Source organism: Duganella sp. P38 (genome assembly GCF_050859475.1).
Classification (GTDB): Bacteria; Pseudomonadota; Gammaproteobacteria; order Burkholderiales; family Burkholderiaceae_D; genus Rugamonas.
Genome location: NZ_CP193936.1, coordinates 1477428 through 1534760 on the forward strand (window position 1 = coordinate 1477428; position 57333 = coordinate 1534760).

The 57333-nt window shown below is 64.5% G+C and carries 48 protein-coding genes and 6 pseudogenes (2 of these 54 running past the window's edge); 37 read left to right on the forward strand and 17 right to left on the reverse strand.

The window, feature by feature from the left end; genetic code table 11:
- Positions 1–852, reverse strand: the 5' portion of a protein-coding gene (locus ACRQ5J_RS06785) for a pyridoxal-phosphate dependent enzyme (protein WP_432382032.1). It extends 516 nt beyond the left edge of the window; 852 of the gene's 1368 nt are visible here — the first part of the coding sequence; the start codon lies at positions 850–852; its stop codon lies beyond the left edge, outside the window.
- Positions 853–1015: 163 nt separating this feature from the next.
- On the opposite strand from ACRQ5J_RS06785, the gene ACRQ5J_RS06790 reads away from it, so the two are divergent.
- The 3 genes from ACRQ5J_RS06790 to pcp are packed head-to-tail and all read left to right on the forward strand — an operon-like array spanning position 1016 to position 3346.
- Complete coding sequence (locus tag ACRQ5J_RS06790) at positions 1016–1705, forward strand: DUF969 domain-containing protein (protein WP_432382033.1); 690 nt, start codon at positions 1016–1018, stop codon at positions 1703–1705.
- Positions 1702–2658: a DUF979 domain-containing protein gene (locus ACRQ5J_RS06795; RefSeq protein ID WP_432382035.1), complete on the forward strand. Its 957-nt coding sequence runs from the start codon at positions 1702–1704 to the stop codon at positions 2656–2658. The genes ACRQ5J_RS06790 and ACRQ5J_RS06795 overlap by 4 nt, the downstream gene beginning before the upstream one ends.
- A gap of 37 nt (positions 2659–2695) precedes the next feature.
- On the forward strand, positions 2696–3346 hold the full coding sequence (gene pcp / locus ACRQ5J_RS06800) for a pyroglutamyl-peptidase I (protein ID WP_432382037.1): 651 nt from the start codon (positions 2696–2698) through the stop codon (positions 3344–3346).
- An 83-nt stretch (positions 3347–3429) separates the two neighbouring features.
- On the opposite strand, the pseudogene ACRQ5J_RS06805 reads toward pcp, so the two are convergent.
- The 3 genes and pseudogenes from ACRQ5J_RS06805 to ACRQ5J_RS06815 form a co-directional block, all read right to left on the reverse strand.
- Positions 3430–4337, reverse strand: a pseudogene (locus ACRQ5J_RS06805) (LysR family transcriptional regulator).
- Positions 4338–4434: 97 nt separating this feature from the next.
- Complete coding sequence (locus tag ACRQ5J_RS06810; RefSeq protein ID WP_432382039.1) at positions 4435–5346, reverse strand: pseudouridine-5'-phosphate glycosidase; 912 nt, start codon at positions 5344–5346, stop codon at positions 4435–4437.
- Between the two features lie 4 nt (positions 5347–5350).
- A complete protein-coding gene (locus tag ACRQ5J_RS06815; protein WP_432382041.1) occupies positions 5351–6481 on the reverse strand; it encodes a PfkB family carbohydrate kinase in 1131 nt (376 codons plus the stop codon).
- Positions 6482–6689: 208 nt separating this feature from the next.
- On the opposite strand from ACRQ5J_RS06815, the gene xapA reads away from it, so the two are divergent.
- From xapA to ACRQ5J_RS06855, 8 genes are all read left to right on the forward strand, one after another.
- The gene (xapA, locus tag ACRQ5J_RS06820; RefSeq protein WP_432382043.1) at positions 6690–7529 is read left to right on the forward strand and encodes a xanthosine phosphorylase; all 840 of its coding nucleotides are present in this window, start codon (positions 6690–6692) and stop codon (positions 7527–7529) included.
- Between the two features lie 133 nt (positions 7530–7662).
- Complete coding sequence (locus ACRQ5J_RS06825) at positions 7663–8856, forward strand: phosphopentomutase (protein WP_432382045.1); 1194 nt, start codon at positions 7663–7665, stop codon at positions 8854–8856.
- Entirely contained in the window at positions 8853–9806 is a 954-nt protein-coding gene (gene deoC, locus ACRQ5J_RS06830; protein WP_432382046.1) for a deoxyribose-phosphate aldolase, read from the forward strand. The genes ACRQ5J_RS06825 and deoC overlap by 4 nt, the downstream gene beginning before the upstream one ends.
- 14 nt (positions 9807–9820) lie before the next feature.
- Positions 9821–12205, forward strand: coding sequence for an aldehyde dehydrogenase family protein (locus tag ACRQ5J_RS06835; protein ID WP_432382048.1), 2385 nt, complete (start codon positions 9821–9823; stop codon positions 12203–12205).
- Between the two features lie 126 nt (positions 12206–12331).
- The gene (gene deoA / locus ACRQ5J_RS06840) at positions 12332–13657 is read left to right on the forward strand and encodes a thymidine phosphorylase (RefSeq protein ID WP_432382049.1); all 1326 of its coding nucleotides are present in this window, start codon (positions 12332–12334) and stop codon (positions 13655–13657) included.
- A gap of 97 nt (positions 13658–13754) precedes the next feature.
- Positions 13755–14162, forward strand: coding sequence for a cytidine deaminase (locus tag ACRQ5J_RS06845; protein ID WP_432382051.1), 408 nt, complete (start codon positions 13755–13757; stop codon positions 14160–14162).
- Positions 14162–15070: a nucleoside deaminase gene (locus tag ACRQ5J_RS06850; RefSeq protein WP_432382052.1), complete on the forward strand. Its 909-nt coding sequence runs from the start codon at positions 14162–14164 to the stop codon at positions 15068–15070. The genes ACRQ5J_RS06845 and ACRQ5J_RS06850 overlap by 1 nt, the downstream gene beginning before the upstream one ends.
- The gene (locus ACRQ5J_RS06855; protein WP_432382054.1) at positions 15028–15393 is read left to right on the forward strand and encodes a hypothetical protein; all 366 of its coding nucleotides are present in this window, start codon (positions 15028–15030) and stop codon (positions 15391–15393) included. The genes ACRQ5J_RS06850 and ACRQ5J_RS06855 overlap by 43 nt, the downstream gene beginning before the upstream one ends.
- On the opposite strand, the gene ACRQ5J_RS06860 is transcribed toward ACRQ5J_RS06855, so the two are convergent.
- From ACRQ5J_RS06860 to ACRQ5J_RS06880, 5 genes are all read right to left on the reverse strand, one after another.
- Complete coding sequence (locus tag ACRQ5J_RS06860; RefSeq protein WP_432382056.1) at positions 15342–15800, reverse strand: VOC family protein; 459 nt, start codon at positions 15798–15800, stop codon at positions 15342–15344. The two genes, ACRQ5J_RS06855 and ACRQ5J_RS06860, sit on opposite strands and share 52 nt — an antisense overlap.
- A 55-nt stretch (positions 15801–15855) precedes the next feature.
- Complete coding sequence (locus tag ACRQ5J_RS06865; protein ID WP_432382058.1) at positions 15856–16620, reverse strand: LytR/AlgR family response regulator transcription factor; 765 nt, start codon at positions 16618–16620, stop codon at positions 15856–15858.
- Positions 16617–17528: a sensor histidine kinase gene (locus ACRQ5J_RS06870; RefSeq protein ID WP_432382060.1), complete on the reverse strand. Its 912-nt coding sequence runs from the start codon at positions 17526–17528 to the stop codon at positions 16617–16619. Before ACRQ5J_RS06870 ends, ACRQ5J_RS06865 begins: the two co-directional genes overlap by 4 nt.
- Positions 17525–17776, reverse strand: a complete 252-nt coding sequence (locus ACRQ5J_RS06875) for a hypothetical protein (protein WP_432382062.1) — start codon at positions 17774–17776, stop codon at positions 17525–17527. Before ACRQ5J_RS06875 ends, ACRQ5J_RS06870 begins: the two co-directional genes overlap by 4 nt.
- A 101-nt stretch (positions 17777–17877) precedes the next feature.
- A complete protein-coding gene (locus ACRQ5J_RS06880; RefSeq protein WP_432382064.1) occupies positions 17878–18441 on the reverse strand; it encodes a GNAT family N-acetyltransferase in 564 nt (187 codons plus the stop codon).
- Positions 18442–18553: 112 nt separating this feature from the next.
- Here ACRQ5J_RS06880 and ACRQ5J_RS06885 point away from each other — a divergent pair, with 112 nt between their 5' ends.
- Positions 18554–19522, forward strand: a complete 969-nt coding sequence (locus tag ACRQ5J_RS06885; RefSeq protein ID WP_432382066.1) for a collagen-binding domain-containing protein — start codon at positions 18554–18556, stop codon at positions 19520–19522.
- On the opposite strand, the gene ACRQ5J_RS06890 is transcribed toward ACRQ5J_RS06885, so the two are convergent.
- Entirely contained in the window at positions 19479–20141 is a 663-nt protein-coding gene (locus ACRQ5J_RS06890) for a TetR/AcrR family transcriptional regulator (RefSeq protein ID WP_432382068.1), read from the reverse strand. The two genes, ACRQ5J_RS06885 and ACRQ5J_RS06890, sit on opposite strands and share 44 nt — an antisense overlap.
- On the reverse strand, positions 20129–21577 hold the full coding sequence (locus tag ACRQ5J_RS06895) for a PLP-dependent aminotransferase family protein (protein ID WP_432382071.1): 1449 nt from the start codon (positions 21575–21577) through the stop codon (positions 20129–20131). The genes ACRQ5J_RS06890 and ACRQ5J_RS06895 overlap by 13 nt, the downstream gene beginning before the upstream one ends.
- Positions 21578–21767: 190 nt before the next feature.
- Between ACRQ5J_RS06895 and ACRQ5J_RS06900 the strand changes: the two genes are divergently transcribed.
- The 9 genes and pseudogenes from ACRQ5J_RS06900 to ACRQ5J_RS06940 all read left to right on the forward strand — a co-directional run bounded on the left by ACRQ5J_RS06900 (position 21768) and on the right by ACRQ5J_RS06940 (position 34201).
- Complete coding sequence (locus ACRQ5J_RS06900; RefSeq protein ID WP_432382073.1) at positions 21768–23084, forward strand: aspartate aminotransferase family protein; 1317 nt, start codon at positions 21768–21770, stop codon at positions 23082–23084.
- A 92-nt stretch (positions 23085–23176) separates the two neighbouring features.
- Positions 23177–24291: pseudogene (gene ald, locus ACRQ5J_RS06905) on the forward strand (alanine dehydrogenase).
- Positions 24292–24313: 22 nt separating this feature from the next.
- Positions 24314–25807 (forward strand): CoA-acylating methylmalonate-semialdehyde dehydrogenase, encoded by a 1494-nt coding sequence (locus ACRQ5J_RS06910; RefSeq protein ID WP_432382075.1) that lies wholly within the window; start codon positions 24314–24316, stop codon positions 25805–25807.
- 101 nt (positions 25808–25908) lie between these two features.
- Positions 25909–27277: pseudogene (locus tag ACRQ5J_RS06915) on the forward strand (NAD(P)-dependent oxidoreductase).
- Positions 27277–28571: pseudogene (preA, locus tag ACRQ5J_RS06920) on the forward strand (NAD-dependent dihydropyrimidine dehydrogenase subunit PreA). Before ACRQ5J_RS06915 ends, preA begins: the two co-directional pseudogenes overlap by 1 nt.
- Before the next feature lie 48 nt (positions 28572–28619).
- Positions 28620–30080: an NCS1 family nucleobase:cation symporter-1 gene (locus ACRQ5J_RS06925; protein WP_432382077.1), complete on the forward strand. Its 1461-nt coding sequence runs from the start codon at positions 28620–28622 to the stop codon at positions 30078–30080.
- A pseudogene (hydA, locus tag ACRQ5J_RS06930) lies at positions 30077–31470 on the forward strand (dihydropyrimidinase). Before ACRQ5J_RS06925 ends, hydA begins: the two are co-directional and overlap by 4 nt.
- A 98-nt stretch (positions 31471–31568) precedes the next feature.
- Complete coding sequence (locus ACRQ5J_RS06935) at positions 31569–32804, forward strand: Zn-dependent hydrolase (RefSeq protein WP_432382079.1); 1236 nt, start codon at positions 31569–31571, stop codon at positions 32802–32804.
- A gap of 32 nt (positions 32805–32836) precedes the next feature.
- Positions 32837–34201 (forward strand): tetratricopeptide repeat protein, encoded by a 1365-nt coding sequence (locus ACRQ5J_RS06940; protein WP_432382081.1) that lies wholly within the window; start codon positions 32837–32839, stop codon positions 34199–34201.
- On the opposite strand, the gene ACRQ5J_RS06945 is transcribed toward ACRQ5J_RS06940, so the two are convergent.
- Both ACRQ5J_RS06945 and ACRQ5J_RS06950 read right to left on the reverse strand, forming a co-directional pair.
- Positions 34189–35937, reverse strand: coding sequence for an allantoate amidohydrolase (locus ACRQ5J_RS06945; RefSeq protein ID WP_432382083.1), 1749 nt, complete (start codon positions 35935–35937; stop codon positions 34189–34191). The two genes, ACRQ5J_RS06940 and ACRQ5J_RS06945, sit on opposite strands and share 13 nt — an antisense overlap.
- A gap of 77 nt (positions 35938–36014) precedes the next feature.
- A complete protein-coding gene (locus tag ACRQ5J_RS06950; protein ID WP_432382085.1) occupies positions 36015–36947 on the reverse strand; it encodes a LysR family transcriptional regulator in 933 nt (310 codons plus the stop codon).
- 117 nt (positions 36948–37064) lie between these two features.
- On the opposite strand from ACRQ5J_RS06950, the gene ACRQ5J_RS06955 reads away from it, so the two are divergent.
- Genes ACRQ5J_RS06955 through ACRQ5J_RS06965 form a run of 3 tightly spaced genes read left to right on the forward strand, consistent with a single transcriptional unit; the run spans position 37065 to position 39956 of the window.
- Complete coding sequence (locus tag ACRQ5J_RS06955; protein ID WP_432382087.1) at positions 37065–38267, forward strand: urate hydroxylase PuuD; 1203 nt, start codon at positions 37065–37067, stop codon at positions 38265–38267.
- 11 nt (positions 38268–38278) lie between these two features.
- Positions 38279–39505, forward strand: coding sequence for a M20/M25/M40 family metallo-hydrolase (locus ACRQ5J_RS06960; RefSeq protein WP_432382089.1), 1227 nt, complete (start codon positions 38279–38281; stop codon positions 39503–39505).
- 1 nt (position 39506) lies between these two features.
- Positions 39507–39956: a thioesterase family protein gene (locus ACRQ5J_RS06965; RefSeq protein WP_432382090.1), complete on the forward strand. Its 450-nt coding sequence runs from the start codon at positions 39507–39509 to the stop codon at positions 39954–39956.
- Here the strand turns inward: ACRQ5J_RS06965 and ACRQ5J_RS06970 are convergent.
- On the reverse strand, positions 39943–40665 hold the full coding sequence (locus ACRQ5J_RS06970) for a hypothetical protein (RefSeq protein ID WP_432382092.1): 723 nt from the start codon (positions 40663–40665) through the stop codon (positions 39943–39945). The genes ACRQ5J_RS06965 and ACRQ5J_RS06970 overlap by 14 nt on opposite strands.
- A 93-nt stretch (positions 40666–40758) precedes the next feature.
- On the opposite strand from ACRQ5J_RS06970, the gene ACRQ5J_RS06975 reads away from it, so the two are divergent.
- Genes ACRQ5J_RS06975 through ACRQ5J_RS06985 form a run of 3 tightly spaced genes read left to right on the forward strand, consistent with a single transcriptional unit; the run spans position 40759 to position 44319 of the window.
- Complete coding sequence (locus ACRQ5J_RS06975; RefSeq protein WP_432382094.1) at positions 40759–42027, forward strand: paraquat-inducible protein A; 1269 nt, start codon at positions 40759–40761, stop codon at positions 42025–42027.
- The gene (locus tag ACRQ5J_RS06980) at positions 42020–43642 is read left to right on the forward strand and encodes an intermembrane transport protein PqiB (protein WP_432382095.1); all 1623 of its coding nucleotides are present in this window, start codon (positions 42020–42022) and stop codon (positions 43640–43642) included. Before ACRQ5J_RS06975 ends, ACRQ5J_RS06980 begins: the two co-directional genes overlap by 8 nt.
- Positions 43639–44319, forward strand: coding sequence for a PqiC family protein (locus tag ACRQ5J_RS06985; protein WP_432382097.1), 681 nt, complete (start codon positions 43639–43641; stop codon positions 44317–44319). Before ACRQ5J_RS06980 ends, ACRQ5J_RS06985 begins: the two co-directional genes overlap by 4 nt.
- On the opposite strand, the gene ACRQ5J_RS06990 is transcribed toward ACRQ5J_RS06985, so the two are convergent.
- Together ACRQ5J_RS06990 and ACRQ5J_RS06995 are read right to left on the reverse strand one after the other, a co-directional pair.
- Complete coding sequence (locus ACRQ5J_RS06990) at positions 44320–45111, reverse strand: alpha/beta hydrolase (RefSeq protein ID WP_432382099.1); 792 nt, start codon at positions 45109–45111, stop codon at positions 44320–44322.
- A gap of 86 nt (positions 45112–45197) precedes the next feature.
- Complete coding sequence (locus tag ACRQ5J_RS06995) at positions 45198–46103, reverse strand: LysR family transcriptional regulator (protein WP_432382101.1); 906 nt, start codon at positions 46101–46103, stop codon at positions 45198–45200.
- Positions 46104–46185: 82 nt separating this feature from the next.
- Between ACRQ5J_RS06995 and ACRQ5J_RS07000 the strand changes: the two genes are divergently transcribed.
- The 6 genes and pseudogenes from ACRQ5J_RS07000 to ACRQ5J_RS07025 all read left to right on the forward strand — a co-directional run bounded on the left by ACRQ5J_RS07000 (position 46186) and on the right by ACRQ5J_RS07025 (position 54501).
- Positions 46186–46881 (forward strand): histidine phosphatase family protein, encoded by a 696-nt coding sequence (locus ACRQ5J_RS07000; protein ID WP_432382102.1) that lies wholly within the window; start codon positions 46186–46188, stop codon positions 46879–46881.
- A 9-nt stretch (positions 46882–46890) separates the two neighbouring features.
- Complete coding sequence (locus ACRQ5J_RS07005) at positions 46891–48105, forward strand: acyl-CoA dehydrogenase family protein (RefSeq protein ID WP_432382104.1); 1215 nt, start codon at positions 46891–46893, stop codon at positions 48103–48105.
- 139 nt (positions 48106–48244) lie between these two features.
- Entirely contained in the window at positions 48245–50746 is a 2502-nt protein-coding gene (locus ACRQ5J_RS07010) for a TonB-dependent receptor (RefSeq protein ID WP_432382106.1), read from the forward strand.
- A gap of 324 nt (positions 50747–51070) precedes the next feature.
- Complete coding sequence (locus tag ACRQ5J_RS07015; protein WP_160989425.1) at positions 51071–51238, forward strand: Flp family type IVb pilin; 168 nt, start codon at positions 51071–51073, stop codon at positions 51236–51238.
- Between the two features lie 101 nt (positions 51239–51339).
- Positions 51340–53708: pseudogene (locus ACRQ5J_RS07020) on the forward strand (DNA polymerase II).
- Positions 53709–53718: 10 nt separating this feature from the next.
- Positions 53719–54501 carry an isocitrate lyase/PEP mutase family protein gene (locus tag ACRQ5J_RS07025; RefSeq protein WP_432382109.1) on the forward strand — a complete coding sequence of 261 codons (783 nt, stop codon included), beginning with the start codon at positions 53719–53721 and terminating at the stop codon, positions 54499–54501.
- Here ACRQ5J_RS07025 and ACRQ5J_RS07030 read toward each other — a convergent pair.
- Positions 54498–54908, reverse strand: coding sequence for a DoxX family protein (locus ACRQ5J_RS07030; RefSeq protein ID WP_432382111.1), 411 nt, complete (start codon positions 54906–54908; stop codon positions 54498–54500). The two genes, ACRQ5J_RS07025 and ACRQ5J_RS07030, sit on opposite strands and share 4 nt — an antisense overlap.
- A gap of 102 nt (positions 54909–55010) precedes the next feature.
- Here ACRQ5J_RS07030 and ACRQ5J_RS07035 point away from each other — a divergent pair, with 102 nt between their 5' ends.
- The 4 genes from ACRQ5J_RS07035 to ACRQ5J_RS07050 all read left to right on the forward strand — a co-directional run.
- Complete coding sequence (locus tag ACRQ5J_RS07035; protein WP_432382112.1) at positions 55011–55901, forward strand: LysR family transcriptional regulator; 891 nt, start codon at positions 55011–55013, stop codon at positions 55899–55901.
- Positions 55902–56073: 172 nt separating this feature from the next.
- Positions 56074–56316 carry a hypothetical protein gene (locus ACRQ5J_RS07040; RefSeq protein WP_432382114.1) on the forward strand — a complete coding sequence of 81 codons (243 nt, stop codon included), beginning with the start codon at positions 56074–56076 and terminating at the stop codon, positions 56314–56316.
- A 98-nt stretch (positions 56317–56414) separates the two neighbouring features.
- Entirely contained in the window at positions 56415–56747 is a 333-nt protein-coding gene (locus tag ACRQ5J_RS07045; RefSeq protein WP_432382116.1) for a hypothetical protein, read from the forward strand.
- A gap of 64 nt (positions 56748–56811) precedes the next feature.
- Positions 56812–57333 carry the beginning of a glycoside hydrolase family 9 protein gene (locus ACRQ5J_RS07050; RefSeq protein ID WP_432382118.1) on the forward strand. It continues 1188 nt past the right edge of the window, so 522 of the gene's 1710 nt are visible here — the first part of the coding sequence; its start codon is at positions 56812–56814; its stop codon lies beyond the right edge, outside the window.

Consider the following 57333-nt stretch of genomic DNA (forward strand, 5'->3'; position numbering starts at 1 on the left):
TTTGAGCGCGGCGGCCAGCAGCGTGCCGGTCGACGAGCCGCCGAGGATGCCTTCGGCGCGCAGCAGCAGGCGCGCGCTGTCGAAGCTTTCCTGGTCGGTGATGGTGTAGGCCTGTTTCACCGAACCCATGTCCGCGATCGAAGGAATGAAGTCCTCGCCGATGCCTTCCACCGCCCACGCGCCGCTGGTATCGTTGACCTTGCCGGTCCGCACGTACTCGGTCAGGATCGAGCCTTGCGGATCGGCCAGCACGAACTCGACGTGCGGCGCCACCTTGCGGAAGTAGCGGCTCAAGCCGGTCAAGGTGCCGGCCGAGCCGACGCCGACCACAATCGCATCGACCTCGTGGCCCATCTGCGCCCAGATTTCCGGGCCGGTGCTGGTCTCGTGCGCCAGCGGGTTGGCCGGGTTGTTGAACTGGTCGGCAAAGAAGGCGCCCGGAATCTCGGCCGCGAGGCGCGCCGCCATGTCCTGGTAATACTCGGGATGGCCTTTGCCGACATCGGAACGGGTGGTGCGCACTTCGGCGCCCAGCGCTTTCAGGTGCAGCACTTTTTCGGTCGACATCTTGTCGGGCACCACCAGCAGCACGCGGTAGCCCTTCAGGCGGCCGGCCAGCGCCAGGCCCAGGCCGGTATTGCCGGCGGTGGCTTCGATGATGGTGCCGCCTGCTTGCAAGCGGCCGTCGCGCTCGGCGGTTTCGATGATCGACAGACCGACGCGGTCCTTGATCGAACCGCCGGGATTTTGCGATTCCAGCTTGGCGAACAGCTGGCAGACGCCGGTATCAAGTTGGGTAAGTTGGACGAGCGGCGTGTTGCCGATCAGTTGGAATAGTGCTGGGGTAGGCATCGATTCTCCTGAGTGCGCGGCGCGGGCCGATTGTGTCGGCCCGGCCCACATTGAAAGTGGCGGATGGTAGGCCGCACGATTGCAGGAGTGAACGAATATTTCCGTACTTGCTTATAAATAAATCAGGTTAAGATGCAGCGGTCATTTGCCGAGGAGTTTTGTTGTGGAGCATACCGTGGTTAATTTGTGGCCGCTGCTGGGCGTGGCGGTCATCATTGCCGGCTTCGCGCTGCGCGCCCATCCGGTGCTGGTGGTGGTGGCGGCCTGCTTTGTCACCGGCTTTGCCGCCTTCTTGCCGGTTGAGCAGTTGCTGGCCACGCTGGGAACGGCCTTCGTCAAGACGCGCAACCTGCCGCTGATATTGCTGTTGCCGATTGCCGCCATCGGCTTGCTGGAGCGCTACGGCTTGCGCGAACACGCGCAGGCGTCGATCGCGCGCATCCGCTCGGCCACCAGCGGCCGGCTGCTGATCGTGTACCTGGCGGTCCGCGAACTCAGCGCGGCCTTCGGCTTGACCAGCCTCGGCGGCCATGCCTCGATGGTGCGGCCGCTGGTGGCGCCGATGGCGGAGGGCGCAGCCGAGGTGCGCTATCCGAACATCACCATGGACATGCGCTACCGCATCCGCGCCATGTCGGCCGCCACCGATAACGTCGGCCTGTTTTTCGGCGAAGACATTTTTGTTGCCTTTGGCGCCATCGTGCTGATGCAGACAATATTGCACGGCGAAGGCATCGATGTCGATCCGCTGCACATGGCGCTGTGGGGCATACCGACCGCGCTGTGCGCCTTCATCATCCACGCGTGGCGGCTGTACCGCCTGGATGCGCAGCTGGCCCGGAGCGCCGCATGATACTGACGCTCGATGTCTTTTACTATCTGCTGGGCGCGATGCTGTCGATCATCGCCGTCATGGCGCTGCGCGACCGCCACAATTCCAGGCGCTACAGCAGCGCCTTGTTCTGGGCGCTGTACGCGGCGCTTTACCTGGCCGGCGAGCAGTTGCCGCCGGTGGCCGCCGGCCTGCTGATGGTGGCGATGGCGCTGATCGCCGGTTTCGGCGGCGTGGCGCTCGGGCGCTACGGCGAACGCACGGCGGCGGAACGCAGCGACAGCGCGCGCCGGCTCGGCCACAAGCTGCTGATTCCGGCGCTGCTGATTCCGATCACCACCGTGATCGGCTCGACTTTGTTCAAGGATGTGCAGTGGAACGGCCTGTTCCTGCTGGACCCGAAAAACATCACGCTGGTCAGCCTCGGTTGTGGCTCGCTGTTTGCCGTGGCCACCGCCTGCTGGCTGACGCGCGCGACGCCGGTGCAGGCGATGCGCGAGTCGCGCCGGCTGGTCGACCATCTGGGCTGGGCGATTGTGTTGCCGCACATGCTGGCGGTGCTGGGCCTGCTGTTCACCGACGCCGGCATGGGCAAGGCGGTGGCGCATGTGGTCACGTCCTATATCAATATGGATTTGCGGCTGGTGGCGGTGGCCGTGTATTGCCTGGGCATGGCGCTGTTCACCATCATCATGGGCAATGGCTTCGCGGCGTTTCCGGTGATGGCCGGCGGTGTCGGCATTCCGGTGCTGATCGGCGTGTATCACGCCAACCCGGCGGTGATGGCGGCGATCGGCATGTTCAGCGCTTATTGCGGCACGCTGATGACGCCGATGGCGGCCAATTTCAACATCGTGCCGGCGGCGCTGCTGGAACTGCCGGATAAAAATGCGGTGGTAAAAATACAGATTCCGACAGCATTGCCATTATTGTTAGTAAATATTGCGCTGCTTTATTTTTTGATGAATCTGTGAGACTCTGCTGGGTTAACGCATCACGGAGTTCGTGGAGATGAAAAAGATAATATTGTTAACCGGCTTCGAGCCGTTTAACAAGGAAACGATTAATCCCTCGTGGGAAGCTGTGCGCCAGCTCGAAGGCTGGCACGAGGGCGAATTCGTGGTGCATGCGCGGCAGCTGCCGTGCGTGTTCGGACGCGCGCTGAAAGTGCTGCACCAGGCGGTGGAGGAGCTGCAACCGAGCATCGTGATCGCGGTGGGGCAGGCTGGCGGACGGGTCGATATTTCGGTCGAGCGCGTCGCCATCAATATCGATGATGCGCCGATTCCGGACAACCAGCAGCGCCAGGTCGTCGACCAGCCGATTGTCAATGGCGGCCCGGCGGCGTATTTTTCGACCTTGCCGATCAAGGCCATCGTGCACGAGTTGCGCGAGGCGGGTTTGCCGGCGTCGGTGTCGCACACGGCTGGCACGTTTGTTTGTAACCATGTGTTTTATGGCTTGATGCATCAGGCGCACGAGTGGGGCACCACCATGCGCGCCGGGTTCATTCATATTCCGTATTTGCCGGAGCAGGCGGCGCGCCATCCTGGCACGGCCAGCATGCGGCTGGATAATGTGGTCGAGGGCTTGCGTATCGCCGTGCGTACCACGCTGGCCCATACCGTCGATCTGCGCGAGGCGGGCGGCCTGACCCACTGAGCCGTCGTTCCGCGCAGGCGGGAACCCATAGGCCGCGTGCATGCTCGCTCAGCATGGGTTCCCGCCTGCGCGGGAACGACGGATCAGGCGTCCCTTGTGGGCGGGTTCAGAATATTCAAAAACGCGCGCACCACCGGCGCATCATCCTGGGTGGTGTAAGTGATGTAAAGGTTGGCCGACGGCGGATTGCTGCGAATCGGCACAAACACCACCCCCGGCCAGCCGATGCGGCTGGTGGTTTCCGGCATCAGCGCCACGCCCAGCCCGGCGCCGACCATCGCCAGCAGCGTTTGCGGTTCGGACGCCTCCTGGAATATCGTCGGCTGGAAGCCGGCTTTCACACAGCATTCAATCAGGTAGCGCGGGAAGGCCGACTTGTCGAGCGCCAGCGTCAGCATCGGCTCGTCGGCAATATCCATCAGTTCGATTGCGTCCTGCTTGGCCAGCGGATGGTGTTCGTTAATCGCCACGCACACGTCTTCGCGGAAGCACAGTTCCTGGCGCAGGTTGTCGTTCTTCAGCAAGTCTTCGTCCAGCTTCGGCTCGCGCCAGAAACCGACGTCGACCTGCTTGGCGCGCAGCGCCTCGTATTGCAGCGTCGGGCCCAGTTCGTGCAGCGTCCACGTCACGCGCGGGAACTTGGTCTGGAATTCCTCCAGCAGGCTGGGGACCGGCCCCCACATCGCCGAGCCGACAATGCCGACCCGCAGCCGGCCCACTTCGCCACGGTCGATCTGGCGGATGGTGTCGATGGTCATGCGCATCTTGGCCAGCAGGTCGGCGGCTTCGTTCATCAGCGCCTTGCCGGCCACGGTCAGTTCGAAGGTGCGGGTGGTGCGGGCGAACAGTTTGACGCCCAGTTCGCTTTCGAGTTTCATGATCTGCTGGCTCAGCGGCGGTTGCGAGATGTGCAGCCGCTCGGCGGCGCGGCTGAAACTTTTTCTTCAGCGACGGCGAGGAAATACTTCAGTTGTTTCAGATCGATGGACATGGCAGGCCTCGAAATTGTGCGTCATTCCCGCGCAGGCTGCGCGTGCATTCACGCGGCCTATGGATTCCCGCCTGCGCGGGAATGACGGTGGTGGCGATCAGGTGCGTTGCATGGCCACCGCCAGCGCGGCGCCGCAGCGGGCATTGTTTTTCACCAGCGCGATATTGGTCGCCAGGCTGCGGCCCTCGGTCAGCGCCTTGATGCGCGCCAGCAGGAACGGCGTAACGTTCTTGCCGGCGACGCCTTGCTGGTCCGCCTCGCGCAAGGCCTGTTCGGTGATGCGGTCGATTTCTTCCTTCGGCATCGCCTCGGCCGCCGGCACCGGGTTGCTGACCACGACGCCGCCTTTCAGGCCCAATTGCCACTTGGTGTGGATGAAGGCCGCCTGCTCGGCCGGCGTGTCGAGCTGGAAGTCGGCATTAAAGCCGCTTTCGCGCGTGAAGAACGCCGGGAAGCCGCGCTGGCCGACACTGACCACCGGCACGCCATGCGTCTCCAGGTATTCCAGCGTCAGCCCGATATCCAGGATCGACTTGACGCCGGCGCACACCACCGCCACCGAGGTGGCGGCCAGCTCCTGCAAATCGGCCGAAATGTCAAAGCTGGTCTCGGCGCCACGGTGCACGCCGCCGATGCCGCCGGTGACAAACACCTGAATACCGGCCAGCTCGGCGCAGATCATGGTCGCCGCCACAGTGGTGGCGCCCAGCTTGTTCTGCGACAGCACGTAAGGCAGGTCACGGCGGCTGACCTTGATGGCGTCGGTCGCCGTACCCAGCAGTTCCAGCTGCTCGTCCGACAGGCCGATGCAGATCTTGCCGCCGATGATGGCGATGGTGGCTGGCACGGCGCCGCCGTCGCGGATGATCTGTTCCACCTCGCGCGCCATCTGCACGTTTTGCGGATACGGCATGCCGTGCGAAATAATGGTCGATTCCAGTGCGACGATCGGTTTGCCGGCGGCGCGGGCGGCGGCCACTTCCGGCGAGAACAACAGGAATTGCTGCATGGTTTTATCCTTTACTAGGGAAGAGCGGGACGCTCTGGTCAAAATCGTGTATCTCGTCGAGCGCGGCGGCCGACAGCAGCGGCGAAACGGTTTCGTGGCTTTCCAGCGTCAGCGTGGCCGCCTTCAGGCCGCGGCGGCAGGCCAGCGTCAGGTCGTCGTTGCCCTGGTAGAGCGACCAGCAGACGGCGGCCGAGAAGGCGTCGCCGGCGCCGGTCACGTCCATGACGGCCGCCTGGTGGGCGGCCAGCCACACCAGCTCGCCGCCGCGCGTGTGGTACACGCCCTGGCTGCCGCAGGTGACGATGACGTCCTGCGCGCCTTGCGCGCGCACCGCGTTGCAGGCGGCGCGCACGTCGGCCTCGGTCGGCAGCGCGCGGCCGGCGCGGGTTTCCAGCTCGCCGCGATTCAGGATCAGCAGCCGCAGGCCGCCCAAGTCCGCCGGCAGCCGGGCCATCTTCGCCTGCGAGACGGCAACAATCACCAGGGGCACGTTGTCGGTGCGCGCACTTTCCAGGAGCGCTGTGATGCTGTCGGCGGGCAGGTTCAGGTCGGCCACGGTCATGGCGGCGGCTGAGCGTTGGGGCTGGCGCGAGGCCAGGAAGGCGGACGTGATGCGGTCGTACAGGGCCATGTCGGCCAGAGCCAGCACCAATTCGCCCTGATCGTCGAGGATGGCGGTATAGGTGCCGGTGGCGGCGTCGGGCAGCTTGAGGCTGCCACGGGTATCGATGCCGATGGCCTCGGCGTGGTCTTGCAGGTTGCGGCCGGCGCCGTCGTCGCCAACGGCGGTCAGCAGCGCCACCGGCAGGCCGAGCCGGGCCAGGTTTTCGGCGATGTTGCGCGCCACGCCGCCGTAGACTTCCTCGGCGGTGGCGGGATTGGAGGTGCCCAGCTGCATTGCCGCGATGCTGCGCAGCTTGCGGTCCAGGTTGGCGGCGCCGATGCACAGCAGCGGGCGCTTGTCCGGCAGCACGTAGGCGCGGCCCAGCAGGCGGCGTTCGCGGATCAGGCCGGCGATGTGGCCGGCCACCGCCGAGCGCGACAGGCCGAGTTCGTCCGCCAGCTCTTGCTGGGAAATGAAGGGATTGGCGCGGATCAGCTGGTAGAGCTGGTCCTTTTTCGAGGAATCGGTCATAGAGCTTTCAAACAGTTGTCTTCAATAGTAAACATTTGTTTTAATCGAGTCAACCGCGCGCTACGGCTAAGTTTGCGTTGGTTTATAATACCGCTGATTTATATAACTTTAATATAAATGGCTAAGAAAAATGGTATTTGCCATACATATGCACGATGATGCATAGTGTCAGCTTCCCCAGCCATATCAAAATTATTCGAGGATTTTCATGTCTAATAACTTCCCATTCCAGGCTGCCGAGATTATTCGCGCCCGTCTTCCAGAAGGCTTCAAGCCGCGCGTTGCGATGATTCTGGGTTCCGGCCTGGGCGTGCTGGCGGAACAAATGACCGACGCGGTCACCATCAGCTACGACCAGCTGCCGGGCTTCCCGATCTCCACCGTGCACGGCCACGCCGGCGAACTGGTGATCGGCACGCTGTCGGGCGTGCAGGTGGTGTGCATGAAGGGACGCGGCCACGTCTACGAAGGCTACGGCCTGGGCGTGATGACCAGCGCCGTGCGCACCATGAAGCTGCTGGGCTGCGAAATGCTGTTCGTGACCAACGCGGCCGGTTCGCTGCGCACCGAGGTGGACGCCGGTTCGCTGGTGGCGCTGACCGACCATATCAACTTCCTGCCGGGCACGCCGATGATGGGCCCGAACGACGAGCGCTTCGGCCCACGCTTCTTCAGCATGGCCAACGCTTACGACGCCGACCTGCGCGCGCTGCTGCATGCATCGGCCAAAGAGAAAAACGTGACGCTGCATGAGGGCGTGTACATCGCCTACGCCGGTCCTAACTTTGAGACGCCTGCGGAAATCCGCGCGTTCAAGACCCTGGGCGCGGACGTGGTTGGCATGTCGGTGGTGCCGGAGGTGGTGTCGGCGCGTCACTGCGGCTTGAAGGTGGTGGGCGTTTCGGCGATCACCAACCTGGCGGAAGGCTTGTCGCCGTTCCCGCTGTCGCATGAGCAGACCTTGAAGTACGCTGCCGTGGCGGCGACTTCGCTGGTCGAAGTGATCCTGGGCTTCCTGGGCAACGTGGCGAAAACGCCGCAAGCTTAAGATGTTTGAGGGCGGCGCTGCCGCCCTTTTGTTAGCCCGTCGTCCCCGCGCAGGCGGGGACCCATGCTGAGCGTACCTTCAGGCGTTCCATGGGTTCCCGCCTGCGCGGGAACGACGGGGAATGGAGTTAATCATGAAACGCGCATTTATCCTGCTGCTCGATTCGTTCGGCCTGGGCGCCACGCCCGACGCGGCCAAGTACAACGACGCCGGCGCCAATACCTTCGGCCACATCGCCGAACAAGTCGCCAAAAGCGGCAAGCCGATGTCGCTGCCGACCATGGAAAAACTCGGCCTGACCGCCGCCGCGCATCTGGCCAGCGGCGAATGGGCCACCGGCTTCACGCAACGCGACGGCTTCACCGCCGCCTACGGCGCCGCACGCGAGCGCTCGACCGGCAAGGATACCCAGTCCGGCCACTGGGAAATCGCCGGCGTGCCGGTGGAATTCGACTGGGGCTACTTCCCGAAAACCGTGCCGTCGTTCCCGGCCGAGCTGACGCAAAAGCTGCAGGAGCTGACCGGCGTGCCGGGCTTCCTCGGCGACTGCCATGCCTCGGGCACGGAAATCATCAACAAGCACGGTGACGAGCATGTCGCCACCGGCAAGCCGATCATTTACACCTCGGCCGACTCGGTGCTGCAAATCGCCGCGCACGAGGAGTCGTTCGGGCTGGAGCGCCTGTACGAAGTGTGCGAGATCGCCTTCAAGCTGGTGGAGCCCTACAACATCGGCCGCGTGATCGCGCGTCCGTTCGTCGGCGCCAACGGCAACTACACCCGCACCACCAACCGCCACGACTACGCCGTCGCGCCTCCGGCGCCGACGCTGCTGGACCACGTGAAGAACGACGGCGGCGAAGTGATCGCGCTTGGCAAGATCAGCGACATCTTCGCCACGCAAGGCGTGTCGCGCGTGGTCAAGGGCAAGGACAATATGGCGCTGTTCGACGCGCTGCTGAAGGTGGCCGATGAAGCGGGCGACAAGTCGCTGACGTTCGTGAACTTCGTCGACTTCGACCAGGCCTTCGGCCACCGCCGCGACGTCAACGGCTACTCGAACGCGCTGCATGAAATGGATGCGCGCCTGCCGGAGTTCATCGCCAAGCTGAAGGAAGACGACCTGGTGGTCATCACCGCCGACCATGGCTGCGATCCGACCTGGCCGGGCTCCGACCACACGCGCGAACATATCCCGATGATCTTCTTCGGTCCGAAGGTGAAAGCGCAATCGCTGGGCATCTCCGAAACCTTCTCCGACATCGGCCAGACCCTGGCCCACCACCTTGGCGTCAAGCCACTTTCGAACGGAAGCAATCTGTTATGAGCGACTTTAAGCGCAATGAAGCGGTCCCGCTGGACCTCAGCTGGATTAACCACATCCGCGTCAACAAATCCGCGTCCGACCGCCGCGCCGCCAGCCTGGCCAACCGCCGCACGGTGAAGAAGGAATACCAGGCCGCCTGGCTGGTCAAGGCCATCGGCCTGATCGACCTGACCACGCTGTCCGGCGACGACACGCCAGGCCGCGTCGAGCGCCTGTGCCGCAAGGCGATTCGTCCGCTGCGCGCCGACCTGGTGGACGCACTGGGCCTGCAAGACTACAACCTGGCCACCGGCGCCGTCTGCGTGTACCACGAGATGATCAAGCCGGCGGTGGAGGTGCTGCAAGGCCGCCTGCCGATTGCCGCCGTGTCGACCGGCTTCCCGGCCGGCCTGACGAGCATGGAAACCAAGGTGCGCGAGATCGAGCTGTCGGTCGCCGCCGGCGCTTCCGAGATCGATATCGTCATCACCCGCCAGCACGTCCTGACCGGCAACTGGCAAGCGCTGTACGACGAAATGCTCGCCTACCGCAAGGCCTGCGGCGAAGCGCACGTGAAAGCGATTCTGGCCACCGGTGAACTGGTTACGCTGGAAAACGTGGCCAAGGCATCGTGGGTGTGCATGATGGCCGGCGCGGACTTCATCAAAACCTCGACCGGTAAAGAGTCGGTCAACGCCACCATCCCGGTATCGCTGACCATGGTGCGCGCCATCCGCGACTACCACGAGCAGACCGGCTTCAAGATCGGCTACAAGCCTGCGGGCGGCGTCGGCACGGCCAAGGCAGCGCTGCAGTACCTGACACTGATGAAGGAAGAGCTGGGCAACGAGTGGCTGGAACCGCACCTGTTCCGCATCGGCGCATCGAGCCTGCTGACCGACATCGAACGCCAGCTGGAACACTACGTGACCGGCAACTACTCGGCCGCTCACCGCCACGCGCAACCCTAATCACGGACACCGTCATGCCAACCATTAAAGAGATCCTCAACACCATGGAATACGGCCCAGCACCGGAAAGCACCAAAGAAGCGCAAGCGTGGCTGGAACAACGTGGCCGCCAGTTCGGCCTGTTCATCAACAATGAATGGAGCGTAGCCGGTGAGCTGTTCGCCTCCATCAACCCGGCCAACGGCAGCAAGCTGGCCGACCTGACGCAAGGCAGCGCCGCCGATGTCGACCGCGCCGTCGCCGCCGCGCGCGTCGCGCAGCCGGGCTGGCAGGCGCTGGGCGGCCATGGCCGCGCCAAAGTGCTGTACGCCATCGCACGCCTGATGCAGAAGCACGCGCGCCTGTTCGCCGTGCTGGAAACGCTGGACAACGGCAAGACCATCCGCGAAACCCGCGACGTCGACCTGCCGCTGGTGGCGCGTCACTTCTACCACCACGCCGGCTGGGCGCAGCTGCAAGCCGAAGAATTCGCCGACTACCGCGCCGTCGGCGTGGTCGGCCAGATCGTGCCGTGGAACTTCCCGCTGCTGATGCTGGCGTGGAAAATCGCGCCCGCACTGGCCGCTGGTAACACGGTGGTCTTCAAGCCGGCCGAATTCACTTCGCTGACCGCGCTGCTGTTCGCCGATATCTGCGTGCAGGCCGGCGTGCCGGCGGGCGTGGTCAACATCGTCACCGGCGATGGCCGCGTGGGCGAGGCGATCGTCAAGCACGAAGGCATCGACAAGCTGGCCTTCACCGGTTCCACCGAAGTCGGTCGTTTGATCCGCGAAGCGTCGGCCGGCAGCGGCAAGAAACTGTCGCTGGAACTGGGCGGCAAATCGCCATTCATCGTATTTGAAGATGCGGACCTGGACGCCGCCGTCGAAGGCCTGGTCGATTCGATCTGGTTCAATCAGGGCCAGGTGTGCTGCGCCGGTTCGCGCCTGCTGGTGCAGGAATCGGTGCAGGATAAATTCCTGGCCAAGCTGCGCGCGCGCATGGACAAGCTGACCCTCGGTTCGCCGCTGGACAAGTCGATGGACATCGGCGCGCTGGTCGATCCGGTGCAGAAGCAGCGCATCGAAGGCCTGGTGCAGTCGGCGCGCGACGAAGGCTGCACCGTGTACCAGCCAGCGTGCGAACTGCCGGCCGATGGCTCGTGGTTCCCGCCAACGCTGATCACCGGCGCCTCGACCGCCGCCGCCGTGGCGCAGGCCGAAATCTTTGGCCCGGTGCTGGTGGCGATGAGCTTCCGCACCCCGCCGGAAGCCGTACAGCTGGCAAACAACACCGTGTACGGCCTGGCCGCCTGCGTGTGGACCGAGAATATCTCGCTGGCGCTGGACGTCGCGCCGGCGATCAAGGCCGGCGTGGTGTGGATTAACACCGCCAACCAGTTCGACGCCGCTTGCGGCTTCGGCGGCTACCGCGAATCCGGCTACGGCCGCGAGGGCGGCCGCGAAGGCATGTACGAATACCTGACCGCCAAGGCGGAAGATGCGCGTCCCGCCGCGCCGGTGACCGAGCCGAAGGCGAAAGCCAAGGCCGCGCCGGTGGCAGCCGGCGGCGCTTTCGCCATCGACCGCACGGCCAAGCTGTACATCGGCGGCAAGCAGGCGCGCCCTGATGGCGCCTACAGCCGCGCGATTCACGGCGCCGATGGCGAGTTCATCGCCGAAGTGGGCGAGGGTAGCCGCAAGGATATCCGCAATGCGGTGGAAGCTGCGCACAAGGCCACCGGCTGGACCAAGGCGACCTCGCACAACCGCGCGCAAGTGCTGTACTACATCGCTGAAAACCTGGCCGCGCGCGGCGAGGAGTTCGCTGCCCGCATCGCCGCCATGACCGGCTCGAAGAACGCCGAGAAGGAAGTACAGGCGTCGATCGAGCGCCTGTTCTACTGGGCCGCGTGGGCCGACAAGTACGATGGCCTGGCGCATCAGCCGCCGATGCATGGCATTACCGTGGCGCTGAACGAGCCGCTGGGCGTGATCGGTATCATGTGCCCGAACGAGGCGCCGCTGCTGGGCTTTATTTCGCTGGTGGCGCCGGCTATCGCGCTGGGTAACCGCGTGGTGGTGGTGCCGTCGGAAGCCCATCCGCTGTCGGCCACCGATCTGTACCAGGTGCTCGATACCTCGGATCTGCCGGCCGGTGTGGTTAACATCATCACCGGTTCGGCCGACGAGCTGGCGCGTACGCTGGCCACGCATGGCGATATCGATGCGGTGTGGCGTCACGATGGTTCGGCCGAGGGCTGCGCCGAGGTCGAGCGTCTGTCGGCTTCGACGCTGAAGCGTACCTGGGTTGGCGGCGCCAAGGGCCGCGACTGGTATAGCACCGCGCAAGCCGGCGGCCGCGCCGTGCTGGCGCATGCGTCGCAAGTTAAAAATATCTGGATTCCGTACGGCGTCTAACCCCACCCCCGCGTCGTTCCCGCGCAGGCGGGAATCCATGCCGAGCGTCCGAAGTCGGCGTTCCATGGGTTGCGCAGCGGCGCACCGCCGCCTCCGCGGGAACGACGTTTTGATACGGGAGAATTAATGTCCTATTTACCCCAAGAGATCATCCGCAAAAAGCGTGACGGCGGCGCACTGTCCGCCGAAGAGATCCAATTCTTCGTCGGCGGCATCACCAGCGGCCGCGTGACCGAATCGCAGATCGCCGCGCTGGCGATGGCGGTCTACTTCAACGACATGAGCATGGACGAACGCGTCGCCTTCACGCTGGCCATGCGCGATTCCGGCGAAGTGCTGGACTGGCGCTCGCTGGACCTGAACGGCCCGGTGGTCGACAAGCACTCCACCGGCGGCGTCGGCGACGTGGTGTCGCTGCTGCTCGGCCCCATGGTCGCAGCCTGCGGCGGCTATGTGCCGATGATCTCCGGCCGGGGCCTCGGCCACACCGGCGGCACGCTGGACAAATTCGATTCCATCCCCGGCTACACCACGGTGCCCGACAACGCCTTGTTCCGCAAGGTGGTGAAAGAAGTCGGCGTGGCCATCATCGGCCAGACCTCGTCGCTGGCGCCGTCGGACAAAATCTTCTACGGCGTGCGCGACGTCACGGCGACGGTGGAATCGGTGGCCATGATCACCGGCTCCATCCTGTCGAAGAAACTGTCGGCCGGCCTGGATGCGCTGGCGATGGACGTGAAGGTGGGCAGCGGCGCCTTTATGCCGACCTACGAGAAGTCGGTGGAGCTGGCCGAGAGCATCGTCAAGGTCGGCAACGGCGCGGGCATGACCACCTCCGCCATCCTGACCGACATGAATGAATCGCTGGCGCCTTACGCCGGCAACGCCGTCGAAGTGCGCGGCGCGATCGATTACCTGACCGGCAAATCGCGTCCGGCGCGCCTGCACGAAGTGACGATGGCGCTGTGCGCCGAGATGCTGGTGCTGGGCAAACTGGCGGCAACCGAAGAGGAAGCGCGCGCCAGGCTGCAAGCGTCGTTGGACAGCGGCGAGGCGGCCGAGCGCTTTGCGCGGATGGTGACAGCGCTGGGTGGTCCTGCCGATCTGATGGACAATCCGGACAAGTACCTGGAGCGTTCGCCGATCATCGTGCCGGCGCCGGCGCTGACATCGGGCTATGCGGCCGCTGCCAATTGCCGCGAGATCGGGCTGGCCGTGGTGTCGCTGGGCGGTGGCCGTCGTCGTGCGGCCGATCCGATTGACTTTGCTGTAGGCCTGACTGATCTGGTTGGCTTGGGTAACGCGATCGAAGCCGGCCAGCCGCTGGCGATGGTGCATGCGCGCACGCAGGAAGCGGCCGAGCAGGCGGTTCGCGAGATTCAGGCGGCGTACCGGATTGCCGATGCGGCGCCGGTTGCCAATCCGGTTATTTACCGTACCATCCGCCCGTAACCCTCGTCACTACCGCGCAGGCGGGACGGTCCGCCGATGCGGTCCATACTCAGCATGGATTCCCGCCTGCGCGGGAATGACGGCTGTGGAGCTAATTATGAACAAAACTGAACTGATCGCCGAAGCCGCCGCCGCGCGGTTGAAGGCTTATACCCCTTACTCCAACTTCAAGGTCGGCGCCGCATTGCTGACCAACGACGGCAAGGTGTTCCACGGCTGTAACGTGGAAAACGCCTCCTACGGCTTGTGCAACTGCGCCGAGCGTACCGCCTTCTTCAGCGCCTTCGCCCACGGCTATAAGCAGGGTGATTTCGAACAGTTGGTGGTCATTGGCGAAACCGACGGCCCGATCGCGCCATGCGGCGCCTGCCGCCAGGTGATCCTGGAACTGGGCGGTAACGAGCTGCCGGTGCTGCTGACCAATCTCAAAGGCGACATCCACGAAACCACCGCCGCCGAGCAACTGCCGAACGCCTTCGGCGGCCAGGACCTCAAGAAGAAGTAATGGCGCTCAAAAAGACGATCGATGTGCAGGCAGCGGTCGCCATCGCGGCGGCCGAAGCCATCGCCGCGCGCACGCAGGGCACCTTCGGCGTCGGCGGCCTGATGCTCGACCAGCATGGCAACATACTGCAATCGCTGCACAACAACGTCGTCAAGGACGGCCTGATCTTCGACCCGACCGCGCACGGCGAGCGCCAGTTGATCGACTGGTATTACGCCGAACGCGCCAGCGGCCGCGACCTGCCGCCGCCGCAGGACATCACCATCGTCACCTCGCTCGATCCATGCTGCATGTGCAGCGGCGCGATCCTGGCTGGCGGCTTCAACGTGGTGGTCGCCGCGCCGGACCAGGCATCCGGCATCAACCACGACAACAGCGCCAGCTTCGGCGCGCTGCCGCAAGCGCTGCGCGCGCAGGCCGGCGGCAGCTTCAGTTACCCGGCCATCCTCGGCTCGTCGCTGTACGCGCGTGCCGCCAGCGGCGCCGCGCCGAAATCGTTCTTCATCGGGAAAACCATCGCCGAAGCGACGCAGGCCTTGTGCTCGCTGGTGTTCGAGGCCACGTCCGCCGAGGTGATGGACATGTTCAATGCCGACCATCCGCGGGAACTGCTGAAAGACCCGGCCACGCTGCCGCCCGGCCACGCCATCGTGCGCGCGCTGAAACAGCAGTACCCGGACGCGCTGGCCTACCGCTGCACGCCGCAGCAGCCGGACGCCGGCCTGGCGCCGTTCCTGCTGCAAGCCATGGCGCGCGACCGCGAGCATGGCGGCGCGGGGACGCGGCGGCGCTGCTCGATTCCTTCGGCAACCTGCTGCTGTGCATGCCGGGGCGGATGGCGCAGTCGGGCATCCGCAGCGCCTTCATGGAAACCACGCGCGCCTACGCGCAGCTGCGCTACAAGCTGATGCACGGCGCCACGCGCGAGCAGCAGGACGACATCCGCCACTACCTCGGCCATCCGAAGCAGGGCACGTTTGTGTTGGCGCGGGGGCCGGACGCCAGCGCCGTCAGCTATATGAACCTGGGCGCCTACGGCTCGACCATGGAAGGTCCGCTGCCGCTGAAAAATCCGGCCCAGCTGCAATATGTGCTGCCGTCATTGCCGCAGGCCGAACTCAATGCGCTGTGCGCCGCCATGCCGCCGCTCTACCGCAACATCATCCGCATCCGCCCCACTCAGGTGGCCGACGCCGCGTTGGTGGCCGCGCTCTGCGCGCAGGGATCGTAAGTTCCGATACTCCACACATGGCCCTCGGGATCGCGGCAGGTGAAGCCGCGGCCGCCGTAGTCCTCGTCCTTGATGTCGAGCAGGATGCGGCCGCCGGCTTCCAGCACGCGTCCGTAGACCAGGTCGGCATTGTTCACCACCAGATAAGCGCTTTGCGTGACGAAGCCACCGGTTTCCGAGGGCTGCCTGAGCAGCCGGCCGTACTCGGTGTCGAAGGCGGAACCGAGCATGATCATGCTGTTGCCGAAAGTGAGCTGGGCGTGGGCGACGGCGCCGCCTTCACCGGGCACCACGAACTGCACGGTGAAGCCAAGCGTGTCGCGCAGCCATTCGATGGCCGCCGGCGCGTCGCGGTAACGCAGGCATGGGATCACGCCACATAGGGTTTGCTTGGGTATGCTGGACATCGTTCCCTCCCTTAGGTGTAGCGATCCAGTATACGCCGATGCCCGTCAACGCACATTACATTTGCTGGAATAAATGCGTGTGGCCGCGGCTCACTTCCAGCAGTTCCGGATGATTGCGGATGCGCACCATCTGCCGCCCGCGCAGGTCGCGCGTCACTTCCTGGATGGCATCCACGCGCACCAGCGTCGAGCGGTGGATGCGCCAGAATTCGTTCGGGTCCAGTTCGTCCGCCAGTTCCTTGAGCGTCTTGCGGATCAGCACTTCAGACTGCTCGGTCTGCACGCGCGTGTATTTGTCCTCGGCCTGGAAGAATAAAATTTCGCGCGTCGAGATCATGCGCAGGTTGGCGCCGACCACCGCCTGGATCCAGCGCAGGTAGTCCGGCCTGACCGGCGCCGCCTTGCCGTGGTGCGACAGTAGCTGGGTCAGCTGGCGTTCGATATCGCTCGGCTGCTGGCCGATGCGCGCTTGCAGCCGCGCGCTGGTGGTTTTCAGGCGCTCGCCGCCTACCGGCTTGAGCAGGTAGTCCAGCGCGCCCTGCTCGAACGCTTCGATGGCGTACTGGTCGTAGGCGGTGACGAACACCAGGTGGCAGCGGTTAAACAGCATGCGCGCGGCCTCGATGCCGGACAGGCCCGGCATGCGGATGTCGAGGAACACGATGTCCGGCTGGTGCTGGCCGGCCAGCGCCACGGCTTCGATGCCGTTGGCCGCTTCGGCCACGATGTCGAGCTCCGGCCAGGCCTCGTGCAGGCGGCTGCGCAGCTGCTGGCGCATGGCTTCCTCGTCGTCGGCGATGAGGGCGGTAGGGCGGCTCACTTGGCGCTCCCATGGAAAATGTCGGGCGCGTAGGGCACGCGGATGCTGGCGCGGGTGCCGCCGGTCAGCGGCGCCTCGATCACCAGCTGCGCGCGGTTGCCGTACTGGATGCGCAGCCGCTCGCGCACATTGGCCAGGCCGACGCCGTCGCCGGCGAACGGATTGAAGCCGATGCCGTCGTCGATCACGTCCACCTGCAACATCTGGCCGTCCACCGCGGCGCGGATGTCGATGCGGCCGCCGTCGATCTTCGGCTCCAGTCCGTGCTTGATGGCGTTCTCGATCAGGATTTGCAGCATCATCACCGGGAAGGTGGCGCTCAGCATCTCGTCCGGCACGTCGATCGACACCGCCAGCCGCGCGCGCATGCGGGCCTGCATGATGGCCAGGTAGGCGCGCGACATTTCGATCTGCCGGCCCAGCGTGCCGGCGCCCTTGGCGCGCATCTGCGGCAGCGTGGCGCGCAGGTAGTCGATCAGGTTCTGGTGTATGCGCGCGGCCTGCGGCGGGTCGGTTTCGATCAGCTGGCCGATCAGCGCCAGGGTGTTGAACAGGAAGTGCGGCTCGACCTGCGCCTGCAGCGCCGCCATGCGCGCCTCGACCACGCGCCGCTCGATGCTTTCCTCGTCGGCGTGGGTTTCGGCGTTGCGCGCCTCCAGTTCGGCCTTGCGCTTGCCGCCGGCCAGCACCTTCAGGCCGCAGGACAGCAGGATGAAGGTCCACAGCTGCTCCTCGATGTGGAACAGCGACACCGACAGCAGCAGCAACAGCAGCCAGATGATGATCAGCTTGCGCCACTCGACCTGCGCCAGCCAGTCGAAGAAATGCCACCAGACGCTGGCGGCGGTTTCCCCGACCTCGCGGACGATGTTCAGCAGGCCGTTCGAGGCGAGCCTGGTCCGTTTCATTCAACGTCCTTGTACGGCGTGTAGCGCGGACGGCGGGCGATGACGGTGGCGCCGAACGCCAGTTTCACCAGCAGGAAGATGACAAACAGCGTCAGCGCCAGCGGCAGCACCGCGCACACCAGGGCCAGCACCAGCGCCGCGCCCAGCAGCGCTTGCGGCGACATGCCGCCGATCAGGCGCAGGCCGTAGCGCAGCGCGCGGCTGAAGGCCTGGAAAATTTCGTTGAACAGGGCGCTTATCTTGGTCATTTGTTCCTCCGTGAACGATGTTGCGATGGATCCACTGTAACAAAGCCGCCGCCGGCGCCGCAGCGGTTTCCGATCAACTGCAATTTCACGGGGTTGACCGGTTATTGCGCCGGATGAGCGGCGGCTTCCCAGTCGCGCCGCAGCAGGCCGAAGATGACGCTGTCCGACACCTCGCCGCCGACGAACCAGCGCTCGCGCAGATGGCCTTCGCGCTGGAAATGCTGGCTTTGCAACAGGCGTGCGGAGGCAATGTTGTCCGGATGGATATCGGCTTCCAGCCGGTGCAGTTGCAGCGGGCCGAAGGCGTGGCCGATCATCGCCGCCAGCGCTTCCTGCATGTAGCGCTGGCCCCAGTGCCGGCGCGCCAGGATGTAGCCGATTTCGCTGCGCTGGTTGCGGCGGTCGAAGCCATACAGCGTGATGCTGCCGATGACTTCGCCGGCCAGCACGATCGCCAGCCGCAGCGCGCTGCCGTCGTCGTAGCCGCGGCGGGTGCTGGCGACGTGCTCGTGGGCCTGGGCGATGTCGTCCCAGGCGGTGGTGCTGAAGTAGCGCATCGTCTCCGGATCGGAGTGGATGGCGAAGATGGCTTCGGCGTCGCCGCTGTCGATAAAGCGCAGCTGGAGGCGGGCGGTGCGCAGCGTGATCGGTGTAAAGATTGTCATAAAAATTATTCTATTGGATTGTGTCGCCCGGCGGGTTTTTTCGCCGCGCTGCACAAACTTTTTATAAACGTGATATCCTTGGATCAACTTTTATTCCCTAAATGAAATTATCATGATTAAAACTGTTGTGACTGCTGTGACCCTCGCGCTGGCTTCGCTGGGCAGTGCACAAGCTGCTCAGTTGAATCTGGGCCTGGCCGGCGCGAACGTCTTCACGCTGGGCGATTTCAAGGCCTCCAGCTCGGACGTGGAAGGCTCGATCATCGCCGCCGGCAACGTGACCTTCAGCGGCTACTCGGTCAACGCCAATAACGTTGACGCGGCCGGCCATTATTCGCTGATCGTCGGCGGCAACCTGGACGCCAGCAATGGCTCGATCAACAACGGCGACGTCTGGGTCGGCGGCACCAGCAAGATCGCGCAATCGGTCGGCGGCAAGGCCAACGTGACCGTCGGCGGCACCGCGCCGGGCGACCTGCTCAAGCTGTCGGCCTACGAGAAAGAGCGCTCGCTGGCGCTGAACGCGCTGTCGAACACCGGCAGCGCCAAGGTCGAGTACCAGGGCCTGGTGATCAGCGGCAGCGCCAGCAAGGGCAACACGGTGGAAGTGATCGACATCACCTCGGCTCAGCTGGACGCGATCAACAACTTCAAGTTCAGCGACCTGGTGAGCAGCAAGGTGGGCGGCCGTTCCGCCAGCTCCAGCACGCTGATCCTCAACGTCAGCGGCACCAATGTAACGCTGAACGGCGGCTACCAGGACCTGGCCAAGTACAACGTGCTGTTCAACTTCTACGAGGCCACCACGCTGACCATCAACACCGGCGTCTGGGGCAGCATCCTGGCGCCGCTGGCCACCGTCACCAGCAACAACGGCGTGGTCAATGGCGACGTGGTGGTGGGGAACTGGCTGTCCAACACCCAGATCAACACCGGCAACGCTTTCGCCGCGGTGGACGTCAACGGCCTGGCGGTGAGCGCCGTGCCGGAAGCGAACACCTATGCGATGCTGCTGGCCGGCCTGGGCATGATCGGCTTCATCGGCCTGCGCCGCCGCAAGTCGGCGAAGCTGGAATACTGATCGCCGCCAGCACCATATCGACGATGAGCTTCTCGGCATCGTCGAAATCCTTCCTGGTCAGCTGTTTGCGGTTCAGGACCAGCGCCATCTGGGCGGAAAAGTCCGCATAGGACTGCGTCATCGCCCAGATCGCAAACAGCAGATGCGTCGCATTGACCGGCGCAATCCTTCCCTCGCTGATCCACTTTTCAAACACCTCGATATCCTTGCGCACCAGCGGCACCACGCGGGCTTGTATCTGCTCGCCGTACAGCGGCGCTCCGCTGATGACTTCCATCGCGTAGACGCGCGACGCCCATGGATTCTCGCGCGAGAATTTCAGCTTGGCCTGCACGTAGGCGCGCAGCACCTCGCGCGGGTCCTGGCCGGCGGCGGCCAGGCTTTCCATGCGCGCCAGCCAGTCGTCCAGCACTTCGTCCAGCACGCGCTGGTAGAGCGCCTGCTTGGTGGGGAAGTAGTACATCAGGTTCTGCTTCGACAGCCCGGCGTTGTCGGCCACGGTGGCGATGGACGTGCCCTCGTAGCCGCATTCGGCGAACACGCGCACCGCTTCGGCGGTGATCTCGGCTTCCAGCTTGTCGCGGTTGAGCAGGCGGCGGTTGATTTTTACTGTCGGCATACGAGCCTCAGGAAGTTGAGCAATTGCGGATGGTCGGCATAGGCGACGTTGAAGCGGAACCAGATCGCTTCCGGCGCGCGCAGCATGAAGAAGTCGCACGGCGACAGCAGGATGCCGTGCTTGAGCGCGAGGTCGGCGATGACCTTGCCGTTCCACGCCGCAGAAGGCGCGTCGTGCCAGCCGGCGCTGACGAACATGCCGCCGCGCGGCCGCGCCAGCAGCGTCATGCCGACCTCGCGCAGGCTGGCCATGGCGCGTTCGCGGCCGGCGTCGAGCTGCGTCACCAGCTTGTCCACCATGCGCCGGTAGGGGCGTGCGGTGATGGCGTGGTAGACGGCGCGCTCGTTGATCTCCGAGGTGGTGAGGCCGGCCAGCATTTTCACGCGCAGCAGCTCGGGGACCAGCGACGTCGAAGCGCTGATCGAGCCGACCCGCAGCACCGGCGACAGCGTCTTCGAAAAACTGCCGACGCGGATCACGCGCCGCAAGCCGTCCATCGCCGCCAGCGAGGCCTCGCCGCGTGGCGCCAGCTCGCGGTAGATATCGTCCTCCACCAGCCAGAAGTCGAACTGCTCGGCCAACGCCAGCAGGCGGTGCGCCTGCGCCACCGTCAGCGAGGTGCCGAGCGGGTTTTGCAGCACGGTGTTGACGAACATGAGTTTTGGCTGCGCCAGCGCGGCCTCGCGCGTCAGCGCGTCCAGGTCCAGCCCATGTTCGCCGCGCGGAATGCCGACCGCGATGCAGCCATGATGGCGGATCAGCGACAGCAGGTTGCTGTAGCCGGGATCTTCGACAAACACCGTGTCGCCCGGCCTGGTGAGCGTGCGCAGTATCAGGTCGAAGGCGTGGGTGGCGCCGTGCGTCAGCAGGATCTGTTCCGCCTCCACCGGATACAGCTCGTCGCTCAGCGTGGCCGCCATGTGCTGGCGCAGCGTCGGGAAGCCGAGCGGGTGGCCGTAGCCGCGCAGGCGCGCGGCCGGAATGCGCATCGCCTGGCGCACGGCGTCGAGGATGGTGTCCTCGCCGTACCATTCCGGCGGCAGCCAGCCGGCGCCCACCGGCAGCGCCTCGGACATGCCGGAGTAGAGGTCGGCGGTCAGCGCGTCGATGGCGCTGGGAGTGGCCTGCAAGGCGGCCGGCAGCAGCGTAGCCGGCAGGTCCTGGCGGGCGACGAAATAGCCGGAGCCGCGCCGCGACGATAGCAGGCCCAGCGTCACCAGCCGGTCGTAAGCCTCGACAACTGTAAAGGTGCTGACGCCATTACACTTGGCGAACTGCCGTACCGAAGGCATCTTAGTGCCTACACGCAACTCTTTCCGCGCGACCATGCCGCTGATGGCAGCCACGATCTGTTCGACCAGGCTGCCCTTGTTGCGGCGCCCGATCGGCACGACGGGCCAGCCGCTTTGATCGATCACAGAACTCGCTTCTTCCATCCTTGACTCCACGCAGCTTAGGTGAAACTGTAGTGTTTTTGTTGCCAGTACGGTTGGACAGTTTGATGAATTGTGTATCTGTGCCATAGTTGTCCTGCTGTCTATTATTGCATCATCATTTTGCCAACTGGTAAAGATTTTTACGGGCTGTCAAAAAAATCCGAAGAAAGTTGTTTCATAGGAGAGGTGCATGAACGAGTCCAGACCCGAATCGATGGCTTCCTTCTGGATGCCATTCACGAACAACCGCGATTTCAAAGCCCATCCGCGGCTGCTGGTATCGGCCGAAGGCATGTACTACAAGGATGTCGACGGCCGCAGCATCCTCGATGGCACCGCCGGGCTGTGGTGCGTGCCGTGCGGCCACGCGCAGCCGAAGATCGTCGCCGCCGTGCGCGAGATGGTCGGCCAGCTCGATTTCGCGCCGACCTTCCAGATGGGCCACCCGGCCGCCTTCGACCTGGCCGAAAAGCTGATGGAGTACACCAACCATCGCTACGGCCATGTGTTCTATACCAACTCCGGTTCCGAAGCGGTGGATACCGCGCTGAAGATCGCGCTGGCGTATCACAAGGCGCGCGGTGAGGCGAGCCGCACACGCTTCATCGGCCGCGAGCGCGGTTATCACGGCGTCGGCTTCGGCGGCATTTCGGTCGGCGGCATCGCCGGCAACCGCAAGCCGTATGGCGTGCTGCTGCCGGGCGTCGACCATCTGCCGCACACGCACAACCTGGAGAAGAATGCCTACACGCGCGGCGAGCCTGAACACGGCGCCGACCTGGCCGATGAACTGGAACGCATCGTCGCGCTGCACGATGCGTCCACCATCGCGGCGGTGATCGTCGAGCCGGTGGCCGGATCGACCGGCGTGCTGATACCGCCGAAGGGCTACCTGAAACGCCTGCGCGAGTTGTGCAGCAAGCATGGCATCCTGCTGATCTTCGACGAGGTGATCACCGGCTTTGGCCGGCTGACCACGCCGTTTGCCGGCGACTACTTCGACGTCGAGCCGGACATGATGACCACCGCCAAGGGCCTCACCAACGGCACCATTCCCATGGGCGCGGTGTTCAGCAAGAAGCATATACACGATGCCTTCATGGACGCGCCGGCGGGCATTGAGCTGTTCCACGGCTATACCTATTCGGGCCACCCGGTGGCGTGCGCCGCCTCGCTGGCCACGCTGGAAGTGTTCAGGGAGCAGAACATCCTCGAACACGCTGCGGGCATGGCCGACTACTGGGCCGACGCGGTGCACTCGCTGAAGGGACTGCCGCACGTGATCGACATCCGCACCATCGGCCTGATCGCCGGCATCGAGCTGGCGCCGATCGCCGGCAAGCCGGGCGCGCGCGCGTTTGCCGCGTTCAAGCAGGCCTTTGCCGACGGCATTCTGATCCGCGTTACCGGCGACATCATCGCCCTGTCGCCGCCGCTGGTGCTGGAGAAAAAACATATCGACGAATTGTTTGGAAAGCTGAGGGAAGTGCTTAAAAATCTAAACTAACCCCGTCGTCCCCGCGCAGGCGGGGACCCATGCCGAGCATATTCAGCATGGACTCCCGCCTGCGCGGGAGCGACGACTAACAGGAGACAACCATGCTGGTCGGCGTCCCAAAAGAGATCAAGAACCAGGAGTCCCGTGTTGGCCTTACCCCGGCCAGTGTCAAGGAACTCGTTTTGCGTGGCCATCAAGTGCTGGTACAACAGAACGCCGGCGCGGCCATCGGCCTGACGGACGCGATGTACGAAGCATCCGGCGCCACCATCGTGGCCGACGCGGCGGAAATCTTCCACCGCGCCGAAATGATCGTGAAAGTGAAAGAACCACAGCCGCAGGAATGCGCCATGCTGCGCGAAGGGCAGATCCTGTACACCTATCTGCACCTGGCGCCGGACCCGGAGCAGACCAGGGCGCTGGTGAAGTCGGGCGCGGTGTGCATCGCCTACGAAACCATCACCGGCGCCAACGGCGGCCTGCCGCTGCTGGCGCCGATGAGCGAGGTGGCGGGGCGCATGTCGATCCAGGCCGGCGCCGCGCACCTGGAGAAATCCAAGGGCGGCATGGGGCTGTTGCTGGGCGGCGTGCCGGGCGTGGCGCCGGGGCATATCGCCATCATCGGCGCCGGCGTGGTCGGCACCAATGCCTTGCAGATGGCGGTCGGCATCGGCGCCCGCGTGACCATCCTCGACAAGAACGTGGACCGCCTGCGCCAGCTGGACCTCGTGTACGGCAACCGCGTCGCCACCTTGTACTCGAATGCGCAGTCGATCGAGGAGGCGGTGCTGGACGCTGACCTGGTGATCGGCGGCGTGCTGGTGCCCGGCGCGGCGGCGCCCAAGCTGGTCACCAGCGCCATGATCGCACGCATGAAGCAGGGCGCGGTGGTGGTGGATGTGGCGATTGACCAGGGCGGATGCTTCGAAACGTCGCACGCCACCACGCACGAGCAGCCAACGTATGTGGTGGACGGCGTGGTGCACTACTGCGTGGCCAACATGCCGGGCGCGGTGGCGCGCACCTCGACCTTCGCCTTGAACAACGCAACGATAGGCCATGCGCTGGCGCTGGCCGACCAGGGCTGGAAAAAGCGCTGAAAGCCAATCCGCACCTGAAGAATGGTTTGAATGTCTGCCGGGGCAAGATCACCTACGAAGCGGTGGCCCGCGACCTTGGCTATCACTATGTAGACGCGGACAGCCTGCTGGGCTAAGCCGCATATTTGAAAGAGCACCATGGATACCATCACCCATTACATCAACGGCGTTAGCGTCGATACGCAAAGCGGCCGCCATGCAGAAGTGTTCAATCCCGCAATGGGCGAGCCGGTTGCCCGGGTGGCGCTGGGCACGGCGGAGGAAGTCGACGCCGCCGTGCAAGCTGCCGGGAAAGCATTTCCTGCGTGGTCCGCGACGCCGCCGCTGACGCGCGCGCGTGTGCTGTTCAAGTACCTGCAACTGTGCCAGCAGCACACCGACGAATTCGCGGCCATGGTCACGCGCGAGCATGGCAAGACCTTCGCCGATGCGCAGGGCGAGGTGGCGCGCGGCATCGAGATGGTGGAGTTCGCGGTGGGCATTCCGCAGATGCTGAAGGGCGAGTTCACCGACCAGATTTCGCGCGGCATCGACGCGTGGTCGATGCGCCAGCCGCTTGGCGTGGTGGCCGGCATCACGCCGTTCAACTTCCCGGTGATGGTGCCGATGTGGATGTTCCCGGTGGCGCTGGCGTGCGGGAATACCTTTGTGCTGAAGCCATCCGAGCGCGATCCTTCGGCGTCGCTGCTGCATGCGCGCCTGCTGAAGGAGGCCGGCCTGCCGGACGGCGTGTTCAACGTGGTGCAGGGCGATAAGGTGACGGTGGATGCGCTGCTCGATCATCCGCTGGTGCAGGCGGTGAGCTTTGTCGGCTCGACACCGATTGCGGAGTACATCTACTCGCGTGGCTGCGCTGCGGGCAAGCGCGTGCAGGCATTGGGCGGCGCCAAAAATCATATGGTGGTGATGCCGGATGCGGATATCGATATGACGGTCGATGCGCTGATGGGCGCAGCGTATGGTTCCGCCGGTGAGCGGTGCATGGCGATCTCCGTGGTGGTGGCCGTCGGCGACGCGGGCGACAAGATTGTCGATGCACTGGCAACGCGCACCGCTGCACTGAAAGTGCGCGACGGCATGGCGGCGGATGCCGAAATGGGGCCGGTGGTGTCCCTGGCCGCCAAGCAGCGCATCGAGCGCCTGATTGGCGAAGGCGTGGAGCAGGGCGCGAAGCTGGTGGTCGATGGCCGCAATTTCAAAGTGCCTGAACGCGAGAACGGTTTCTTCATCGGCGGGACTTTGTTCGATCACGTTACACCGGATATGACGATCTACAAGGAGGAGATTTTCGGGCCGGTGCTGTGCATGCTGCGCGCGCCGGATGTCGGCAGCGCGGTGGAGCTGATTAATCGCAATGAGTACGGTAACGGCGTGGCGATCTATACGCGCGACGGTGGCGTGGCGCGCGAGTTCGTGCGGCAGATTCAGGTCGGCATGGTGGGCGTGAACGTGCCGCTGCCGGTGCCGATGGCGTTTAATAGTTTTGGCGGTTGGAAGCGCAGCCTGTTCGGCGATCATCATGCCTATGGTCCGGAAGGCGTGCGCTTTTATACGCGCCATAAGGCAGTGATGCAGCGATGGCCGAATACGGCGAGCGCTGGCGCGGAATTTGCATTCCCTCAGATGAAGTAGTAAGCCGCACCTCGTCATTCCCGCGCAGGCGGGAATCCATACGCAGCATAGGTTCCCGCCTTCGCGGGAACGACGGTCACCTCAGCACATGCCAGGAATTGATCATGATCGAATCACTCAGCTACATGCCCAAGCCCAAGGAGAACAACGAAACCTTGGCAAAACACTTCACCGATCTGGCGCCGCCCCTCAATGCGCGCCAGGCCGCGATTGAAGCTTCGCGCTGCCTGTATTGCTACGATGCGCCGTGCACGCGCATCTGCCCTTCGGACATCGACGTGGCGAGCTTCATCCGCAATATCCACGAAGAGAACATCAACGGCGCCGCCGTCGGCATCCTGAAAAAGAACATCCTTGGCGGCAGCTGCGCGCGTCTGCCCGACCGAAATCCTGTGCGAGGACGCCTGTGTGCGCAACCACGATGCCGAAGGGCAGCCGGTGAAGATCGGCCTGCTGCAGCGCTACGCCATCGACAACATGAAGTTGGATGCGCACCCGTTCACGCGCGGCCCATCGACCGGCAAGAAAATCGCGGTGGTCGGCGCCGGTCCCGCCGGCCTGTCGTGCGCGCACCGGCTGGCGATGCTGGGCAACGAGGTGGTGATCTACGAGGCCAGGGAAAAGCCGGGCGGCCTGAATGAATACGGCATCGCCAGGTACAAGCTGACTGATAACTTCGCGCAGAAGGAAGTCGATTTCCTCTTGCAGATCGGCGGCATCACCATCCGGCATGGCCAGGCGCTCGGCGTCAACGTGCAGTTGCGCGACCTGCACACCAACTACGACGCCGTGTTCCTCGGTCTTGGCCTCGGCGCCAGCAGGCAGCTTGGCCTGACTGGCGAGGACGCGCCGGGGTTGCTGGCAGCCGTCGACTATATCGCCGCGCTGCGCCAGGCGGACGACCTGGGTCGCCTGCCGGTGCCAACGCGCGCCATCGTCATCGGCGCCGGCAATACCGCCATCGACATGGCGGTGCAGATCCAGCGGCTCGGCGCGGAGGAGGTCACGCTGGTCTACCGTCGCGGCTTCGAGGCGATGAGCGCCACCGGACATGAACAGCACATCGCCAGGGAAAACCAGGTGCGCATGCGCACCTGGGCGCAGCCGCAGCAGGTTCTGCTGGATGCGCAAGGCCGGGTGCAGGGCATGCGCTTCGAGAAGACGGCGCTGGTCAACGGCCGGCTGGCGGGCAGCGGCGAGACTTTCGACATCGCCGCCGACGCCATCTTCAAGGCCATCGGTCAGGGCATGGAGGAGGGCAGCATCAGCGACCCGCTGGCGAAAACGCTGAAGCGCGACGGCGACAAAATCTACGTCGACGAGCAATTCCGCACGGTCCTGCCGCGCATCTATGCCGGCGGCGACTGCGTGGCGCCGGGGCAGGACCTGACGGTGCAGGCGGTCCAACATGGCAAGCTGGCGGCACACGCCATCCATCACGACATCAATGGCCTGAAGGAGGCTGCATAATGGCTGACCTGAGCGTAGAATTCTGCGGCATCAAATCCATCAATCCATTCTGGCTGGCCTCCGCGCCGCCGACGGACAAGGCCTACAACGTGGTGCGCGCATTCGAAGCCGGATGGGGCGGCGTGGTGTGGAAGACGCTGGGCGAAGATCCCGCCGCCGTCAACGTGTCGTCGCGCTACTCCGCGCACTACGGCAAGAACCGCGAAGTCCTCGGCTTCAACAACATCGAACTGATTACCGACCGTTCGCTGGAACTGAACCTGCAGGAAATCACGCAGGTGAAGAAGGACTGGCCGGACCGCGTAATCATCGTCTCGCTGATGCTGCCTTGCGAGGAGCGCCTGTGGGCCGACATCCTGCCCAAGGTGGAAGCCACCGGCGCCGATGGCATCGAACTCAATTTCGGCTGCCCGCACGGCATGCCGGAGCGCGGCATGGGCGCGGCGGTGGGGCAGGTGCCCGAGTACGTGGAGATGGTCACGCGCTGGTGCAAGCAGAATACCCGGTTGCCGGTGATCGTCAAGCTCACGCCCAACATCACCGACGTGCGCGCACCGGCGCGCGCCGCCAGGGCGGGCGGCGCGGACGCCGTTTCGCTGATTAACACCATCAACTCGATCACCCATCTGGACCTGGACCAGATGGTGGCGTACCCGATCGTCGGCGGCGCCAGCACCACGGCGGCTATTGCGGCTCCGCCGTGAAGCCGATCGCGCTGAACATGGTGGCCGAGATCGCGCGCGATCCGCAGACGGCGGGTTTGCCGATTTCCGGCATCGGCGGCATCGGCAACTGGCGCGACGCGGCTGAATTCATCGCGCTCGGCGCAGGCTGCGTGCAGGTGTGCACGGCGGCGATGCTGCACGGCTTCCGCATCGTCGAAGAGATGAAGGACGGCTTGTCGCGCTGGATGGACCAGAAGGGCTACACCAGCATCGCGCAATTCTCCGGCAAGGCCGTGCCGAATACGACCGACTGGAAATACCTGAACATGAACTATCAGGTCATCGCCCAGATCAACCAGGAAGACTGCATCAAGTGCGGCCGCTGTTACGTGGCGTGCGAGGACACGTCGCACCAGTCGATCAATCAGCTGATCGACGCGGCCACCGGCGCGCGCACCTATGAAGTCAAGCGCGAAGAGTGCGTTGGGTGTAACCTGTGCGAGATCACCTGTCCGGTGCAGGGCTGCATTACCATGGTGCCGCAGGATACCGGCAAGCCATACATGAACTGGACGCAGGACCCGCGCAATCCGCGCGCGGAGCAGGTGAAGGTCGAACAAGCCGCGTAGGTATGGAACTTGCAACCAAGCAGGGATGAGCACCTATTGGAGAACGCCTTGAGCATAGAACCATCTGGCAGCACGCAACTCTGGAACGAAGACCTCGCGCCGACCACGGCGGCACAGCGCACCTGGCGCTGGTATCACTTCTCCGCGCTGTGGGTTGGCATGGTGATGTGCATTCCGGCCTACACCCTGTCCGCCAGCCTGATCGAGGGCGGCATGTCCGGCTACCAGGCGGTGCTGACGGTGTTCCTGGCGAATGCGATCGTGCTGCTGCCGATGCTGCTGATCGGCCACGCCGGCACCAAGTACGGCATTCCATATGCGGTGCTGGCGCGCGCCTCGTTCGGCACCTCGGGCGCAAAGCTGCCGGCGCTGATGCGCGCGATCGTGGCCTGCGGCTGGTACGGCATCCAGACCTGGTTCGGCGGCCAGATGATCTACACGCTGCTGGGCGTGATGATGGGGGGCGATGTCGGCGGCGAGAAGATCGCGGGGCTGGGCATCAACGGCGGCCAGCTGCTTTGCTTCCTGGCTTTCTGGGCGATCCAGTTCTACTACATCGTGCACGGCATGGAGTCGATCCGCAAGCTGGAAACCTACACGGCGCCGCTGAAGATCGCCATCTGCTTCGTGCTGCTTGGCTGGGTGCACAGCAAGGCCGGCGGCTTCGGCGACCTGCTGTCGGCGCCATCGCAGTTCGTCGAAGGCGGCAGGAAGGCAGGCCAGTTCTGGTCCGTGTTCTGGCCCTCGCTGACGGCGATGGTGGGCTTCTGGGCGACGCTGGCGCTGAACATTCCGGATTTTACGCGCTTCGCCAAAACCCAGCGCGACCAGGTGATCGGTCAGAGCGTCGGCCTGCCCGTGCCTATGGGGCTGCTGGCGGCGATGGCGGTGATCGTGACATCGGCCACGGTGGTCTTGTACGGCAAGGCGATCTGGGACCCGGTGGACCTGGCCAGCCGCATGACCGGCGTGGCGGTGCTGGTGGCCTTGCTGATCCTGTTGATCGATACGGTGTCGGTGAATCTGGCGGCCAACCTGGTGGGGCCGGCGTATGACTTTTCGGCGCTGTCGCCGCGGCGCATCAGCTACAGGACCGGCGGCTACATCACGGCGGCCATCGCCATCCTGATGATGCCGTGGAAGATACTCGAATCCACGCAGGGCTATATCTTCACCTGGCTGATCGGCTATTCGGCGCTGCTCGGCCCCATCGCCGGCGTGCTGATTGTGGATTACTACCTGGTGCGCAAGACGCAGCTCGACGTCGGCCAGCTGTATCGCGAGGACGGCCAGTATTCATACCGCAATGGCTGGAACGTGGCGGCCATCCTGGCGTTTGTGGTCGGCGTTCTGCCCAATATTCCGGGCTTTCTCAATGCCGCGTTTCCGGCGGCTTTCCCGGATGTGCCGGAAACGTTTAAAACGATTTATACCTATGCATGGTTCGTCGGTGTCGCCATTTCCGCCGTGGTGTATGGGCTTGCAATGAAAGGGAGGGGCAGCGAATGAAAACCATCATCCGAGGCGGTACGGTCGTCAATGCCGACCGCGCATTCCGCGCAGACGTACTGTGCGACGGCGACAAGATCGTCGCAGTCGGCGAGAACCTGGAAGTGCCGCCGGGCGCCAAGACCATCGACGCCGGCGGCCAGTACGTGATGCCGGGCGGGATAGATCCGCACACGCATATGAACCTGCCGTTCATGGGCACGGTAACGCAGGACGACTTCTACACCGGCACCGCCGCCGGCCTGGCTGGCGGCACCACCACCATCATCGACTTTGTGATTCCGGCGCCGCAGCAGAACCTGATCGAGGCCTATCAGCAGTGGCGCGGCTGGGCGAAGAAGTCTGCCGGCGACTATACCTTCCACGTGGCGATTACGTGGTGGGACGAGTCGGTGCACCGCGACATGGGCATCCTGGTCAAGGACCATGGCGTCAACAGCTTCAAGCACTTCATGGCGTACAAGAACGCCATCATGGCCGATGACGAGACGCTGGTGAAGAGCTTCCGCCGTTGCCTGGAACTGGGTGCGATGCCGACGGTGCATGCGGAGAACGGCGAGCTGGTTTATCAGTTGCAGCAGGATTTGCTGAAGCGCGGTCTGACCGGCCCAAGTTCGCATCCGCTGTCGCGCCCCCGGAGGTGGAAGCGGAAGCGGCCAACCGCGCCATTGCGATTGCCAATGTGTTGAATACGCCCGTGTATATCGTCCACGTCTCGTGCGCCGAGTCGCTGGAGGCGATCGTGCGGGCGCGCGCGCATGGCCAGCGGGTGTACGGCGAAGCGCTGGCGGGCCACCTGGTGATCGACGATAGCGTGTACCAGAGCGATGACCTGGAATTCGCGGCGGGCCATGTGATGAGTCCTCCGTTCCGCGGCAAGCACCATCAGAAAGCGCTGTGGCAAGGGCTGCAAGGCGGGAACCTGCATACGACGGCGACCGACCACTGCACCTTCTGCGCCGAACAGAAAGCGGCCGGCAAGGACGATTTCACCAGGATCCCCAACGGCTGCGGCGGCGTCGAAGACCGCATGTCGGTGATCTGGGACGCCGGCGTGAATACCGGCTTGCTGACGCCATCGGAGTTTGTCAAGGTCACCTCCACCAATACGGCGCAGATCTTCAACATCTATCCGCGCAAGGGCGTGATTGCTCCCGGCGCCGACGCCGACGTGGTGGTGTGGGACCCTGAGGCGACCCGCACCATCTCGGCGCTGACGCAGTTCGCCAAGGGCGGCTTCAATGTGTTCGAGGGCCGCACCGTGCGCGGCATCCCGAGTACCACGCTGTCGGCCGGTAACGTTGTGTTCCATCGCGGCGTGCTGATGGCCGTGGAGGGCGCGGGCCGTTATATCAACCGTCCGGCATTCAAGGCCACAGCCGCGCGCTGACGTCATTCCCGCGCAGGCGGGAATCCATGCGTAGCGGGCAATCACACGACCTATGGATTCCCGCCTGCGCGGGAATGACGGCGGGAGAGGAGAAAGTCATGAGCAATACCCGAATCAACGGTGACCGCCTGTGGGCGTCTTTGATGGAACTGGCAAAGATCGGCGCGACCGAGAAGGGCGGCGTCAAGCGCCTGGCGCTGACGGACCTGGACAAGCAGGGCCGCGACCTGGTGGTCGGCTGGGGCAGGGAGGCCGGCCTGGCGATCACCATCGACCAGATAGGCAACGTCTTCATGCGCCGCGATGGCGCCAACAACGCGCTGCCGCCGGTAATGACCGGCAGCCATATCGACACCCAGCCGACCGGCGGCAAGTTCGACGGCAACTACGGCGTGCTGGCCGGGCTTGAGGTGGTGCGGACGCTGAACGACTTGAAAATCAAGACCGAGGCGCCGATCGAAGTCGCTTTCTGGACCAACGAGGAAGGCTCGCGCTTTGTACCGGTGATGATGGGTTCCGGCGTGTTCTGCGGCGCCTTCTCGCTGGAGACGGCCTACGCGGCGCGCGATGTCGATGGCAAGTCGGTCGGCGAGGAATTGGAACGCATCGGCTACAAGGGCACGCAGGTGCCGGGCGATCACCCCATCGGCGCCTACTTCGAGACGCACATCGAGCAAGGACCGGTGCTGGAGGATGCCGACAAGGTTATCGGCGTGGTGCCTGCGGTGATGGGCCTGTCGTGGTACGACTGCGTGGTCAGCGGCATGGAGGCGCATGCCGGGCCGACGCCTATGCATCTGCGCAAGGATGCCTTGCAGGTCTCCACGCGCATCATGCAGGAGGTGGTGGCGATCGCCAACCGCTATCCGCCGTATGGCCGCGGCACGGTCGGCATGGTTCAGGTCTTCCCCAACAGCCGCAACGTGATTCCGGGCGAGGTGAAATTCAGCATCGACCTGCGCAACGTGAATGATGAACTGCTCAACACCATGCACGAAGAAATGCTGGCCTTCATCGACAGGACGCGCGGCGAGACGGGATTGAAGATTTCGATCGAACGCGTCTCGTACTACCCGCCATGCCCGTTCCATCCTGAGTGCGTGGACGCGGTGCGCAGCGCCACGGCCAGGCTGGGTTACTCGACCATGGATGTCGTCTCCGGCGCAGGCCATGACGCCATCTACGCCGCCCGCCTGGCGCCGTCCGGCATGATCTTCGTGCCATGCAAGGATGGCATCAGCCACAACGAGATTGAAGACGCCAGGCCGGAGCACCTGGAAGCTGGCTGCAATGTGCTGCTGCACGCGATGCTGGAGCGCGCACGCGTGGTTTGACCGGCAGCCGGGGGCGGTGCATACTGCACCGCATGCACACCGATCCCCAGCAAGCCTACCTTGAAGCCAATGAACGAATGGCCGCCGGCGATTACGCCGGCGCCGAGGATTGCTATCTGCAAGCGCTGGACTTGCAGCCATGGCATGCGGCGGCGCGCGCCAACCTGGGTTATCTGAAGGAGCTGCAGGGCGCTGCGGCGGAGGCGGAATTCCATTATCGGCAGGCGCTGGCGCTGATGCCGGATCACGCGCAGCTGCATCAGAATCTCGGCGTCTTGCTGCTGAAGGAAAAGCGCTTTGCCGAATCGGAGGCGGCGATGCGGGCGGCGGTGGAGTGCAGCCCCGATTCCGCTTCCGCCTGGGGACAGCTGGGCGTACTGCTGGCGTGCATGCAGCGCGAACCGCAGGCCGAGGCTTGCTACCGGCAGGCCCTGGCGCTGGAGCCTGAACATGCGCGCAGCCAGTTCAATCTCAGTTACCTGCTGCTGCGGCAGGGGCGCTTTGACGAAGGCTGGCGCATGCTGGATGCGCGCTGGCTGTTCGACCAGACGCCGTTGTCCTTCGCTTGTCCGTTCTGGGATGGCGAGCCGTTGACCGGCAAGGCCATTGTGATCGCGCTGGAGGCGGGGCATGGCGACATGATCCACTTCGTTCGCTATGCGCCGCTGCTCAAGGCGCGTGGGGCGGCACGCGTTGATGTGGTGTGCCAGCCTGCCTTGCGACCTTTGCTGGCCACGCTGGCCGGCGTGGATCGGGTGTATGCGGCGGACGATCCGTTGCCCGATGACTGGGATTACTGGACGCGCGCAATGCGCCTGCCTGGATTGTCCGGGACTGATCTGGCGACGATACCCGCCGCTGTGCCATACCTGCGCGCGCAGCCGGAGCGCGTGGACCATTGGCGCGGCAAGCTGCCGCAGGAGGGCTTGCGCGTCGGGCTGGCGTGGCGCGGCAATCCGAATTTCGAAAACGATGCCGACCGTTCGCTGCCGTCGCTGATGACGCTTGCGCCACTGGCTGCCGTGCCGGCCCATTTCGTCAGCCTGCAAAAGGGCCCCGGCGAGGAAGAAGCCTGGTCGCCGCCGGCCGGCATGGAGCTGCACGCCGTCGGCGCGCAGCTCGCAGACTTCGCGGAGACGGCGACCGTCATCGCCAATCTCGACCTGGTAATCAGCGTCGATTCGGCGGTCGCGCATCTGGCTGGCGCGATGGGCAAGCCTTGCTGGCTGCTGCTGCCCGACTATCGCTGCGACTGGCGCTGGATGACGGAGCGCGACGATACGCCGTGGTATCCGTTCACGCGCCTGTTCCGCCAGCCGCGCGAGGGCGGCTGGGCGCCGCTAGTGGCCGAGGTGGCGGTGGCGCTGGCCCAGCTTGCGCCGGCTCAGGCGCGGTAGCCGCGCAGGAAATCGAGCAGCACGCGGGCGGCGATGTCGGCGTCGTCGGCGGTCATGGTTTCCAGCGGATTGTGGCTGATGCCGCCGTTGCCGCAGCGGGTGAACAGCATGGCGACATCGGTGATGGCGGCCATCGCCATGGCGTCGTGGCCTGCGCCGGACAGCAGCTCGAAGCGCGGCAGGCCGGCGCGCTCGGTGGCGTCGCCGAGCTGCCGCATCAGGCGCGGTGCGCATGGCGCTGCGCTGGCGTTGAGCAGCGGTTGCAGCGCGAATTCAACCTGGCGGCGCGCGCAGATGGCGGCGATGCCGTCCAATACATCCGTGACCGCGGCCAGCCGCACAGCATCGTCGGCGGCGCGGATATCGAGCGAGAGCTTGCAGGCGCCGGGAATCACATTGACAGAGCCGTCCGGCACATGCAATTGTCCGACCGTGCCGACCAGCGACGCGGCCTGTGCGCAGCGCTGTTCGACCAGCAGCACGATCTCCGCCGCCGCCGTTGCCGCGTCCTTGCGCATCGTCATTGGCGTGGTGCCGGCGTGGCTGGCGAGGCCGGTCAGCTCGACCAGATAGCGCGAGCTGCCGGCGATGGCGGTGACCACGCCCAGCGGCAGGTCGCGTTCCAGCAGCACCGGCCCTTGTTCGATATGGACTTCCACGAAGCCGAGCAGGCTGGCCGGGGCGCGGGCGGTGGCGGGGATGCGTGCGACATCATGGCCGGCGGCCAGCAGCGCCTCGCGCATGCTGACGCCATCGGCGTCGGTCTGGTCCAGCAGCGACAGGTCGAAGCGGCCGGTGATGGCGGTGCTGCCCAGGAAGGTGCTCTTGAAACGCACGCCTTCCTCTTCCGCAAAGCCGACCACTTCAAGGTGGAAGGGCAGCTTTTCGCCGCGCGCGTGCAGGTGGCGCACGATGGCGATCGGCAGCAGGATACCGAGGCGGCCGTCGTACTTGCCGCCGTTGCGCACGGTGTCGTAGTGGGAGCCGGTCATCAGCGTTTTGGCGCCCGGCGCGTCCGAGCGGTAGACGCCAACCACGTTGCCGACAGCGTCGATGTGCGCGTCCATGCCGGCGGCGCGCATCCAGTCCAGCAGCTGCGCGGCGGTCTGGCGGTGGGCGGGCGTCATGTAGGCACAGGTGAGCGCGGTGTCGTCGTCGCTCCACGCGGCCAGCTCCTCGCTCCATTGCATGATGGCGGGGCCGAACTCCAGCTGCACGGCCAGCAGGTCGTTCAGGCGTATCTCGGCGATGCGCTTGATCTGACGCAGGCATTCGGCGATTTCGTCGGCGCGCTGGTTCTTCAGCCGGCGCGCAAAGGCATCAATGACGGCGTGTCGCGTGAGTCCCTGCCCGGTCGGGCCTTTGACGGCCAGGATGAAGGGGAAGCCGAATCTGGCGTTGTAGTCCGCGTTCAGCTGGTGCAGCGTGGCGAATTCCGTGGGGCTGCACAGGTGCAGGCCGGACCTGGCTTGCTCGCTGGTCGATTCGGCGGTCAGTTGTCCGGCCACGGCGGCCTTGCCGGCCAGTTCCGGGTGGGCGCGGATCAGGCCCAGTTGCTCGTCCGGCGTGGCGGCGCCGACCACTTCCTGCAAGGCCAGCTTCAGGGCGGTGACGCTGGCGAACGGTCGCTGCGATGCGGCCCGCTCGGGTATCCATGGCGAGTGCTCGTAGATGCCGCGCAGGCGTTCGACGAAGGTGGCCGTGTCGCATTGGTTGAGGTCTGTGAGTGTCGTCATCATGGACTCCATCATAACGCCTCAACATCGCTACGATATATGCGCCATGCGGTACGGCTTATACGTGCGCGTTGAGATCAGGTTAGCGCGGCTGCCGCTGCCGCGACCTGCTCGCGCAGCCACTTGTGTTCCGGCGCCTGGTGCACGCGCTGATGCCACAGCTGGTAGAAGCGCATGGCCGGGAACTGCACCGGAACGGCGAATCTCTTCAATCCCATCTGCTTTTCGTAGTGGCGCACGAACTGGCTGCCGGTGGTCAGCACCAGGTCCGTTTGCGCCAGCATGTTCGGGATCAGGCCGAAGTAGGCCGACTCCACCACCACGTTGCGCTGCAGGCCCTGGCGTTCAAGGTAATCGTCGATGACGCCGAGGTAGCCGGGCAGGATCTGCGTCGGCGCCACGTGCGGCAGCGTGAGGTAGTCCTCCATCGTCATCTTGTCGCTGTCGGTGCGCAGCGCATACGGGCAGTTGGCGCGCATCACGCAGACGATCGGGTCCTCGAACAGCTTGGACATGTGCAGGTGCTCGGGCGGCTCGTCCCAGTTGGCGATGACCAGGTCCATGCCGCCGTCCGACAGCAGCCGCACATAGTCCACGCCCGCGCCGAGGCTGTGAATCTTGATGCGGCTGTTGGGTGAGCTGCGCCGCAACAGGGCGACCAGATTCGGCAGGAACTGGCTGTCCAGGTAATCCGGCGCGGCGACATGGAAGGTGCGCGCTTCCTCCTGTGGCACGAAAGCTGCCTTCTTGAGAAAAAGGTTCTCGGTTTCGTCGAGAATGCGCTTTGCTGGTGCAAGCAGGCTTTCACCATGCTGGGTCGGCACCATGCCGCGTGCGCCACGCACCAAAAGAGGATCGCCGGTCAACTCGCGCAGCTTGCGCAGCGAGGCGGAAATCGAGGGCTGCGGCTGATTCAGTTTCAGCGCGACGCGGGAGACGTTTTTCTCTACCAGCAGCAGGTAGAGGATGCGGATCAGGTGGAGGTCCAGGTGTTGCGGCAAAGCGGACATGGGTTTGTTCTGTTTATACGGAGATGGATATGTTTAATATACTCTAATGTTCATGTGGCAGGAATCAAATCCGTTTATCTTCTGTAAATTAGTCACATTCTGGACCTCTTAAACTACATGGATTACCTGATCCCCTATGGCCTGGAATGGGCTAACCTGCTGGTCCGCTGGCTGCATATCATTACCGGCATCGCCTGGATAGGCGCGTCGTTCTACTTCGTCTGGCTGGACAATTCCATCCGCCCGCCGGCGCCCGGTTCCGAGCTGGCAAAGAAAGGCGTGTCCGGCGAATTGTGGGCGGTGCACGGCGGTGGTTTCTACAATCCGCAAAAGTACCTGGTGGCGCCGGCAGAGCTGCCGAAGGAACTGCACTGGTTTAAGTGGGAGGCATATTCCACCTGGCTGTCCGGCATTGCGCTGCTGACCATCGCCTACTACTTCAACGCGCAGGCGATGATGGTCGACAAGCAGGTGGCCGATATCAGCAGCCTGCAGGCGGTGGGCGTCGGCATCGGTACGCTGGTGGTCGGCTGGACTGTATATGATTTGCTGTGCCGTTCGCCGCTGGGCAAGCATGAGCTGTGGTTCGGCGTGGTGGTCTTCTGCCTGATCGTGGCGGCGGCGTATGGGCTGACGCATGTGCTGAGCGGGCGCGCGGCGTATATCCATGTGGGAGCGCTGATCGGCACCATCATGGTCGGCAATGTGCTGATGCTGATTATTCCCGGCCAGCGCAAGATGGTGGAGGCCATGTCGGCCGGCCGCATGCCGGACCCGGTACACGGACAGAAAGCCAAGCAGCGCAGCGTCCACAATAACTACTTCACCCTGCCGGTGCTGTTCATCATGATCAGCAACCACTACGCGATGACTTACCGGCACGAGCATGCGTGGCTGGTGCTGGCGTTCATCATGGCGGCGGGCGTGTTTATCCGCCATTTCTTCAACCTGCGCCACAAGGGCCGCGTGGAGTGGCGCTACCCGGCCATCGGCGTGGCGCTGCTGGCCGGCGTGGCGGTGGCGATCGCGCCGGCGCGCCCGGTGGCGGTTGCCGCGGCGGCCGCGCCGGGCTTCGCCGAGATCAAGGCGGTGATTGACGCGCGCTGCCTGTCGTGCCACGCCGCGCAGCCGACGCAGCCCGGCTTTGCGGCCGCACCGCTTGGCGTGGCGTTCGACACCGCCGCCGAGATCCATCAGAATGCGGAGAAGATCTACAAGCAGGTGGTGCAGACCAGGGCGATGCCGCTGGCTAACCTGACCAATATGACCGATGCCGAGCGGGCGCGGATCGCCGCCTGGTACGAGGCCGGCGCCAAATGAAGGAACAAGCGATGAGCAAGCAAAAACTGGCCGCGTGGATCGACGCCCATTTCGACGAGGAGGTCGGCCTGTTGCAGCAGCTGCTGCGCGTGCCGACCGATACGCCGCCCGGCAATAACGCGCCGCATGCGGATATGGTGGCCGATCTGGTCAAGGCTTACGGCTGGAGCGCCGAAAAGCATGCGGTGCCCGGCCAGGTGGTGCGCGATTACGGCATGGAGAGCATCACCAACCTGATCGTGCGGCGGCCGTATGGCGCCGGCGGCCCGACCGTGGCGCTGAACGCACATGGCGACGTGGTGCCGCCCGGAGACAACTGGACCTATCCGCCGTATGGCGGCGTGGTGGCGGATGGCTTTATCTATGGCCGCGCGGCGGCGGTGTCCAAGTGCGACTTCGCCACTTACATCTTCGCCGTGCGCGCGCTGGAAGCGCTGGGCGCGCCGCTGAAGGGCGGGCTGGAACTGCACTTCACCTACGACGAGGAATTCGGCGGCTTGCTGGGGCCGGGCTGGCTGCTGGAACAGAAGCTGACCAGGCCAGATTATGTGATTGCGGCCGGCTTCAGCTACAACATCATCACCGCGCACAACGCCTGCCTGCAACTGGAGATCACCGTGCATGGCAAGTCCGGCCATGGGGCGATGCCGGAGACAGGGCACGATGCGCTGCAGGCCGCGGCGCGCATCCTGAACGCCATCTACGGCCAGCTGCCGGAACTGAAGAAGATCAAGTCGAAGATCGCCGGCATCGACTCGCCGACCATGCTGGTGGGCCGCATCGACGGCGGCACCAACACCAACGTGGTGCCGGGCAAAGTGGTGATGAAGATGGACCGCCGCATGATACCGGAGGAGGACCCGGTGGAGGTGGAGGCGCAGGTGCGCGCGCTGATTGAAAACGCGGTGCAGGGCGTGCCCGGCATCACGCTGGAAATCAGGCGCCTGCTGCTGTCGCACGCGCTGCGCGAGCGTCCCGGCACGGAGCAGCTGGTGGCCAGCATCCAGCAGAATGCCGAGGTCTTCATCGGCGAGAAAATCCCGGCGCAGGGCACGCCGTTGTATGCGGACGCGCGCCTGTACGGCGAGCATGGCATCCCGGCGGTGCTGTATGGCGCCGGCCCGCGCACGGTGCCGGAATCGAATGCCAAGAAGGCCGATGAACGTCTCAATCTCGATGACCTGCGCAAGGCGACGAAGGTGGTAGCATGTACGCTATTCGATTTCCTTGGGGAGTGAGATGTTTGCTAAAAAAATGATGGCCGGCTGGGGCGACATGGACTTCAACAGCCATATGCGCAATACCGCTTTCCTCGATAAAGCAGGCGATGTGCGCATGCTGTTCCTGTCGGAGCACGGCTTCCCCATGAGTGAATTCATGCGGCTGAAAATCGGCCCGGTGGTGATGAAGGACGAAATCGCCTACGTCAAGGAGGTGCTGCTGCTGGAGGAGATCACGGTGACGCTGTCGCTGGCAGGGCTGGCCGACGACGGCAGCCGCTGGATACTGCGTTCGGACATCGTGCGTCCGGACGGCAAGCTGGCCGCGCGCGTCAACAGCACCGGCGGCTGGCTGGACCTGACGGAGCGCAAGCTGATCGCGCCGCCGGCGGCGCTGATGGCGACCTGGCAGTCGCTGGTCAAGACCGACGACTTCCAGGAGCTGCCGTCCAGCGTCAAGGCGAAGTAAAGTAGCGCTTGCGCAGTTCCCCCTTCAGCCCCCGCGCGTGCAGGCGGCTGGCGGCGGCGTTGATGGCGCGCGCCAGCGCGTGCTGGTCTTCCCCCAGGTAGATATACAGGTCCAGTTCTTCCAGCGGCTTGCCCGTGCGGCCGTGTTCCAGCATCGCGCGCGAGGCGGCGCTCAAGCTGCCGTCGTCATAGATGCAGGCCTGATCGCGGCCTGCCAGCACCATTTGCAGGCAGGCCGGCACGGTTTGCACATCATGCGGCGTGATCCAGCGTCCCAGCGCTGCCAGCCTGGTTTGATAGGTATGGATGCCGCGCTTGTAGCTGACGGTGCTGGCCTGGCGCGTCAACTCCTCCCAGGTGTCGATGGCTGGCTGCCTGGCCGGCGTGAAGACATAGGTGCGCGTCTGCACAAACGGCTCCCGGATGCGCAGGTATTGTGGATGCTTGCGGCCATAATCCCTGACGCGCCCCATTTCGCCGGTAATGCTGCCGTCGGCCAGCATCGCTTCGGCGCGCCGGCCGGGCAGGCTTTGCAGCTCGCAGCGCTGGTGGATCCCGGCGCACAGTTGTTTCAGGTAGTCGGCCGCATACTGATAGACCACCGAGTCGCTTTCATGCGTGGTGGCGAAAATGAGCGTGTCCGGTCCCTGCGCGCGGGCGGCAAGGCTGATGATGGCGGCGGTGAGCAGCGCTGGCCGGCAGCGGGGCATCGTCTGTCTCCGTTTTTGTTTGAGTTAGTGCTCTATCATAGCTGATCCGGCTTTGTCGTATGATAGGGCTATTATTGACCATCCCGTCAGCCCGTGCATCGATACGATTTGATCAGCTGCCATGACTGCGGCGTATTGCATCAGCGCCGCCCGTTACGCCCGCGAGAGAAGGCGCGCTGCGTGCGTTGCCGCTCGGTCCTGTATCGCGGCCTGCATTCGGATGCGGGACACATGGCGGCGATCACCATGGGCGCCATCTTCACGTTCCTGATCGCGCAGTTTTTCCCCATCGTGGAGCTGGAGGTCGGCGGCTACAACACCAGCGCCACGCTGCTGGGCGCCATCCGCGTGCTGTGGAATGAGCAGATGCAGGTGGTTGCGGCGGTGGTGTTCCTGTTTACGATGTTGCTGCCGGCGGTGGAGTTGTCCTCCCTGCTGTATGTGACCATGGCCTTGCGCAAGGGCCGCCGGCCGGCGGGCTTCGACCACCTGCTGCGCGCGGTCGGCATGGCGCGGCGCTGGGGCATGACCGAGGTGCTGATGATCGGCATCCTGATCACCATCGTCAAGATGACCAGCCTGGCCGAGGTGGTGGTGCATCCCGGCCTGTTCGCCTTTGGCGCGCTGACGGTGATGCTGGCCATCGTGGTGTCGTTCGATCCGCAGACGCTGTGGCACATCGGCGAGCATTTGGCGGGGCCGCGCCGGGTGGCGCAGCAGTCCTTCAAGTACGCGGCGCTGGTCAAGGGCGCGCCGCTGCTGGCCTGCCACAGCTGCGGGCTGGTGGAGTCGCTGAAGTACACGGTGCGCCACCAGTACTGCGCACGCTGCGGCGCGCGCCTGCACAAGCGGCGCCCGGACAGCGTGGGACGCACCTGGGCCTTCCTGCTGGCGGCGACGATTCTTTATATTCCCGCCAACCTGCTGCCGGTGATGTACACGCATTCGCTGTTCGGCAAGGAGGACGACACCATCATCAGCGGTGTGGTGTATTTCTGGAACAGCGGCTCGCCGGCGCTGGCGGCGATTATTTTCATCGCCAGCATCGTGGTGCCAGTGGCAAAGCTGGTGGCGCTGGCGCTGCTGGCGTGGACGGCGCAGCGGCGCTCGCACTGGCAGCCATTGCAGCGCACGGTGTTGTATCGCATCGTGGAGTTTGTCGGCCGCTGGTCGATGCTGGATATTTTTGTCATTACGCTGACGGTGGCGCTGGTGCGCTTCCAGTCGCTGGCGGTGATCACGGCCGGTCCCGGCGCGCTGGCGTTTTGCGCGGTGGTGGTGCTGACCATGATCGCGTCTATGCAGTTCGATCCCCGCCTGATCTGGGATCCTATCGATACACATGGAGAGAAGCATGCCTGAAAACGAGAACGGCAATCCGCCGTTGAACGAGCCGGAAGTGGAGAAGGCCAACCGCTGGCTGCCGTCGCTGGTGTGGCTGATTCCCCTGCTGGCGGCGGTGATCGGCCTGACGCTGGTGGCGCGCACGATCCTCGACCAGGGACCGACGGTGACGGTGAGCTTCCGCAGCGCCGACGGGCTGGAGCCGGGCAAGACCAAGGTGAAATACAAGGACGTGGATATCGGCCTGGTGAAGTCGATTTCGCTGGCCCGCGATTTGTCCAAGGTGCTGGTGACGATCGACATGAGCAAGGAGGCCAGGCGCTTCACGGCGCAGGATACGCGCTTCTGGGTGGTCAAGCCGCGCATCGGCGCCAGCGGCGTGTCGGGCCTGAACACCTTGTTGTCCGGCTCCTACATCGGCGTCGATGCCGGCAAGTCGGAGGAGACCACCACCGAGTTCACGGGCCTGGAAAAGCCGCCGCAGGTGACGCGCGACGAGAAGGGCACCTCGTATGTGCTGCATAGCGAGTCGCTCGGTTCGATCGACGTCGGCGCGCCGATTTTCTACCGCCGCATCCAGGTGGGGCAGGTGACCGGCTTCGATCTGGAGGAGAAGGGCCGTGGCGTGAAGATGTCGGTGTTTATCGCCGCGCCTTACGATCAGTATGTGGGCAGGAACACGCGCTGGTGGCATGCCAGCGGCGTCGATGTGCGGCTCGATTCCAGCGGTTTCAAGGTCAACACGCAGTCGCTGGCGGCGGTGCTGGTGGGCGGCATTTCGTTTGAATCGATCAGTGGCCAGAAGCCGGCGGCGGTGGCGCCGGGCGGCACCGAGTTTGCGCTGGCGGCCGACCAGGCCAGCGCGCTGCGCGAGCCGGATGGCGTGGCGGTGACCACGGTGCTGTATTTCGACCAGTCGCTGCGCGGCCTGTCGGCCGGCGCGCCGGTGGACTTCCGAGGCATTGTGCTGGGCGAGGTGCGTTCGGTGGGCGTGGAGTTCGATCCGGTGAAGAAGAACTTCCGCATGCCGGTGACGGTGGATATGTATCCGGCGCGCCTGGGCCGCAGTTTTGCGCGCACGGTGGAGCAGGACCAGGAGCGCAGCGCCGGCACGCAGGTGCTGGAACGGCTGGTGGCGCGTGGCCTGCGCGGCCAGCTGCGCACCGGGAATCTGCTGACCGGCCAGCTGTACGTGGCGCTGGACTTCTTCCCGAATGCGGCGCCGGCGAAGATCGACACCGCGGCGGAAGTGGTGGAGCTGCCGACCGTGCCTAACAGCCTGGATGAGTTGCAGACCCAGTTGTCGAGCATCGCGCGCAAGCTGGACAAGGTGCCGTTCGATGAAATCGGCAGGAACCTGCGCGATGCGCTGAAGAGCGCCGATGTGCTGATGAAGCGCCTGGATGCGCAGGTGGTGCCGGAGTTGAAGGATACGCTGGCGGCGGCGCGCAAGACCTTCAGCGAGGCGGATCAGCTGCTGCAAAAGGATTCGCCGGTGCAGTCCGACCTGCGCGAGGCTTTGCGCCAGGTGACCGAGACGATGGAGTCGCTGAATGCGCTGGCGGATTATCTGGAGCGGCATCCGGAGTCGCTGATACGCGGTAAGCCGGAGAAAAAAGGAGAGCAGAAATGATGCGTAACGATTGCGCAGTTTTGGCGGCCGCCCGCGTGACGGCGCGCGTTACTACGCCGGTGCTGGCGCTGGCGGCGGCGGTGCTGCTGGCGGCATGCGGCAGCGTGCCGCAGGAGCGCTTCTACAGCTTGAGCAACGGGCTGGGGACGGCGGCCGCCGGCGCCGCCAGCGCAGCGCAGGGCGCGGCGCGCACCACGCTGGCGGCACCGGCGTACTATATCGAAGTGCCGGCGGTGACAGTGCCGAAGCAGGCGGCGCGCAATCAGCTGGTGGTGACCACCGGCGATGGGCGCGTCGATGTGCTGGAGCAGGAGCGCTGGGTGTCGCCGCCGGCGGCGGAGATCGGCCAGGCGCTATCGCTGGCGATCACCGGCGAACTGGGCACCGTCGACGTGTTCCGCGCGCCGGTGCCGGACAAGTCGCCGGTGTACCGCATCAGCACCAATGTGCAGCGCTTCGAATCGGCGCCGGGCCGCTACTCGCTGATCGACATGGTGTGGAGCGTGCGCCTGGCCGGCAGCCCGCAGGTGCTGACCTGCCGCAGCGTGGCGCAGGAGACGGTGGGCGCGGGCTACGATGAACTGGTGGCCGGCCATCGCCGCGCCATTACCCGCATCGGCGCCGATATCTCGCGCGCCGTGCGGGCGTTGGCGGCCGGCGACAAACCGGCCTGCTGATCATTCAGGCCTGGTGGCGAGCAGCAGCCTGAACGCCTTCAACGCGGCCGGATGGTAAATGCTTGCATGGGTTTCGGCCGGCCAGTCTTCGTAGTGGTAACTCAGGTTTTCCGCCTTGCCGAAAGTGGCGGCCAGCGCCGCCCGATCGATAAACGACTGGCCGTCCGCGCTGGAAGCGATGTACAGGCTTTTCTTGCCGGCGAACGCGCGCTTGCTGGCTGCCGCTTGCGTCAGCAGCTTGCCGCCGTTCCACCACAGGCTAGGATCGAGCGCGATATAGGTATCGAACAGCTCCGGCTCCTGCACCAGCGTTTCGACCACGAACAGACCGGCCAGCGATTCGCCGACGATGGCCCGTTCCGTGGTGACGCGATAGCGCTTCGCCACTTCCGGCATCAGCTCATCCCGAATAAAGGCACGATAAGCCTTCGATCCGCCGACGCGCGGGGCGATGCTGCGGTCCTTGGCCACGTCCGTCGGGCCGGTCAGGTCGCGGCGCCTTTCGGTGTTTTCTATGCCGACCAGCATGAACGGGCGCGTGGTCATGTTCGCGGCGCCGACTTGCAGCAGGCCGGCGACATGCAGGAAGTCTTCCGCCACGCCGCCATCCGGCATGTACATGACCGGCAGCGCCATGTCAGCGGGCAGGCCCGCCGGGCGGTAGACATTGATGCGGCGCTTCTCGCCCAGGGCCGACGAGTCGATCGACCAGCTTTCTCCAATGACCAGCGGCGCCGCTTGTGGCGAGGCGATGGCGCTCCGGCCGACGCACATGATCGCGGCGGCAAACAAGAATGCAACTGCTTGTGGCAGTGTCCAGCGATAGAGATGGATAAGTTTCATATTCCTGTGGGTTGAGGGTGAATGAAAGGTAGAACTCAGCCCTGCATGGTAGCCGCAATCTGCTTGCGCAGCCAGATATTGGCCGGGTCGTTGTCGACATTGGCGTGCCAGTACAGATACACGTCCAGCGAGGGCATCGGCAGCGGCAGCGGCAGGATCTGGTTGTTGAACTGCTGGTTGACGATGCGCGCCAGGCGGTCCGGCATGGTCAGCGCCAGGTCGGTCTGGCTGACCACGCGGCAGGCGGCGAAGTAGTGCTGGCAGCGCAGGCGGATGCGCCGTTGCAGGCCCTGGCGGCTCAGTTCCACATCCTCCAGTCCGGGCCCGCGCCGGCGCGAGCTGGTCTGGATGTGTTCCAGTTGCAGATAGGTTTCCAGCGTCAGCTTGCCGCGCTTGATCAGCGGATGGCCGCGCCGCACCAGCACCACGGTCTGGTCGCCGGCCAGTTGCTGGCGGCGCACCTCGTTCGGCAGCGGCAGCAGCACGTCGATGGCGGCGTCCAGCGTGCCGGCCGCCAGTTCGCTTTCCAGTTCCTTGCGGCTCACCTGCAGCGTGCTCAGGGTGGCCGACTGCGCCTCGCGCGCAATGCCGGCCATCAGCGGCGGCAGCACGCTGGCTTCCAGCACATCGCGCACCGCCACCGCGAAATTGCGCGCGCTGCTGGCGGCGTCGAAGCGGGCGGCGCCGGTCAGCGTCACCTCGAAGCCGCGCAGCGCGCGCCGCACCGGTTCGATGATGGAGCGCGTCAGCGGCGTCGGCGTCATCACATGGCCCTGGCGTTCGAACAGCGGATCGTCGAACAGCTCGCGCAGGCGCTTGAGCGCGTGGCTGATGGCCGGCTGCGTCAGGTTCATCTTCTGGCTGGCGCGCGTGATGCTGCCTTCGGCGTAGATGGCTTCCAGCACGATGAACAGGTTGAGGTCGACCTTGGATATATGCATGATATTTATACGATGGAATAAATTTTATTCATTTGATGAATTATAGTCGCGGCGTTAAGCTGTCGTCTCCTTTGGAGGCGATATGGGACAAATTTTTCTGGTGCGGCACGGGCAAGCGTCGTTCGGCAAGGCCAATTACGACCAGTTGTCGGAGCTGGGCTTTGAGCAGGCGCGCCTGCTGGGCCAGTGGTACGCCAACACGCATCAGCGTTTCCACAAGGTGGTCAACGGCGGCATGGTGCGCCACCGGCAAACGGCCGACGCTTGCATGGGCGCGCTGCCGAAGAAGCTGCTGATCGACACGGAATGGCGCACCGACCAGGATTTCGCCGAGTTCGATCACAAGGAAGTGCTGCTGCGCCATTGCCCCGAGTTTGCCGACGCCGTGGCCTTCAAGACCCTGCTGGCCAACCACGTCGATCCGCCGCGCGCGCTGGAGCAGCTGTTCCGCGACGCCATGCAGCGCTGGATGGCGGGCGGCGACTACCGCGAAAGCTGGCCTGAGTTCCGCAACCGCTGCGTGCGCGCGCTGCAAGGGCTCGATACCGAAAGCAGCAAGCAGACCACCATCGTCTTCACCTCCGGCGGCGTGATCGCGGCGCTGATGCAGCACCTGCTCGGCTTGCAGGATGGGCAGGTGATGGAACTGAACTGGACGCTGGCCAACTGCGGCGTCACCAAGCTGCTGCACCGCCCCGGCCAGTTTACGCTGAGCTGCCTGAATAACTACGCGCACCTGGAATGGCTGGGCCAGCCCGGCGCGGTCACCTACCGATAAGGAGACTATATGGATTTCGATTACAGCCCGAAAGTACAGCAGCTTCAGGCCCGGCTGGCGGCCTTCATGGACGAGCACGTCTATCCGAACGAAGCCGCCTTTCACGCCGAGGTCGAGGCCAACCGCCAGGCCGGCAACGCCTGGGTGCCGACCAAGATCATGGAGCAGCTGAAACAAAAGGCGCGCGCGGCCGGCCTGTGGAATCTGTTCCTGCCCGATTCCGAGCATGGCGCCGGCCTCAGCAACCTGGAATATGCGCCGCTGTGCGAAATCATGGGCCGCGTGCACTGGGCGCCGGAAGTATTCAACTGCTCGGCGCCGGACACCGGCAATATGGAAGTGCTGGCCCGCTACGGCACGCCCGAGCAGCAGCAGCAATGGCTGGCGCCGCTACTGGACGGCCGCATCCGCTCGTGCTTCGGCATGACCGAGCCGGCCGTGGCGTCGTCGGACGCCACCAATATCGAAAGCTCGATCGTCCGCGACGGCGACCAGTACGTCATCAACGGCCGCAAGTGGTGGTCGTCCGGCGCCAACGATCCGCGCTGCGCGGTGTTCATCTTCATGGGCAAGAGCGATCCGGATAACGCCAGCCGCCACAAGCAGCAGTCGATGATCCTGGTGCCGCGCGACACGCCCGGCGTCACCATCCTGCGCCACCTGCCGGTGTTCGGCTTCGACGACGCGCCGCACGGCCATGCCGAAGTGGTGTTCGACGACGTCCGTGTGCCGGCCGGCAATCTGCTGCTGGGCGAGGGCAGGGGCTTCGAGATCGCCCAGGGCCGCCTCGGCCCCGGCCGTATTCACCACTGCATGCGGCTGATCGGCCTGGCCGAGCGCGCGCTGGAGCAGATGTGCAAGCGCAGCCTGTCGCGCGTGGCCTTCGGCAAGCCGGTGGCCGAGCAGGGCGTGACGCTGGAGCGCATCGCCGAGGCGCGCATCCTGATCGACCAGGCGCGCTTGCTGGTGCTCAACGCCGCGTTCATGATGGATACGGTCGGCAACAAGGTGGCGGCCAAGGAAATCGCCATGATCAAGGTGGCGGCGCCGAATATGGCTTGCAAGGTGATAGACTGGGCCATCCAGGTGCAGGGCGGCGGCGGCATGGCCGATCCTTTTCTGTCCCACGCATACGCCAGCGCCCGCTCCTTGCGCCTGGCAGACGGTCCCGACGAGGTGCACCGTTCCCAGATCGGCAAAATGGAACTTGCCCGATACAAATAAGTCCTTGCAATTTCAGGTAATCGTTTTCCGCGCACATGTTGCGCGGATTTCCCACACGTATTGACTTCTCGGAAGGCCTGATTTAATCTTGCTCGTCACTTAAGTTAAACGATTAACTAAAATTAAAACGGAGACGACCATGAAAAAAACCATCCACCTGACGCCGATGGCGGCCGCGCTCGCGCTGGCGCTGCTGGCGATGAACGCGCAAGCGCAACAAGAAGAATCGGCCAGCAAACCGGGCACCCTGGAAACTGTAGTGGTTACCGCGAATAAACGCGTCGAAAAATTGGAAAGCGTTCCAATGTCGATTTCGGTGATGAGCGAGCAGGAAATCCAGCGCACCAACATCCGCGAAATCGAGGATGTGGTGGCGATGATGCCGTCGCTGACCCTGAATTCCGGCACCACCGCCGCCAACAACGCCATCTTCATGCGCGGCATCGGCACCGTCTCGGTCGGCATCGGCGTCGAGTCGGACGTGGCGGTCATCATCGACGACATCCCGATCGCCACCCAGTTCCAGGCCTTCAAGGACCTGGCGGACGTGGCGCGCATCGAGGTGCTGAAGGGGCCGCAGAGCACGCTGTTCGGCAAGTCGGCGGTGGCTGGCGCGGTCAACATCGTTACCAAGCAGATTTCCGGCCCGATGACCTATCGCGCCAGCACCTATCTGACCAACGACCATGAATGGCGCGTCAACGCCTCGGCCGGCGGCCAGCTGGACGAGCACTTCGCGCTGCGCCTGTATGCCGGCAAGACGCGCATGCCGGGCAATTTCCACAACCTGACGGATGGCCGCGACGTCAACGGCTCGGGCGGCAAGACCTTTATGGCCAAGCTGCAATGGAACCCGGTCGACAGCGTGCAGGTCGATCTGACGCCGCGCTACAACTACCAGGAAAACTCGCGCGGCGTGACGGCCGTGAACGGCTTTGTGCTGCGCACCGGCTCGGCGGCGGCCGGCAACCAGGTGTCGACGCCGATCGGGCTCGACGGCGTTTACCTCAACGGCAACCCGCTGCTGCCGGCGTCGTCGCTGCTGGCCGGCATCAACGTCAACGACAAGGGCAACCGCAATGTGCGGCGCGACTTTCCGACCGGGCTGGTGTCCAGCGACCGCGGCGTCGGCCTGAAGGTGTCGTGGACCTTGCCGAACCAGGCCACGCTGATGTCGATCACCTCGTGGAGCAAATACCTGGCCAACGACTTCCGCGACCAGGACTTCACCGACCGGCCGACCATCGTGGCGGCCGGCCAGACCGTGCCGACCATCGGCAACTACCAGTTCGGCACCTACGATATCCGCTCGAAGACGCAGGAGCTGCGCTACGTGTCGCCGGACAGCGGCACCTTCAAGTATGTCGGCGGCCTGTGGCTGGCGCATAACGAGATCTACCGCCACTTCATTCGCGGCTACTGCGTGGCGCCGATGACCTGCAACGCCAACTCGCCATCGAGCCCGACCAACTATTACACCGACATCTACAACACCAACAAGTCGGTCTTCGGCCAGGCCTCCTGGGAATTCGCGCCGACCTGGACGCTGACCGGCGGCCTGCGCCTGAACGAGGAAATCTCCGGCTACCACTACAAGCGCAACTACTACACCGACCAGCTGGACGAAGCCACCTTCAAGCCGGGCCCGGCCGGCGTGGACCAGTTCGAGAGCACCGGCAACAGCGACCGCGCCGTCACCGGCAAACTCAGCATCCAGAAGCAGATCACGCCGGACTGGATGGTCTACACGCAGGCGTCGACCGGCTACAAGGGCGAGGCGTATGACGTGACCTCGGGCCTGAAGGCGTCGGCGGCGTTCCCGGTCAAGCCGGAAACCAGCCAGAGCCTGGAGATCGGCACCAAGGCCAATCTGTTCAACAACCGCATGTCGCTGGCGGCCACCGCCTACCTGTCGGACTTCTTCGGCTACCAGCAGAATGTCACCTATGTGCTGCCGAACGATCCGACCATCTACAGCCAGCTGAACTCGATTCCGCATATTTCCACGCGCGGCTTCGAGGTGGACATGAATGCGCTGGTGGCGCAGAACCTGACGGTGAACGCGGCGCTGGCCTACACCCGGCCGAAGATCGACAAATGGGCCAACGGCCCGTGCTACAGCGATCCGACCAATCTGGCGGTGGGCAACACCAAGTATGCGGCCAACGGTTCGATCGCCGGCCAGAATGCGGCCTGCTTCCCGATCGCGCCCGGTTCGACCACCGGTGTGCAGAATCTGGACGGCGGCGTGTTCCCCGGCACCCCGAAGATCAAGCTGAACATCGGCGCCAACTATGACTTCGCCATCCCGCAGATGCCGTTCAAGGGCTTCGTCAACGTCAACGTGCGTTACCAGGGCAAGTACAGCACCAATATCAACAACGATCCGAACGCGGAAAATGATGCGTATTCGATCACGGACCTGGGCTTCGGCGTGCGCGACAGCCAGGACAAGTACAAGCTGAGCTTCCGCGTCAACAACCTGTTCGACAAGTTCTACATCCCGAACGCCAACGCCAGCGGGCCGTCGTCGTTCCGCGCCGGGCCAACGTCGACCTCGCCACAGGTATCGGCCAGCAGCTGGGTGCCGCCGCGCGACGTGTTCCGCTACTTCAGCGTCAAGCTCGACGTGAAATTCTGAGCGTTATGCTTTTGGTGAATCTCTGGCATCAGAACAATAAATTGGATTAAGACAGCGGCGACAGGCATGATTGCACCTGTCTCCTCTATTCTCCTCCAAGGAAATAGATTTAGCCCGCTCCCGTAGCGGGCTTTTTTTATCGGTACAAATGTCACGCGAAGAAAGTGACGGATGTCCGCTGCGCGGCGGCGGCATGCTGCGTAGAATGACTTTCATCGGAACACAAGCAGTAACGCAGTACCTAAAACCTGAACCCCGTTTTAGTTGATTTAGCCCCCTTATCTAACCAACTAACCAACTAACCAACTTAACGAGGATTCAATCATGAACGCAATCAAAAACTTCATCGCCAACGAAGACGGCATCACCGCCATCGAATACGCCCTGATGGCTGCCGCCATCGCCGCCGCGATCACCGCCGGCCTGGCCATCCTGGGCCCGAAAATCACCGCCTCGCTGACCTACATCTCGGGCCTGATCAAATCGTCGTAATCGGCAGCCAGGCATAAAAAAACCGGCCTCGTGCCGGTTTTTGCGTTGATGACCGGTGCGCCCGGCGTGTCGGCTGTATGTGCATACAGTATAATTCTGGCATGACGCATACCGCACAAACCGGCTTCATCCTGACCCGCCACTGGCGCGACACGCCCAGCGGCACGGAGATCGATTTCTGGCTGGCGACCGATGCCGGCCCCAGGAAAGTGCGCCTCACGGCGCAGACATCGGTGGCCTTCGCCGAGGCCGCGTTGCGCGAGGCGATCGCGGCGCAGATCGCGCCGGACGTCGGCATCGAATTGCGCGAGCTGCAACTGAAAACCTTCCAGCAGCAGCCGGTGGTCGGCGTCTACGCCTCGCGCTACAAATCCCTCACCGCGCTGGAGCGCACGTTGCGCGACCATGGCATCAAGCTGTACGAGGCGGACATCCGCCCGCCCGAGCGCTACCTGATGGAGCGCTTCATCACCGCCAGCGTGCAGGCCGAGGGCGGCCACGCCAGCGGCGCGGTCATCCACAATTGCAGGCTCAAGCCCGCGCCGGACTACCGGCCGGCACTGAAGATGGTGTCGATCGATATCGAAACCAGCGCCTACGAAGACCTGTATTCGATCGCGCTGGAAGGCTGCGGCCAGCGCCAGGTCTACATGCTGGGCGCGGCGCCGGCCGATGCGCCCGAGGTCGATTTCGACCTCGAATACCTCAACACGCCGCGCCAGCTGATCGAACGCCTCAACGCCTGGATGGCGCGCCACGACCCGGACGTCATCATCGGCTGGAACGTGGTGCAGTTCGACCTGCGCGTGCTGCAAAAAAACGCCGATAAACACAAGGTGCCGCTGGCGCTGGGGCGCGAAGGCAAGGGCATCGAATGGCGCGAGCATCCGGGCAAGCAGGGCTACCTGTTCGCGCCGCTGCCGGGCCGCATCATCCTCGACGGCATCGACGCGCTGAAAGCGGCGTCGTGGATGTTCCCGTCGTTCAGCCTGGAAAACGTGGCGCAATCGATGCTGGGCGAGGGCAAGGAAATCGGCGACGATTACGACAAGATGGCGGAAATCGAACGCCGCTTCCAGCACGACAAGCCGGCGCTGGCAACCTACAACCTCAAGGACTGCGAGCTGGTCACGCGCATCTTCGCCAAGGCCAACCTGCTGGCCTTCATGATCGAGCGCGCCACCGTGACCGGGCTGGCGGCCGACCACCTGGGCGGCTCGATCGCCGCCTTCAACCACCACTACCTGCCGCGCATGCACCGCGAAGGCTATGTCGCGCCCAACGTCGGCGACGTCAGCGGCGGCGCCTCGCCGGGCGGCTTCGTGCTCGATTCCAAACCGGGCCTGTACGACTCGGTGGTGGTGCTGGACTACAAGAGCTTGTATCCGTCGATCATCCGCACCTTCCTGGTCGATCCGGTCGGCCTGGTCGAAGGCGAAATCGCCACCGACCCGGCCGATGTGGTGGAAGGCGTCAACGGCACCGTGTTCTCGCGCGAGCGGCACTGCCTGCCGGCCATCACCACCGACATCTGGAAACAGCGCGACGCCGCCAAACGCGCCAAAAACGAGCCGCTGTCGACCGCGCTGAAGCTGCTGATGAATTCCTTCTGCGGCGTGCTGGGCGCCAGCGAGTGCCGTTTCTTCAATCCGCGCCTGGTGTCGTCGGTGACGCTGCGCGGCCACCAGATGCTGAAGCAGACGCGCGAACTGGTGGAGGCCGAAGGCTACGACGTCATCTACGGCGACACCGACTCCATCTTTATCTGGCTCAAAAGGAATACCCGAACGCGGAAGCGCTGGCCATCGGCCAGCGCCTGGCCGACGACATCAACCGCTGGTGGCGCACCATGCTGAAGGAAAAGCACGGCCTCGACTGCCACCTCGAAATCGAATTCGACACGCACTATCAAAAGTTCTTCATGCCGACCATCCGCGGCACCGACATGGGCAGCAAGAAGCGCTACGCCGGGCTGGCGGTCAACGCCAAGGGCGAGGAAGAGGTGATCTATCGCGGCCTGGAAGTGGCGCGCAGCGACTGGACGCCGCTGGCGCAGCAATTCCAGCAGGGCCTGTTCACCCGCATCTTCAAGGATGAGCCGTATCAGGACTACGTGCGCGAGTACGCCGAGAAAACGCTGGCGGGCGGCTATGACGATCTGCTGGTCTACCGCAAGCGCCTGCGCCAGCCGCTGGACGAATACAAGGTCAACGTGCCGCCGCAGGTGCGCGCCGCGCGCATCGCCGACGAATACAACCAGTCCCAGCGCCGGCCGCTGCGCTACCAGAACGGCGGCTGGATCAGCTACATCATGACCACCGGCGGCCCCGAGCCGCTGGAAGTGGTACGCTCGAACATCGATTACGAACACTATTTGACCAAGCAGTTGCAGCCGATCGCCGATTCGATCCTGCTGCCGATGAACGACAGTTTCACCAGCCTGACCACGGCGCAAGCCAGTCTTTTCTAACGGAGATTACATGAGCGAATTCAAGAAGCTGCACGACGGTAGCAAACTGCTGCACCTGCCCAACGCCTGGGACGCCGGCAGCGCGCGCCTGTTTGAAAGCCTGGGCGCGGCGGCCATCGCCACCACCAGCGCCGGCGTGGCCTGGGCCCAGGGCTATGCCGACAATGACCACTTGCCGGTCGACAGCGCCATCGCGGTGGCGGCCAATATCGCGCGCGTGATCGAGGTGCCGCTGTCGGTGGACTTCGAGAATGGCTATGCGGCCGATCCGCAGCAGGTGGCGCGCAACGTGCAGCGGCTGATCGACGTCGGCGTGGCCGGCATCAACCTGGAAGACGGCAATGACGCGCCGGAACTGGTGGCCGGGAAAATCCGCGCCATCAGGCAACTGGAGCGCGACATCTTCATCAACCTGCGCACGGATGTGTACCTGAAAGGACTGGCGCCCGAAGAGGGGCGGGTGGCGGAAGTGTTGCGGCGCGCCCGGCTGTACAAGGAGGCTGGCGCCGACGGCCTGTTCGTGCCGGGCATCTGCCAGGCGGAGGAGATCAGGCAGGTGGTGGCTGGCGCCGGCCTGCCGGTCAACGTGATGGACTGGCCGGGCCTGCCTTCCGCCGAAGAGTTGCACCAGCTGGGCGTGGCGCGCCTGAGTGCCGGCAGCGGCATTCCCCAGGCATTGTGGTCGGTGGCTGCCGGCATGGCGCTCGGCTTCCTCGATACCGGCAGCGCCGGCCCGCTGATCGCCAAGGCCATGCCTTACGGCGATCTGCAAGCCCTGTTCCTCAAGTCTTAAGCGCGGGCCTTGGCCTGGGCGGAAACCGCCGCCTTGGCCGCCGTGACAGGTTGGCTCACGCTGTAGGCCACTACCTGCAGCAGGCCGCCGGCCATGGCGATGTTTTTCAGGAAGTGGATCAGCTGGTTCTGGTCGCCGAAGTTGTTGTGGAAGGCCAGTGCCGTCACCACCGAGAACGCCGCCAGTACGGCGGCCACGATGCGGGCCTTGAAGCCGAACGCCAGCGCCAGGCCGCCGCCCAGTTCCACCGCCACCGCGCCGGCGAACGCCAGCGTGGCGAAGGGCAGCCCGGACGAGGCGATGTAGCCGATGGTGGCCTCTGGCGCCATCACTTTGCCGACGCCGCTGAAGACGAAGATGGTTGCCAGCAGTACGCGGCCGATAGTCGAGATGGTGTTGGTGTTCATGGTAGTGCTCCTGAAAATTGGTTAGATGGACGTATCTTAAGTTTCGCGTATCCATCTGCATAGCCTATATAATTAGATGCTTGCCATCTAAGGAATAGATACATGCTCGACGCCATGTCCATCGACCAGCTGCGCACCTTCATCGCCGCCGCCGACGAGGGCAGCTTCTCCGCCGCCGGCCGCAAGCTGCGGCGCGCGCAGTCGGTGGTCAGCGCCACGCTGGCCAATCTCGAATTGCAGGTCGGCTTCGCGCTGTTCGAGCGCACCGGCCGCTATCCGCGCCTGACCGAGGCCGGCGCCGCGCTGCTGGAACAGGCCCGGCTGGCGGTCGACGGCATGAATGCCTTCAAGGCGCGCGCCCGCACGCTGGCCGAAGGGCAGGAGCCGGAACTGGCGGTGGCGGTGGACGTGATGTTCCCGATCGCCACGCTGACGGCGGCAGTGCAGGCGTTCAAGCTGCAATTCCCCGACACGCCGATCCGCCTGTTCGTCGAAGCGCTGGGCGCGGTGGCGCAGCCGCTGCTCGACGGCCATTGCCGCGTTGCCATTATTGGCTCGCTGCCGGAAATTCCCGCTGGCTGCGCTTCGGAGTTCCTGCTGACGGTGGACGCGGTGGCAGTGGCCGCGCCACAACATCCGCTGGCGCAGCGCAAGGGAAAAATCACGCATCAGCAAGCGGGCCAGCATGTGCAGCTGGTGCTGACCGACCGTTCGACGCTGACCGCGGGCCGCAATTTCGGCGTCATGGCCAAACAGACCTGGCGCCTGGCCGACCTCGGCGCCAAGCACGCCTTCCTCAAGGCCGGCCTGGGCTGGGGCCACATGCCCCTGCACATGGTTGAGGACGACCTGCGTGCCGGCCGCCTGGTACGGCTGAATGTCGCCGTTCATCCCAACCTGGGCGCCGGCTTCTCCATGCACGCCATCCATCGCAAGGAGCATCCACCGGGACCCGCCGGCCGCTGGTTTGTCGAGCACCTGAAGGCGAAATGACAGCTGACGGTAGCGCCGGAGGGCATGGCCGACCGCGACGAATCCGGCTCGCTGGCGCATCCGCGGTACATCGCTGCCTTGGCGCGATTCCTGGGCGGGCGTTAATGCGCGCACAGTAGCGCGCGGCGGGCGCGTGCACCATGGTCCGACCATCTATTCAGCGGGAGGGATCATGCCACGAGGCGCCAGTCCGAAGCGCGAACGCGAGTACCAGAAGCTCGAACGCAAATTCAAGAAAGAGGGCCGCTACAAGGGCCGCGAGGAAGAGGTGGCCTCGCGCATCGTCAACAAGCAGCGTGCTGAAAGCGGCGAGACCAAGAAGCATGTCCACAAGCCTGTGCGCCGTACAGCCTCGCGCCGCAAGAGCCGTACACATCGCCGCACGCAGCGCCGAAGCAAGAGCAGCCGCGGCTAATGCGCGCACGTTTGAGCTGGCGCTACACTTGTCGTCCGGCCGCGCGTCGCGCAGCCGAGCTTGCTTGACAGCCAGACGTGCCGGCGCGAGCATGGGCCATGAACACGCCAGCCGACACCGCCGCAGCAATCGAGGAGCTAACGCTGAGCGTGAGAGTCATCGAGTCCAACTACGTCACCAAGGAGGAGCTGGCTGTGCTAAACGGCCGGGTGGATGCTCTATTCGAAAGAATGGATGCCATGCCAGCGCAGATCCGGTTGACCTTCAAGCTGGATATGGAACAGGCATTCAAAGCCCACACTGAAATGATGTACAGAACCTTTGCCACCAAGGAGGAACTGAGCAACGCCGTATATCAGCTCACCTGGCGCATGGCCGCCTTCGGCAGCGTGCTGCTCAGCGGCGGCTTCGCCTTCGCACGTTATCTCTAAGGTTGATCTTCCGCGCAAAATACGCCATCATGTTTTGAAAACGATTTCAAAATAAAGGTGAGACGTGAGACCAACCCTTCTGCTGCTGGCGCTGGCCGGCTTCGGCGCGCACGGCGCGGCCGGCGCCGACGACATCAAACTCAATCAGCTCGGCTTCCTGCCCGGCGCGGCGAAGGTGGCCGTGGTGCCGGACGGCGCCGCGCGCGACTTCGCGGTGGTGGAGCAGGGCAGCGGCAAGGTGGTGTTCACCGGCGCGCTGGGCCCGGCCACACGGTCGGCCGACGCCGGCGACACCGTGCGCCTGGCCAGCTTCGCCGCGCTCACCGCGCCCGGAAAATACCGGTTGCGCGTGGCGGGCCAGGCCGACTCGCTGCCGTTTGAAATCAGCCCGTCGGCGTATCAGGCGGTCAGCGCCGCCGCGCTCAAGGCGTTCTACTTCAACCGCGCCAGCACCGCGCTGGATGCGCAACACGCCGGCATTTACGCCCGCGCCGCCGGCCATCCGGACACGCAAGTGCTGATCCACGCCTCGGCCGCCTCGCCAGCGCGGCCGGCCGGCACCGTCATCTCCAGTCCCAAGGGCTGG

Bases quoted from the DNA above. Each gene is read 5' to 3' on its own strand.
- ACRQ5J_RS06955 (WP_432382087.1), top strand. From the start codon at position 37,065: ATGGATTACCTGATCCCCTATGGCCTGGAATGGGCTAACCTGCTGGTC.
- ACRQ5J_RS06995 (WP_432382101.1), bottom strand. From the start codon at position 46,103: ATGCATATATCCAAGGTCGACCTCAACCTGTTCATCGTGCTGGAAGCC.
- ACRQ5J_RS06815 (WP_432382041.1), bottom strand. From the start codon at position 6,481: ATGACCGATTCCTCGAAAAAGGACCAGCTCTACCAGCTGATCCGCGCC.
- ACRQ5J_RS07000 (WP_432382102.1), top strand. From the start codon at position 46,186: ATGGGACAAATTTTTCTGGTGCGGCACGGGCAAGCGTCGTTCGGCAAG.
- ACRQ5J_RS06850 (WP_432382052.1), top strand. From the start codon at position 14,162: ATGGCGCTCAAAAAGACGATCGATGTGCAGGCAGCGGTCGCCATCGCG.
- ACRQ5J_RS06935 (WP_432382079.1), top strand. From the start codon at position 31,569: ATGAGCAATACCCGAATCAACGGTGACCGCCTGTGGGCGTCTTTGATG.
- ACRQ5J_RS06985 (WP_432382097.1), top strand. From the start codon at position 43,639: ATGATGCGTAACGATTGCGCAGTTTTGGCGGCCGCCCGCGTGACGGCG.
- ACRQ5J_RS07040 (WP_432382114.1), top strand. From the start codon at position 56,074: ATGCCACGAGGCGCCAGTCCGAAGCGCGAACGCGAGTACCAGAAGCTC.
- ACRQ5J_RS06895 (WP_432382071.1), bottom strand. From the start codon at position 21,577: ATGGAAGAAGCGAGTTCTGTGATCGATCAAAGCGGCTGGCCCGTCGTG.
- ACRQ5J_RS06965 (WP_432382090.1), top strand. From the start codon at position 39,507: ATGTTTGCTAAAAAAATGATGGCCGGCTGGGGCGACATGGACTTCAAC.
- ACRQ5J_RS06940 (WP_432382081.1), top strand. From the start codon at position 32,837: ATGCACACCGATCCCCAGCAAGCCTACCTTGAAGCCAATGAACGAATG.
- ACRQ5J_RS07035 (WP_432382112.1), top strand. From the start codon at position 55,011: ATGCTCGACGCCATGTCCATCGACCAGCTGCGCACCTTCATCGCCGCC.
- ACRQ5J_RS06870 (WP_432382060.1), bottom strand. From the start codon at position 17,528: ATGAAACGGACCAGGCTCGCCTCGAACGGCCTGCTGAACATCGTCCGC.
- ACRQ5J_RS06825 (WP_432382045.1), top strand. From the start codon at position 7,663: ATGAAACGCGCATTTATCCTGCTGCTCGATTCGTTCGGCCTGGGCGCC.
- ACRQ5J_RS06835 (WP_432382048.1), top strand. From the start codon at position 9,821: ATGCCAACCATTAAAGAGATCCTCAACACCATGGAATACGGCCCAGCA.
- ACRQ5J_RS06950 (WP_432382085.1), bottom strand. From the start codon at position 36,947: ATGTCCGCTTTGCCGCAACACCTGGACCTCCACCTGATCCGCATCCTC.
- ACRQ5J_RS06910 (WP_432382075.1), top strand. From the start codon at position 24,314: ATGGATACCATCACCCATTACATCAACGGCGTTAGCGTCGATACGCAA.
- ACRQ5J_RS07005 (WP_432382104.1), top strand. From the start codon at position 46,891: ATGGATTTCGATTACAGCCCGAAAGTACAGCAGCTTCAGGCCCGGCTG.
- ACRQ5J_RS06890 (WP_432382068.1), bottom strand. From the start codon at position 20,141: ATGCCGACAGTAAAAATCAACCGCCGCCTGCTCAACCGCGACAAGCTG.
- ACRQ5J_RS06810 (WP_432382039.1), bottom strand. From the start codon at position 5,346: ATGCAGCAATTCCTGTTGTTCTCGCCGGAAGTGGCCGCCGCCCGCGCC.
- pcp (WP_432382037.1), top strand. From the start codon at position 2,696: ATGAAAAAGATAATATTGTTAACCGGCTTCGAGCCGTTTAACAAGGAA.
- ACRQ5J_RS06875 (WP_432382062.1), bottom strand. From the start codon at position 17,776: ATGACCAAGATAAGCGCCCTGTTCAACGAAATTTTCCAGGCCTTCAGC.
- ACRQ5J_RS06845 (WP_432382051.1), top strand. From the start codon at position 13,755: ATGAACAAAACTGAACTGATCGCCGAAGCCGCCGCCGCGCGGTTGAAG.
- ACRQ5J_RS06970 (WP_432382092.1), bottom strand. From the start codon at position 40,665: ATGCCCCGCTGCCGGCCAGCGCTGCTCACCGCCGCCATCATCAGCCTT.
- ACRQ5J_RS07030 (WP_432382111.1), bottom strand. From the start codon at position 54,908: ATGAACACCAACACCATCTCGACTATCGGCCGCGTACTGCTGGCAACC.
- xapA (WP_432382043.1), top strand. From the start codon at position 6,690: ATGTCTAATAACTTCCCATTCCAGGCTGCCGAGATTATTCGCGCCCGT.
- ACRQ5J_RS07015 (WP_160989425.1), top strand. From the start codon at position 51,071: ATGAACGCAATCAAAAACTTCATCGCCAACGAAGACGGCATCACCGCC.
- deoA (WP_432382049.1), top strand. From the start codon at position 12,332: ATGTCCTATTTACCCCAAGAGATCATCCGCAAAAAGCGTGACGGCGGC.
- ACRQ5J_RS06980 (WP_432382095.1), top strand. From the start codon at position 42,020: ATGCCTGAAAACGAGAACGGCAATCCGCCGTTGAACGAGCCGGAAGTG.
- ACRQ5J_RS07025 (WP_432382109.1), top strand. From the start codon at position 53,719: ATGAGCGAATTCAAGAAGCTGCACGACGGTAGCAAACTGCTGCACCTG.
- ACRQ5J_RS06885 (WP_432382066.1), top strand. From the start codon at position 18,554: ATGATTAAAACTGTTGTGACTGCTGTGACCCTCGCGCTGGCTTCGCTG.
- ACRQ5J_RS06880 (WP_432382064.1), bottom strand. From the start codon at position 18,441: ATGACAATCTTTACACCGATCACGCTGCGCACCGCCCGCCTCCAGCTG.
- ACRQ5J_RS06860 (WP_432382056.1), bottom strand. From the start codon at position 15,800: ATGTCCAGCATACCCAAGCAAACCCTATGTGGCGTGATCCCATGCCTG.
- ACRQ5J_RS07010 (WP_432382106.1), top strand. From the start codon at position 48,245: ATGAAAAAAACCATCCACCTGACGCCGATGGCGGCCGCGCTCGCGCTG.
- ACRQ5J_RS06945 (WP_432382083.1), bottom strand. From the start codon at position 35,937: ATGACGACACTCACAGACCTCAACCAATGCGACACGGCCACCTTCGTC.
- deoC (WP_432382046.1), top strand. From the start codon at position 8,853: ATGAGCGACTTTAAGCGCAATGAAGCGGTCCCGCTGGACCTCAGCTGG.
- ACRQ5J_RS06855 (WP_432382054.1), top strand. From the start codon at position 15,028: ATGGAAACCACGCGCGCCTACGCGCAGCTGCGCTACAAGCTGATGCAC.
- ACRQ5J_RS06960 (WP_432382089.1), top strand. From the start codon at position 38,279: ATGAGCAAGCAAAAACTGGCCGCGTGGATCGACGCCCATTTCGACGAG.
- ACRQ5J_RS06900 (WP_432382073.1), top strand. From the start codon at position 21,768: ATGAACGAGTCCAGACCCGAATCGATGGCTTCCTTCTGGATGCCATTC.
- ACRQ5J_RS07045 (WP_432382116.1), top strand. From the start codon at position 56,415: ATGAACACGCCAGCCGACACCGCCGCAGCAATCGAGGAGCTAACGCTG.
- ACRQ5J_RS06795 (WP_432382035.1), top strand. From the start codon at position 1,702: ATGATACTGACGCTCGATGTCTTTTACTATCTGCTGGGCGCGATGCTG.